Origin of the sequence: Streptomyces sp. NPDC058796 (assembly GCF_042745235.1) — a bacterium.
Lineage (GTDB): Bacteria > Actinomycetota > Actinomycetes > Streptomycetales > Streptomycetaceae > Streptomyces.
The window spans coordinates 163,495-218,260 of sequence record NZ_JBHYOP010000011.1; the positions used below are offsets into that span (position 1 = coordinate 163,495).

Genomic DNA, 54,766 nt, shown 5'->3' on the forward strand with positions numbered 1-54,766 from the left:
CCGGTCCGCCTCCAGGAGGTCGGCGGCGCGGTGCATCAGCCGGGCCCGCTCGTCGAAGCCCGTCGTCCGGTACGTGCGGAAGGCGGCCTCCGCGAGCTGGAGCCGGCGCTCGATCTCCTCCTCGCCCATGGCCTCGTACGTCCTGAGCGTCTCGCCGTTCGCCGGGTTCACCGTCGCGATGGGCATGGCCGACCTCCTGGGGTGCGCGTTCGTGCCTCGACCTTGGCGCGCGGCGGGGCGTGCCGCAACGCGGGCGGGGCCCGTCGCCGCCGGTCGACTCTCGTCAGTGCGAGTGCTCAGCCAGCCGGTCGAGAAACGCGGCCTGCGCCTTGACGATCACCTCGCGCGCCCGGGCGAGCGCGAACCACGCCACCCGGTCCAGCTCCGGGAACTCCGCCGTCCGGCCCGACCGCGGCGGCCACTCCACGCGGAAGGTGCCGGGGACGACCGTCGCCGGGTCGAGGTCGGCCTCGACGGCCCAGGCCGTGACGACCTTGCCGCCCGCCTGCCGCACCTCGCCGAGCGGGACCGCCTCGCCCTCCGGCGGCGGCAGCCCCAGCTCCTCCTCGAACTCGCGCCGGGCCGCCTCCCACGCGGGCTCCGCCGGGCCGTACTCGCCCTTCGGGATCGTCCACGCTCCGGCGTCGCGCCGGGCGTGGAAGGGGCCGCCCATGTGACCGAGCAGCACTTCGGTGCCGTCGGTACCGGGCCGGTGCAGCAGCAGGCCCGCGCTGCGCCTCACGGGGCCACTCCGGGGTGGGCGGCGAGCAGGGCGTCCACCGTGTCCGCGTCCTCGGGGCGTTTGTCCTCGCGGTAGCGGACCACGCGGGCGAATCGCAGGGTGACGCCGGCCGGGTAGCGGGTGGAGCGCTGGAGGCCGTCGTAGGCGATCTCGACGACGAGTTCGGGGCGTACGGTCACGCCCCAGGGGTGTTCCCGGACGGTCAGCTCCTGGAGCCGTCCGGTCTGCCAGGCCAGCAGCGCGTCGGTCATGCCCTTGAAGGTCTTGCCGAGCATGGCGAAGGAGCCGTCGGCGGTGCGGGCGCCCAGGTGCAGGTTGGAGAGTTTGCCGGTGCGGCGTCCGTGGCCCCACTCGGCGGCCAGCACCACCAGGTCCAGCGTGTGGACGGGCTTCACCTTCAGCCAGGACGCGCCGCGCCGGCCCGCGCTGTAGGGGGCGTCCAGCCCTTTGGCCACGACGCCCTCGTGGCCGCGCTCCAGCGCCCCGGCGAGGAACTCCTCGGCGGCCGGCACTCCCTGAGGCCCCTCCACCACCGTGCGCCGCACCCGCGTCGGCCCGGGTACCAGCCGGGCCAGTTCCGCGTGCCGTTCGGTCAGCGGCAGGTCGAGCAGGTCGCGGCCGTCGACGAAGAGCGCGTCGAAGAACACGACGGAGACGGGCACCGCCCGCGCCGCCGTGGCCACGTCCGTGCGGGAACCGACCCGCCCGGCGGTCTCCTGGAAGGACCTGGGCCGTCCGTCCGCGTCGAGGGAGATCACCTCGCCGTCGAGGACGAACCGCTCGCCGGGCAGTTCGAGGGCGGCCGCGGTCACCTCGGGGAGCCGGTCGGTGATGTCGTCGAGGGTGCGGGTGTACAGCCGCACCGAGCCGCCGTCGCGGTGCACCTGGACACGGATGCCGTCCAGTTTCTCCTCGACCGCGCAGGCGCCCAGCCTGCCCACCGCCTCGGCGACCGAGGAGGCACTGTGCGCCAGCATCGGCAGCACCGGGCGGCCCACGGTGAGGGAGAACCGGTCCAGGGCGCCGGGGCCGTCGGCGAGCAGGACCTCGGCGACCGTCTGGAGCGAACCCGCGAGCATCACGGCCCGCCGTACGTCCGCGGCGGGCGCGTCGGTCGCCGCCGCCAGGCCCTCGACGGCCGCCGCGTCCAGGGCGCCCTGCCGGACCTCGCCGGTGAGCAGGCCGATCAGGAAGCGCTGCTCGTCCTCGGTGGCCGCACCCATCAGCTCGCCGACCAGCCGCGACCGCTCGGCCTGCGAACCGGCGCCGGACACCGCGCCCAGCCGGGTGAGCCGGGCGTCCACGTCGCGCACGGTCAGGGCCGGCTCGGCGGCCGGGGCGACCGGGCGGCTCAGCACCTTCCAGCCGACTCCGATCCGGCCCTGGGGGAGCCGTCCCGCGAGATAGGGGATCACGATGGGCACGTCCGCCGCCTCGGCCTCCCGGAACAGCTCCGCGAGCAGGGCGGTCTTCCGGGACCGCGCCGAGGTGGCGGCGACCTCCCGGGACACTCGGGCCAGCCGGGTGAGCAGCATGCAGCCATGGTGCACCGGGGAGGCCGGGTCCACACCCGAGAACGCGCCCCGGGCGCCTCACTCCGCGATCGCCGCGTCCAGGTCCGACATGATCAGGTCGCCGACGACCGCCGTCGCCGCGCGGTAGCCGCCGCTCGCCGCGTGGACGACCTGCTCGGCGAAGCCCATCGCGTTGCCGGCGGTCCACACGCCGGGCACCGAGGTCCGGCCCGTCGGGTCCACCACGGGGTACGCCCCGAACGGGGTCTCCTGCAGCTCGGCGCCGAGCCGCTCCATCAGCCCGGTCTGCGGCACGGCCCTCGGGGCGACGAACACCACCGAGCGGTCGTGCACCGTGCCGCCCGTCAGCCGTACGCCGGTGAGCCGGTCGTCCTCGATCCGCAGGCCGGTGACCTCGCCGGGCACCACCTTGACCCCGGCCGCGGCGAGTCGGCGCAGGTCGTCGTCGGACAGGTCCGCGTCGGCGACCGTGTGCAGGAAGAGCGTCACGTCGTCGGACCAGCCGGACACCATCAGCGCCTGGTGCACGCTCATCGGGCTCGTGGCCAGCACGCCGAAGCGCTCGTCGCGCACCTCCCAGCCGTGGCAGAACGGGCAGTGCAGCACGTCCCGGCCGAACCGCTCGGCGACGCCGGGCACCTCGGGCAGTTCGTCCTTGAGTCCGGTGGTGACGATCAGCCGCCGCGCCCGCACGGTCCGCCCGCCGGCCAGGGACACCGCGAAGCCGTCGCCCCGCGTCACGTCCACCGCCCGGTCGCGGACGAGCTCCACGCCGTAGCGCGCGACCTCCTCCCTGCCGAGCTCCAGGAACTCCGCCGGCGCCATCCCGTCCCGGGTCAGGAAGCCCTGCATGTGGTCCGAGGGCGCGTTGCGCGGTTCTCCGGCGTCGACGACGAGGGTCCGCAGCCGGGAGCGGCCCAGGACGAGGGCGGCGGACAGTCCGGCCGCGCCACCGCCCACGACGACGACGTCGTACCGGTCGTTGTTGTTCGGGCTGTCGTTCAGGTCCTTGTTGCGGGTCACGGTGACCACCTCCACGGACAAGGTCGCTCGACAGCGCGGGATTGACAAATGAACTTGCCGGTTCTGCAATAAACGCATGACTGCAGACGACGTTCTCGCCGGTGTCGGCCCCAGGCTCCGGCAGGTGCGCAAGGAGCGGGAGGTGACCCTGGCGGCGTTGTCCGAGGCCACCGGCATCTCGGTGAGCACCCTGTCGCGGCTGGAGTCGGGGCTGCGCAAGCCGAGCCTCGAACTGCTGCTTCCGATCGCCCAGGCCCACCAGGTGCCGCTGGACGAGCTGGTCGGCGCCCCGCCGGTCGGCGACCCGCGGGTGCGCGCCAAGCCGATCGTGCGGCACGGCCGCACCCACTGGCCGCTGACCCGTCAGCCGGGCGGACTCCAGGCGTTCAAGGTGCTGGAGCCCCGGCGCAAGGAGGAGCCGGACCCGCGCACCCACGAGGGTTACGAGTGGCTGTACGTCCTCTCCGGCCGGCTGCGGCTCGTGCTGGGCGACCACGACGTGGTGCTGTCGGCGGGGGAGGCCGCCGAGTTCGACACCCGGGTCCCGCACTGGTTCGGGTCGACGGGGGAAGGGCCGGTCGAGTTCCTGAGCCTGTTCGGCCCGCAGGGGGAGCGGATGCACGTACGGGCGCGCCCGGCGCAGGGGTGAGGGCGGGTCGTGGCGCACGGCTGCCCGCGACCTGTTCCCTGATCGGCAAGCGACCGCTTAGTATGCGGGAGACCGGTCGGACGACGCAGTCGGTGGAGGCCCCGCATGCAGGCATGGCAGGTGCACGAGAACGGCGAGCCGGGCGAGGTGATGCGCCTCGCGGACGTGGCGCCGCCGACCCCCGGCGAGGGCCAGGTCCTGCTGAGGGTCCGCGCCGCCAACATCAACTTCCCGGACGCGCTGATGTGCCGGGGCCAGTACCAGGTCAGGCCGCCGCTGCCCTTCACGCCGGGCGTGGAGATCTGCGGCGAGACCGAGGACGGGCGCCGCGTCCTCGCCAACCCCGCGCTGCCGCACGGCGGCTTCGCCGAGTACGCCCTGGCTGATGCCCGGGCCCTGCTGCCCGCGCCGGACGCCCTGGACGACGCCGAGGCCGCCGCCCTGCACATCGGTTACCAGACAGGCTGGTTCGGCCTGCACCGTCGGGCCCGGCTGGAGGCCGGCGAGACACTGCTCGTCCACGCTGCCGCCGGAGGGGTCGGCAGCGCGGCCGTGCAGCTCGGCAAGGCCGCCGGCGCCACCGTCATCGGTGTCGTCGGCGGCCCCGGGAAGGCGGCCGTCGCCCGCGAGCTCGGCTGCGACGTGGTCGTCGACCGGCACGCCGAGGACGTCGTCGCGGCCGTCAAGGAGGCCACCGGCGGCCGGGGCGCCGACGTGATCTACGACCCGGTGGGCGGGCAGGCCTACGCCCAGTCCGCCAAGACCGTCGCCTTCGAGGGCCGCATCGTCGTCGTCGGCTTCGCGAGCGGCACGATCCCCAGCCCCGCGCTGAACCACGCCCTGGTGAAGAACTACGCGATCCTCGGCCTGCACTGGGGCCTGTACAACACCAAGAACCCGAAGCTGGTCCGGCACTGCCACGAACAGCTCACCGAACTCGCCGCGCGCGGCGCGATCAAGCCGCTGGTCAGCGAGCGGGTGCCGCTCGCCGACGCGGCGGACGCCGTGCAGCGCGTCGCCGACGGCAGGACGACCGGCCGCGTGGCCGTCGTACCGGAGCAGCAGGAGAAGGGAGCCGCCGCATGACCGACGCAGCGGAACTGCGCCGCCGTACCCAGGAGTTGCTGGCCGTCCACCCGCCCACGACCACCGAGCGCCTGGAATTCCTGCGGGCCCGCTTCGACGCCGGGCTCGCCTGGGTGCATTACCCGGAGGGCCTCGGCGGACTCGGCGCCCCCCGCTCCCTCCAGGCCGTCGTCGACGCGGAGCTGGCGGCCGCGGGCGCACCCGACAACGACCCCCGCCGCATCGGCATCGGCCTCGGCATGGCCGCCCCGACCATCCTCCAGTACGGCACCGAGGAGCAGAAGCGCCGCCTGCTGCGCCCGCTGTGGACCGGCGAGGAGGTCTGGTGCCAGCTGTTCAGCGAGCCGGGCGCCGGGTCCGACCTCGCGGCGCTCGGCACACGGGCCGTGCCCGACGGCGAGGACTGGGTGGTCAACGGCCAGAAGGTGTGGACGTCCAGCGCCCACCTCGCCCGCTGGGCCATCCTCATCGCCCGCACCGAGCCGGACCTGCCCAAGCACAAGGGCATCACCTATTTCCTGTGCGACATGACCGACCCCGGCGTCGAGGTCCGGCCGCTGCGCCAGATCACCGGTGAGGCCGAGTTCAACGAGGTCTTCCTCACCGACGTACGCATCCCCGACGCCATGCGCCTCGGTGAGCGGGGCGACGGCTGGCGGGTCGCGCAGACCACGCTCAACAACGAGCGCGTCGCCATCGGCGGCTCCGCGATCCCTCGCGAGGGCGGCATGATCGGCAAGGTCGCCGCGACCTGGCGCGAACGCCCCGAACTGCGCACTCACGACCTGCACCAGCGGCTGCTCGGTCTGTGGGTCGAGGCCGAGGTCGCCCGGCTCACCGGCGTGCGGCTGCGCCAGCAGCTGGTGGCGGGGCAGCCGGGTCCCGAGGGCGCCGGCATGAAGCTGAACTTCGCCCGGCTCAACCAGGAGATCAGCGGCCTGGAGGTCGAACTCCTCGGCGAGGAGGGCCTGCTGTACGACGACTGGACCATGCGCCGCCCCGAACTGGTGGACTTCACCGGCCGCGACGCGGGGTACCGCTACCTCCGCTCCAAGGGCAACAGCATCGAGGGCGGGACCAGCGAGGTCCTGCTGAACATCGTCGCCGAGCGCGTGCTGGGCCTGCCCGCCGAGCCGCGCACCGACAAGGACGTCGCATGGAAGGACCTCGCCCGATGAGCGCACAGCCGGATCTGCTCTACTCGGAGGAGGAAGAGGCGCTGCGCGCCGCCGTCCGGGACCTGCTCACCGACCACTGCGCCCCGGCGGACGTCGTCGCCCGCACCGAGTCGGACACCCCGCACGACCTGCCGCTGTGGAAGACGCTCGCCGACTCGATGGGCCTCGCGGGCCTGCTGGTCCCCGAGGCTCTGGGCGGCCAGGGCGCCACCCACCGGGAGGCGGCCGTGGTGCTGGAGGAGCTGGGCCGGTCGGTCGCCCCGGTGCCGTACCTGACCAGCGCGGTCGTCGCCACCGAAGCGCTGCTGGCCTGCGAGGCCGACGATCTCCTCACCGAACTGGCCTCCGCCACGACCGTCGCCGCACTGGCCGTCGGGCTGCACGTCGCCCCCGGCGGTGCCGCCTCGCACGTCCGGATCCAAGGCGGCACCCTGCACGGCGAGTTGACCGGGATCGCGGACGCGGCCCTCGCCGGCGTGCTGCTGGTGCCCGCGGACGACGGGGCCCTGTACGCGGTGCGCACGGCCGACGCAGGGGTGGCCGTCACCCCGCAGGTCTCCCTGGACCAGACCCGCCCCGTGGCCGCCGTGTCCCTCGACGGGGCGACCGGGCAACGGCTGGGCGAGGCCGGACCGGCCGTGCGCCGCGCCGTGCGGGCCGGTGCCGGCCTGCTCGCCTCGGAACAACTGGGCATCGCCGACTGGCTGCTGACCGAGACGGTCCGCTACCTCAAGGAACGCAGGCAGTTCAACCGGCAGGTCGGAGGGTTCCAGGCCCTCAAGCACCGGCTCGCCCGGCTGTGGCTGGAGGTCGCGGGCCTGCGCGCCGCCGCCCGGAACGCCGCCGACGCCCTGGCGACCGGCGCGGACACCGACGTGGCGGTCGCCGTGGCCCAGGCGTACGCGGCCCAGGTCGCCGTCCACACCGCCGAGGAGGCGCTGCAACTGCACGGCGGCCTCGGCATGACGTGGGAACACCCGGTCCACCTCCACCTGAAGCGGGCCAAGGCCGACTCGATCGCCTACGGCACGGCGGGCACCCACCGGGAGGCGCTGGCCGAGTCGGTCGACCTGCGAGCCCCCTGACGGCACACCGTTCTCCCCGGGTCCTGCCCGTCCCGCCAGGGGCGGGCATTTCCGTGCCCGTCGCCGTGGGCCGGGTGAACGACCGGCGGCGGTCCGGCCAACTCCCCGCACGGCTCTGCTCTTCACCGGCATCGGGAGCCCATACTCACTGGCGTCCCGTACGGCATCTCCAGGGAGGCAGAGCATGGCCCTCACCACCCGACGCAGAGCCCTCACCACCCTCGGCGCCGCCCTCGCGGGCGCGGTCGCCCTGCCCGCCGGCACCGCGCTGGCGAGCGAAGGCAGGCACGGACCACGCCCGTTGTGGCACGCCCACGCCCACAACGACTACGAGCACCCCCGACCCCTCCTCGACGCCCTCGACCACCGCTTCGGCAGCGTCGAAGCCGACATCTACCTGGTCGGCGGCCAACTCCTCGTCGCCCACGACCCCGAGGACCTCGACCCGTCCCGCACCCTGGAGTCCCTCTACCTCGACCCGCTCGCCGCCCGCGTCCGGGCGAACCGCGGCCGGGTCTACCGACGGGACCGCCGCGCCCTGCAACTGCTGATCGACATCAAGACCGAGGGGGCGTCCACCTACCTCGAACTCGACCGCCACCTGCGCCGCTACCGGCACCTGTTCACCACCTACGCCCACGGAAGGGTGTTCCCCGGCGCCGTCACCGCCGTGGTCTCCGGCGACCGGGCGGCCCGCGCCCCCATGGAGGCCCAGCGCACCCGCCGAGCCTTCTACGACGGCCGGCTCACCGACCTCGGCACCTCCGCACCGGCCTCCTTCGTACCGCTGATCAGCGACAACTGGACGCTCAACTTCACCTGGCGGGGCGTCGGCGCCTTCCCGGCGGCCGAGCGGCGCCAGCTGCGCGACATCGTCGGCGCGGCGCACTCGCGCGGCCAGCGGGTGCGCTTCTGGGCGACGCCCGACCTGGCGGGCCCCGCGCGCGACGCCGTGTGGAGCGAACTCCTCGCCGCGGGCGTCGACCATCTCAACACCGACGACCTCGCAGGTCTCGAGGCGTTCCTCGACGCCCACCGGGACGTCGAGGCCCTCTGACACCACTCGTTCGGAGGACAGGTCAGCCGCCCGGACGAACCCTCCGCTACGCCACACTTGCGGCCGAACGCCTCGAAGTGGACGTGGCGGAGGAGGTTGACGATGGCCGTTTCCATCTCTGTGGTGCTGTTGCTGTCCGTCCTGGCGGTGATCTTCCTGCGGAACGGCGGGCTGAAGGTCTCGCACGCCCTGGTGTGCCTGCTGCTCGGCTTCTACCTGGCCGGCACCAGCATCGCCCCGACCATCAGCAGCGGCCTGACCGCCACCGCCGACATCGTGGGCAGCCTCAGACCGTGACGGGCGGACCGGGGCGGTGCGGCGGACCCGGGGAGGCTACGCGCCGACTACGCGCGACCGGACGAGGAAACGAACCCCCTCCGGCGCCTCCAGCGAGAAGCCGCTGCCCCGGCCCGGGACGACGTCCACGATCAGCCTGGTGTGGCTCCACACCTCGAACTGGCTCCGCGACATCCAGAACCCCACCGGCTCCTCGACGCCCTCGACGTCCAGCTCGGCCAGCAGGACGTCCGCCGCGCCGGTGCGGAACTCGCCGGCCGGGTAGCACATGGGGGCGCTGCCGTCGCAGCACCCGCCGGACTGGTGGAACATCAGCGGGCCGTGCGCCTCCCGGAGCCGGCGCAGCAGTGCGGCCGCCTCGGGGGTGAGCTCGACGCGGGGAGTCTCCTCGTATGTGTCGCGCATGCCCCGCATGCCAGCACAGGGAGGGTTGCGACAGCGTTGCACGCGTCCCGGCGGGTGCGGGCCGCCCCGGGTTTACCTCTTTTGACATACCTATCTCCTCATATCTAATGTGTCCGGGTGACCGACTCCAGCACCCCCCGCCGGGACATCGACCGTGTGGCCTCCGGCCTCGCGGCATGCCTTCCCGCGCTGCACCGGGCGCTGGACCGACAGGTCACCGCCCAGTACCCGCACCCCAAGCCCCCGGAGGGGCAGCTCGCCCTGCTGCGGTTCGTCGCCCAGCGTGAAGGCGCCACGGTGCGCGAGGCCGCCGAGGCCCTGCTGATGAAGCCGAACAACGTCAGCGCCCTGGTCTCCCAGCTCACCGAGCAGGGCGACCTGGAGCGCCGGCAGGACAGCGCCGACAAGCGGGTCGCCCACCTCCACCTCACGGCCACCGCCCGTGAGCGGCTGACCGAGGTCCGGGCCCTTCAGACCGCGTTCGTCCGTCAGGCCCTGACCTCCCTCACCGAGGGCCAGCAGGGCGCGCTCGGCTCCGCCCTGGACGCCCTCGACGCGCTGACGCGGCACCTGAACCCCACCGCCCGCTGAGCGGGCCCGGTCCAGGCACTCCCGCCGGCCGCGGGCACACCGTCGTGCCCGCGGCCGGCCCGCCGCGCTCCCGGACGCCGTCCCGCGCGTGCCCGCGACACCCCTGCACCTCCTGGAAGAGAAGGCCCACCCATGTCGTCCACGTCCGTGGATCGCCCCACCACGTCCGCCGCCGAGACCGCCCCACCGGTCCCCGGCCGCCTGCGGTCCAACCCCTGGCTGACCCTGCTCGCCGTCGCCTTCGGACTGTTCATGGTCCAGCTCGACGGCTCCGTCGTCGCCATCGCCAACCCCGAGATCGGCAGCGACCTGCACGCGTCGACCGCCGAACTGCAGTGGGTGACCAACTCCTACCTGCTCGCGCTGGCCGCCACCCTGATCCTCGGCGGCAAGCTCGGCGACCGGTTCGGCCGCCGCACCTACTACCTGGTGGGCGTCGCCGGCTTCACCCTCGCCTCGATAGCCATCGGACTGTCGGGTTCCATCGAGGGCGTCGTCGCCTTCCGCGCCCTCCAGGGCGCCTTCGGCGGGCTGCTCATGCCCAACACCCTCGGTCTGCTCCGCTCCGTGTTCCCGCCGAGGAAGTTCGGCATGGCCGTGGGCATCTGGGCCATGGTGTCCGCCGTCGCGACCGCCCTCGGCCCCATCGTCGGCGGTCTCCTCGTGGAGCACGTCGACTGGGAGTCCGTCTTCTACATCAACGCCCCCATCGGCGTCGCCGCCATCGCCTTCGGCCTTCTCGTCCTGCCGGAGAGCCGCAGCGCCGCCGGAAAGGAACGCTTCGACATCCCCGGTCTGGTCCTGCTCGCCCTCGGCCTGCTGGCCGTCGTCTTCGGCGTGGTCAAGGGCGAGACCTGGGGCTGGACCTCCGCCGGCACCCTCGGTTCCGTCGCGGCCGGCCTCGTACTCCTGCTCGTCTTCGGCCGGTACGAGACGCGCGTGGCGCACCCCCTGCTGCCGATGCGGCTGTTCCGCAGCCGTGCGCTGACCGTCGGTGCGATCATCACCGCGCTGAACTTCTTCGTCATGCTCGGCGTGATCTTCTTCGTCATGCTCTACTTGCAGAACGTGCGCGGCTTCACGCCGGTCGAGGCGGGCGTGCGGACCCTCCCGCTCAGCCTCGCCTCGTTGGTCGCCTCGCCGCTCGGCGCCGCCCTGACCCAGCGCTTCGGCCCCCGGCTGACCATGCCGCTGGGCATGCTGCTCCAGGCGGCCTCCTGCTTCGGCATGCTCACCTGGCAGACCGACTCCTCCTACGCCACGATGTGGCCGCCCTTCATCGCGCTCGGCCTCGGTGTCGGCATGGTGATGTCCGCCTCCTCCGACGCCATCGTCGGCAACGCCCCCGTCCGGGACGGCGGAGTCGCCGGCGGCCTGCAGGCCACCACGCTGCAGATCGGCGGCGCGCTCGGCACGTCCGTGCTGGTCTCCCTGATCAGCGGCAAGGTCGGCGCCACGCTCACCGGCGAGCTGACCGAGGCCGGTGTGCCCTCGGCGGTGGCCCACGGCATGCGGGAGGCCAAGGACGCCGTGGCGATGGGCGTCGCACCCGTCTCCGGCGACATGCCGGCCGGCCTGCGGGCCGCCGTGGTCGAGGGCAGCGGGCAGGCCTTCATGAACGGCGTCCACGTGGCGGTGGTCGTCACCGGCGTGCTGTGCCTGCTCGGCGCGGTCCTCGCCGCGGCCGGGATCGGGCGCAGGGTGGAGCGGCCGGCGGACCACTGAGGCCGGGAACGGCGGTGCCCGCCGCGACGCGGGCGCCGCCGTCGGGCCTTCTCAGGCCTCCCCGGCCACGGCGCGGGGGAGCACCGTGACACGGCGGAAGTTGCACTCCGAGGCCGGCTCCGCCCCGGGCCGGGCCTGATGTGCCTTCAGCGCGATGCTGACCAGGCTCAGCAGCAGGTCGACGTCCGCGTCGCAGTCCAGGTGCACCGTCACCCAACGCGAGCCGGGGACCAGGCGGATGGCACTGGAACCACCGAGGTCGTACTGGAATCGCTGGATGGCCCGGTGGGTCAGGTGGAGGTCCACGTCGCGGCCCGAGTGGAAGTGGACGATCTCGTCACGGACGGAGCGCACGGCCCGTCCGGTTCCGCAACTGGCCGGACCCGTGGTGAGGTCGGGCCAGGCTTGCAGCCGCTCGAGGGCGCGCTGGGCCAGAGTCATGCCCCCATCGTGACGCGATCACCGCGCCGCAACCAGAGGTTGAGCGATTTGTAACCGGCACGTGAGGTGGGTGGCGCGCCGGAAGCCCGGGGAGGCGCCGCGCGAAAGGGCACGGCGCCTCCCCGGGACCGGCCTACGGCAGCACGCAGCCGATCGTCCCCACCGGGAAGTCGTTGCCCGAGGACGTGGCGGTGAAGCCGAAGGTCACGCTGCCGTCCGGCGGGATCACCCGGTTGTGGTCCACGTTCCGCACCGTGACCGAGCCGTCGGTGCCACCGGAGAGCGAACCGTTCCACACCCCGCCGAGCGTGGTCCCGGCGCCGGGCTGCCACCGCACGGCCCAGCCGTTCAGCGGCTCCGTGCCGTGGTTCATCACCTCGACGGAGCCCTGGAAGCCGCCGTTCCAGGAGTTCTCCACGTTGTAGACGGCCATGCAGTCGCCGGAGTGGGTGGGCGGCGGGGTCGTCGGGTCCGTCGGGGTGGGCGTCGGCTCCGGTGTGCCGCCAGAGCCGCGGATGCCGGTCACCTCGCCGTTGCCGCCGTCGAAGACGACGTCGGAGCAGGAGAAGAAGTTCTCCTGGCTGTCCGAACGCACCCACTGCATGAAGATCAGCGCGTCACCGGAGCGACCCGAGGGCAGCGCCAGGTCCCAGTAGTAGTGGCCCCCGTCGGCTCCGGCCGAACCCCGCTGCGGCGGGTCGGTCACCGTCTGGATCAGCTCCAGGTCGTCCCAGCCGAGCTCGGACGTGGGCGACCAGCCCGGCTTGGTGAGGTAGACGCGGAAGTCGCCGGGGTGGGCCGCCCAGTTGCTGTAGTTCACCTGGATCGTCGAACCGGACGTCAGGTGCGTACGGGGCCAGTCGCCGCGCGGCGCGTTGTAGGCGGAGAAGTCGTACGGGGAACGGTCGCCGGCGCTGCACAGGGTGCCGTCCGGCACGTAACCGGCGCCGCGCCCGCCCGCGTTGGAGTCGAGCACGGCGAACCAGTTGTACAGCGCCGTCCCGCCGCTCTGGTCGAGCGCGGCCTGACAGGCCGGGTTGGTCGGGTCGAGGGCGCCGGTGCCGGTCTTGGCGTCCAGCTGGCACAGGTAGGTGCGGGAGCCGGGCATCATCGCCACGCCGTGCGCCTCGGCGCGTCCCTGTCCGAGCAGGAAGGTCACGCCGAGCGCGCTGAGCAAGGTGGCCAGTACCGCCGCGAGGGTGAGGGATCTGCTGCGTCGAGCCATGGGATCTCCTGTCCTTGATGATCAGGGCATGACAGTCGAGAGGCTGCGTTGGAACCCCCGCCCGTCCGGGGAAGGCGTGGTCGGCCGGACGGGCGAGGGGGCTTCTTGGGGGGGGCGGGACGCTATGCCGTGGAGCAGGAGGTGTCGTTCAGGCTGAAGGCGGCCGGTTCGGCGAACGCGCCGCCGTACGTGCCCTGGAAGCCGAACGTGACGCTGCCGCCGGAGGCGATCCGGGCGTTGTGGCCGACGCCGGTCGCCGTGACCGCGCCCGTGGCGGGGCTGACGGAGGCGTTCCAGGCGTTGGTGACCCGCTGGCCGGCAGGCAGGGTGAAGGCGAGCCTCCAGGCGTCGACGGCGGCCGGCCCGGTGTTGCGGACGGTGACGTCCGTGGTGAAGCCGCCCTGCCAGACGTTCGTGCCGTACGTCACCTCGCACGCCGCCGGGTCACCGGGATCGGGGTCGGGGCCGCCCGGGGTGCCGCCGGTCTCGACGGTGGAGGAGAAGGAGTTCACGGTGAGCCCGGCCCCGTTCTGCCACGGCTCGAAACCGGCCTGGACGCTGGTCAGGTACCAGTCGTCCTCGGCGAGTCCGCGGGCGACGGTCGCCCGGACGAAGTCCATGACGTCGAAGCTCCAGTCGGTGATCGCCGAAGGGGCCACGAAGGACAGGACGTCGTTTGCCCCGTTGCTGCCCGTCCACAGCTCCCAGTTCCGCCCGCCCACGGTGGCCGTGCCGACCTGGGAGCCGATGGGCTGGATCGGGCCCACCCTGTTGAACCAGATCATGATCTCGGTCTGGTTCACCCCGTCCGTCCGGGGCGTCGGGTCCAGCCAGATGTCGTACGAGGCGTTGTAGACGGCGTCGCCGACGTAGCCGTAGGAGATGCTCGACGGTGCCTCGGAGACGGTGCTGAGCCGGGCGGGCAGGTTGGTGCCCGGCGAACAGGTGGTGTAGTGGCAGCCGTTGAAGACGGACGGGTACGACTTGGGCGCCCCGTTCGTCGGCACCGAGCCGTCGGCCTGGCTGACCCGGAAGCCCGTGTCGGTGGCGGTGACGCACTGGGTCGCGCTGGTGCCCCAGCGGTTGTTCTGGACGACGTACCGTCCCTGGATCGTCGTCGTCCCGAACGGCTCGCAGAGGGTGGTGTCCGCCTGTGCCGGTGCCGCCGCGGTCACGAGCGACGTGACCAGCGCGAGGATCGCGATCAGTGCTCCTGCGGCGCCGCGCAGGGGGCGGACTTGGGGGCGTAACGGTCGCATGGGGGCCTCTCCGGGAGGGTGCGGGGGGATGGAGGGGCCGGCGCGGGAGCGCTCCCAACTCCCCACTGATGGGAGCGCTCCCACTTACCGGTTGCAGGGGACTGTAGAAGCCACTCATGTTCCTGACAAGACTGTGCGCACCGGCATCGTCGAAGAAATCTCGAAGGGGCAGGTGGGAGAGGTGCGGCCGAGAACGACCCGGGAGCGCTCCCGGGCCGTCGGCGAGCGCGGCGGCGAATGTCAGGCGGAGTCCCGGAGAACCAGCTCCGTACGGAGGATGACGTGCCGCCAGGCGACGGGGGAGTCCTCCATCTCCTCCAGCAGCAGCCGCACCATGGTCCGGCCGATCTCCTCCAGTGGCTGCCGGACCGTCGTCAGGGGCGGCTCCGTGGGACGGGCGGGATGGAAGTCGTCGAAGCCGATCACCGCCACGTCCTGCGGCACCCGCCTGCCCGTCGCGCGCAGCGCGCCCAGTGCCCCCGCTGCCAGGGTGTCCGAGGCGGCGAAGACCGCGTCGAGGCCGGGATGCCGGGCGACCAGCTCGGTCGTCGCCCGGCGTCCGCTCTCCTCCGTGAAGTCCTCACCCTCGACGACCAGCGAGTCCCTGACCTCCCGCCCCGCCAGCTCCAGTGCCTCCCGGTAACCGCGCAGCCGGCACTGGGCGACGTACATGTCGAGCGGTCCGGTGACGGCCCCGATCGTGGCCCGGCCGCCGTTCAGCAGGTGGGTGACCGCGCCGCGCGCGCCGCCGGTGTTGTCCGCGTCGACGTACGTGACGCTCTCGTCACCGGAGCGCCGTCCCAGCATGACCGTCGGCAGTCCCGCCTTGGCGAGCATGTCCGGCAGCGGGTCCTCGGCGCGCACGGACATCAGCAGTACGCCGTCCACCCGGCCCCCGCGCGCGTACTCGACGAAGCGCTGCCGCTCGGCGTCCGTGCGGACCAGGGTGAGCAGCAACTGCACAGGGGTGTCGCTGAGGGCGTCACCGACGGCACGCACGATCTCGGTGAAGAACGGCTCCCCGAACAGCCGCCAGTCCGGCTCCGTCATGACCAGCGCGACGGCGTCCGCACGGTGCCCGGCCAGGGAGCGTGCCGCCAGGTTGGGGACGTACCCCAGTTCCGCGATGGCCCGCTGTACGGCGCGCCGCGTCGAGTCCCGTACGCCCGCGGCGTTGTTGACGACCCTCGAGACGGTGCCCCGTCCCACACCGGCGAGGGCGGCCACCTCCTCCAGCGTGGGCGTACCGGGACGCTGCCTGCCCATGCGCGCCTCCCCCCGACGAGATCGTTCGATACTACGGTCACTTTCCCGGCTCGGCCGACGGATCGGGGAGGAGGTGGCCGGGGAACGACTCACGGCACCGGCATGTGGCCAGGCCGTCGGCGCCCGGCCGTCAGTCGTCCAGCCGGACCGGCATGAGCAGGGCGAACGTCGTCTCGTCGGCCACGCGGCGGATCGCCACGGGAGCCGTGGGGGCGCCGAATTCCAGCACCAGCCGGTCCCCGCCCGCGGCGGCGATCGCGTCCAGCAGGAACTTCCGGTCGACGGCGACACAGTTCCCGTCCCCGTCCCGGTCCTCGCAGACGGTGACCGTGCCGTCGTCCGCGATCCCGAGCACACTGACGTCGCCGGACACGCCGTCCTGCTCGCGCACCACGCCCGAGCGGACGGGACCCGTCTCCAGCTCCTCGCGGAAGGCGGCCGTCTCGACGAGGGCCCGCCGTCCGGACGGCAGGTGGACGAGCCGGCGGTAGTCGGGGAAGTCCTGGGCGAGGCACTGCCCGGCCGCCTGGCGGTCCCCGGCCTCCAGCGTCACCCGGTCACCCTCCACGGTCAGACCGACGGGCTCCTCCCCGCCCAGCAGGGCGCGCATCGCGTCGGCGAGCGGGACGGGCACGGTCACCTGAACACGCGGGCCCGCGTGACCGGTGGCACCGATCCGGGCCACGGCCATCCGGTAGCGGTCGGTGGCCACGAGATGGAGGGTGTCGCCCTCCGCGTCGCACAGGACACCGCCGAGCATCGGCAGCCCGGGGTCGGAGCTCGCCGCGTAGCGGACCGCGTCCAGCGCGGCGGCCAGCTCGGACGCGGACACGGACAGGCGGGCGGTGGTGGTGCGCGGTGCGGTCGTCATGGGATTCTCCCTCTGGTCGAGCAGGATCCGGAGCGCGGAGAACTCGGTGCGGGCGGCGGCCAGCCCGCCTTCGAGGCGGCGGAGGTGGGCCTGGAGGAGCCCGCGCACCAGGTCGGTGTCCGCGCCGGACCAGCCGGCCAGTACCAGACGGACGTCTGCCAAGGGCATGCCGGCCCGGCGCAGCCGCGCCAGCAGCCGTGCCTCGCCCAGCTGCTCCGGCGCGTACCAGCGGTAGCCGCTGACCGGATCCACCCAGGCGGGGACCAGCACACCGGCCCGGTCGTAGAACCGCAGGGCGCTCACCCCCAGACCGCTGTCGCGGGCCATCTCCCCAATGCTGCGCATCTCGCTCTCCACGTCCACGACTGTGGGCCCTTGACCAGGTCGAGGGTCAATCCCGCCCCCCCGGGTGCCAGCCCCACGCCGGTCCGGGTCGTCTGCCATCCTTGCGCCGTGCAGAAGCCCACCCCCGTGACTCCCGACGCGCCCGAGTCGATAAGGACGCCGCTGTTCACCCAGGAGTGGCTCGACCTGGCCTTCGTCCACTGGGCCGTCGAGCCGGCGGCCGTGGCGCACCTCATGCCGCGCGGCACCGTCCCCGACACGTACGACGGGCTCACGTACGTCGGGCTCGTCGCCTTCCGGATGCACCGGGTCGGCTGGTTCCGGCTGCCCGGGGTGCCCTACCTCGGCTCGTTCCCGGAGACCAACGTGCGCCTGTACTCGGTGGACGCCCACGGCCGGCGCGGTGTGGTCTTCCGGTCGATGGACGCCTCTCGGCTGGTCCCGGTGGTGCTGGGCCGCTTCGTCTTCCGGCTGCCCTACCTGTGGTCCCGCATGAGCGTCCGCTCCGCCGGCGGCACCGTGACCTACACCAGTTCCCGCCGCCGGCCCGGCCCGCGCGGAGCCCACAGCCGCATCGTCGTGCGAACCGGTGAGTACATCCGCGAGCCCACCGGACTGGAGCACTTCCTCACCGCCCGCTGGGGCATGCACAACGCGTTCTTCGGCGGTGCGGCGTACCTGCCCAACCACCACCCCCGCTGGCCCCTGTACCGCGCCGAACTCGTCACCTGCGACGAGAACCTCGTGACTGCCGCCGGTGTCCCCGCCCCCACCGCCGCCCCCGTCAGCGTGCTGTACTCGCCGGGCGTCCGGGTCCGCCTCGGCCGGCCCGCGCGTCCCGCCGCCCTCCTGCCCCTCGGCCCTTGACCTCAACCGGACTCGAGGTACCACGCTGGACCGCATGAACACCGACACCGCACAGAGCGCCGGCGCAGCGGACATCGAGGCCATCCGGCGAGTCGTGGCCACCGTCGAGCGGACCCAGCGGGCCAAGGACGCCGAAGGTTTCCTCGCCCTCTTCCACCCGGACGCGCTGTGGACGACCGCCCACGGCAAGGTCCTTCTCGGCTTCGACGCGATCGCCGACTTCACCCGCGCCGTGCTGCCGGACGCCACGTGGGACGGTGACGTCACCTACGAGGCCGTCCACGTGCAGTTCCTGCGGCCGGACGTGGCGGCCGTGAAGGTCCGGCAGGTCTACCACTCGGCCGAGGGGGACACGGAGGGCGCACCGCTGTACGTCATGACCAGGCAGGACGACGGACGCTGGCTGCTGCATGCCGGCCAGAACACCGAAGTGCGGTCCGGCTGAGCGGATCAGCGCTTGAAATCCGTCTCCTCGACGCGTGTCTGCACCGTCCGCCCGCTCTCCCACCCGTTGGCACCGGGAGCCACCACCGGCATGGGGATGTCCTCCCGGCTGCGCCGCTTGCGGGCCGTCGAGACGCCGAGCCGCTCGTCCCGAGCCCGCACCAACTCGTCCGCGGCCTGTCCGTCCTCGGTGAAGCCCATCATCAGCTGCGGGATGCCGTACGGGAAGTCGTCGCGGTCGTACTGCCACGTGTGGAAGGTCTTCCCGTAGGTGGTCACGAGGTCCTCGAAGTAGGCGTGCTCGGCCAGGCCGGGGATGCCGGGCGCGGTGAGGATGCCGGACTTCACCTCGTAGTGGTGGCTGTGCCACAGCCGCTTCTCGTCCTCGGGCAGCCCGCGGAAACGCTCCTCGCTGACGATGTACTCGATGCCTATCAGCCGGGCGTCGGGCGCGTTCCGGTCGAAGATCACGCACTGGTGCAGGTCGTGCTGGAGATGTATGCAGAAGTGCGTGGCCTCCACCTGCCTGCCCATGTCGTCGGCGTACATGTGAAAGCCGTTGAGGTAGGTGGTCATCGCCTCGATCGGATACTTGGGCTGCATCGCGCCGGCCGCCAGGTCCAGCGCGCGGTGCTTGAGGGGGTGTCCCTTGCCGACCTTGCCGATCGTGGCCGCTTTGCGGCTGAGCAGGAGACCGGCGGCGGCCGTCACGCCCGCCGCGGCACCGATGCCCGCGGCTGCGGCACGTCCCCGGCCGGAGCCGCCCGAACGGTGCGTTCTGTGTGTGAATGCCATGGCCGCCGGGTGCCCGGCGTCCGGTGGCCGTAACGGTCCGCCGGGACACGCCGGGCGCGCGCCGCTCACGTGCGTCAGAACCAGTGCGGTGCCGCCGGGGACCGCGAAGCGCGCTCTTCCGGGGTGTCGTGCATCGGCTCACGGGACGTCGCCCGTCCGAACCGATCGACCGGGCCGGCTTGCCCCCTGATGCGGGCGGCTGGTCGGGCTCGCACGCCGGGTGGAGAGTGCCGCCGCGACGCCGGCCGCACTCCTTCGCGGGCGGGGGAAGGCGCCTGCCGGGCGTCTTCCCCCGTCAGGCGCCCCCCCTGCGCCTAGAAGAAGCCCAGCTTCTTCGGCGAGTACGACACCAGGAGGTTCTTCGTCTGCTGGTAGTGCTCCAGCATCATCTTGTGGTTCTCCCGGCCGATCCCCGACTGCTTGTAGCCGCCGAACGCGGCGTGTGCCGGGTAGGCGTGGTAGCAGTTGGTCCAGACACGGCCCGCCTGGATCGCGCGGCCGGCGCGGTAGGCGGTGTTCATGTCGCGGGTCCACACCCCGGCGCCGAGGCCGTACAGGGTGTCGTTGGCGGTCTTGATCGCGTCGTCGAAGTCGTCGAAGGACGTGACCGACACGACCGGGCCGAAGATCTCCTCCTGGAAGATCCGCATGCGGTTGTGCCCCTCGAAGACCGTGGGCTGGACGTAGTAGCCGCCCTTCAGCTCTCCCTCGTGCTCGACGCGTTCGCCGCCGGTGAGCACCTTGGCGCCCTCCTGCCGGCCGATGTCGAGGTAGGAGAGGATCTTCTCCAACTGGTCGTTGGAGGCCTGGGCGCCGATCATCGTGTCGGTGTCCAGCGGGTGGCCCGGCTTGATCAGCTCGGTGCGGGCGACGGCGGCCGCCATGAAGTCGGCGTAGTTGCCGCGCTGGACCAGCGCCCGGGACGGGCAGGTGCACACCTCGCCCTGGTTGAGGGCGAACATCGTGAAGCCCTCGAGCGCCTTGTCGCGGAAGTCGTCGTCCTGGGCCCAGACGTCGTCGAAGAAGATGTTGGGCGACTTGCCGCCGAGCTCCAGGGTGACCGGCTTGATGTTCTCCGAGGCGTACTGCATGATCAGCCGCCCGGTGGTGGTCTCCCCGGTGAAGGCCACCTTCGCCACCCGCGGGCTGGACGCCAGCGGTTTGCCGGCCTCCACGCCGAAGCCGTTGACGATGTTCAGGACGCCGGGCGGCAGCAGGTCCGAGACCAGGCTCAGCCAGTAGTGGATCGAGGCGGGAGTCTGCTCGGCGGGCTTCAGGACCACCGCGTTCCCGGCGGCGAGGGCGGGAGCGAGCTTCCAGGCCGCCATCAGGATCGGGAAGTTCCACGGGATGATCTGCGCGACGACCCCCAGCGGCTCGTGGAAGTGGTACGCCACGGTGTCGTCGTCGACCTCGCCGAGCGAGCCCTCCTGGGCGCGGATCGCGCCCGCGAAGTAGCGGAAGTGGTCGACGGCGAGCGGGATGTCGGCCGCCAGCGTCTCGCGCACCGGCTTTCCGTTCTCCCAGCTCTCGGCGACCGCCAGGCGTTCCAGGTTCGCCTCCATGCGGTCGGCGATCTTCAGCAGGATGCCGGAGCGCTCGGTCACCGAGGTCCGGGCCCAGCCCGGGGCCGCCTCGTGCGCCGCGTCGAGCGCCCGCTCCACGTCCTCCGCCGTGCCGCGCGCGATCTCCGTGAACGGCTGGCCGTTCACCGGTGACGGGTTCTCGAAGTACTGCCCGCGCGTGGGCGGCACGTACGCGCCGCCGATGAAGTGGTCGTAGCGCGACTGGTAGGAGACGATCGCGCCCTCGGTGCCGGGCGCCGCGTAACGGGTCATCCTGTCTGCCTCCCTCGTCGAGTGCTGCCCGCCGTTGGACAGCTCTGCGCGTGAGGCTAGGCAGCCGGACGTTGCAGACAGGTTGCGTCCACGGCGGCAGCCGTCCGCTTCCGGACCGCGACCGGTCGGGCCAGGACCACCACGTCTTACGGGGCCGCCAGCTCGGACTCCAGCGCGGCGAGCCGGGACCGGGCCGCGGCCGTCGGCCGGACCGCGGCCAGGGCGCGCCAGACGTCGAGGTCGTCCTCGCCCCACGGGGCGTGCGCCCAGTCGGCCAGCAGGTCGGGATCACCGCGGGCGATCAGCGCGGCGCGCAGTCCGTCGGCGAGCCGGCGTCTGAGCCGCACGACCGCCGGGGCCCGTGAGCCCGGCAGCAGCGGACCGGCGTACGCCGTCGCGGCCGCCGTCACGGCACCGGACCGCAGGCGACGCTCGACCACCGTGGCGTCGGACTCGACGGGCATCGTCAGCCGGTAGGGCCGCGACACCAGTCGGCCGGGTCCCAGGATGCCGCGCAGCCGGGTGAGTTCGGCACGCAACGTCACCGGTGGCACCGTCTCGTCCTCGTAGAGCGCGCACAGCAGCTCGTCACCGGTCAGGCCCTCCGGGTGGTGGGCCAGCAGCACGACGATCTCGCTGTGCCGCCGGCTCAGCCGCGTTCGGCGCCCGTCCGAACTGAGCAGCGCCTCGTCGCGGCCCAACGCGGTCAGCCCGGCCCCCTCGGCAGCGGACTGCTCCGGGGCGAGCAGTGCCAGCTGCGACTCGGCGGCACGCGCGACCGCCTGGACGAAGCCCAGACTGTGCGGGTGCGCCAGGCCGTCCCCGCCGGTGATGTCCACCGCGCCGAGCACCCGTCCGGTGCGGGGATCGTGCACCGGAGCGGCCGCGCACGTCCACGGCTGAACCCGGCGGATGAAGTGCTCGGCCGTGAACACCTGGACGGGCCGGCCTACGGCCACCGCCGTGCCCGGCGCGTTCGTCCCCACCGCCGACTCCGCCCACCGGGCGCCCGGCACGAAGTTCATCCGGTCCGCCCGGCGCCGGGTCGCCGGGTGCCCCTCGACCCACAGCAGTCTGCCGTGCGCGTCGCAGACCGCGAGCAAGTGCTCGCCGTCGGCGGCGAACGTCCCGAGGAGCTCCCGGATCATCGGCATCACCCGCGCCAGCGGATGCTCGGCCCGGTAGGCGCCCAGGTCGTCGTCCATGAGTTCCACGCTCGCGGTGCCGTCCGGGCCGACACCCGCCCGGACCGAGCGTCGCCAGGACTCCGCCACCACGGGGCGCACGGGCCGCGGCACCGTACCCGCCACGGTGAAGGCCTCGTGCGCTCGCCGCAGCGTCCGCGCGCGTTCGACGGGGTCGGCTCCCGGTTCCAGAGCCAGCCATTGATCAGTCAACTCGGCCTCCCCGGAAGCTGTCGCGACGGGGCCATCGTCACTCCGTGGACCGGAGCGGACAACCACTTCGACCGGTCTGATCACCCGAATGTGGCCTTCCGCTGAGGCCTTCCGCCGTGAGCCGGGCGTGGCTCAGGCGAAGTTGACCAGTCTGATGTATCGGGTCCAGTCCCACAGGGGCCCCGGGTCCGTGTGGTCGCTGCCCGGTACCTCGTGGTGCGCGATGATGTGCTCCCGGTCCTTGGGGATGCCGTACGTGGTGCAGATCGCCGCGGTGAGCCGGGCCGACTGCTCGTACATGGCGTCGGTGAAGTACTCCGGCCGGTCCACCCACCCCTCGTGCTCGATGCCGATGCTGCGGGTGTTGTAGTCCCAGTTCCCCGCGTGCCAGGCGATGTCGGCCTCGCGGACGCACTGCGCCACGTGCCCGTCCGAGGAGCGGACGACGTAGTGCGCCGAGACCTGCCTGTCCGGGTCGCGGAAGATGGAGAGGGTGTCGGCGTACGTCTCCTGCGTGACGTGGACGACGACGTAGTCGACCGGGTAGGCGGAAGGGCGGGTCGACCGGGTGTAGTTGGACGTGCTCGCCGGCAGCCACTCGACGGGTGGGTACTCGGCGGCACGGGGGTCCGGACCCGGGTCGGCTCCGGGCCGTGCGCCGGTGCCGGAATGTGCCGCGGCACGAGTGCCGGAGAACAGGGCGAACGGGACGGTGGCGAGCGCGGCGCCCTGCAGCAGGCGCCGCCTGGTCGGTACGGGGGCGGCTGTCCTTTCCCTCTCCATGGACTGACCTTTCGTCGGTGGGGGCCTGGGCCCGGTGGGGGGTGTTCGGCGCGCGACGGCCGCCGAGGAGGAGTGGAGGCCGGCGCCGCGGACGCCGTCCGTCGTCCGTCGCGCCGGGTGCGTCCGCGTGAATCACCGTACGGGCAGCGGGGATTGCGCAGAAGAGCGCCGCGCCGTTCCGTGGACAGCCGCCGCCTTGTGGATATCGCGCTCACTCGAACGAGTGACGAAAGGGTGGGAGACGGGGGGCGTCGTGCGTGCCGCCGACGGATCAGAGTGCTTCCCGGCTCGCGCTCAGGCCCGTTCCGCCACTGCCGCCGGATCGTCCAGGACGGCCCGCACCACCGAGTGGGCGGCGCCCAGCAACGGTCCCCGGGATCCGAGTTCCGACACCGAGACCGGACACGCCGGGCCGGCCGTGCGCCGGGCCAGCTCGTCATTCAGTGACGGCAGCAGCCAGGGGGCGAGCCCGGCCAGCGCTCCGCCCAGTACCACGCCCTCGGGATCCAGCAGGTTGACCGCCCCGGTCAGTGCGATGCCGAGTGCCGTGCCAGCCTCGCGCAGGGCACGCCGTACGGCCTCGTCCCCCTCGGCCGCACGTTCCGCGAGCATTCCCACCCGGTCCTCTCCCGGCTCCAGACCGGCCGCGCGCAGGACCGCCTTCTCGCCCGCGTACTGCTCCAGGCACCCCCGTCCACCGCAGGCGCACGCCGGTCCGTCGGGCCGGACGGGCACATGGCCGAGCTCGCCCGCGAAGCCGCGGGTGCCGCGCAGCAGCCGCCCGTCGACGACGAGGGCGGCACCGATGCCGATCTCGGCCGAGACGTGCAGGAAGTCCCGCGGGGTGCCGTCGCCGAGCCAGAGTTCGGCGAGCGCGCCGAAGTTGGCCTCGTTGCCCACGGTCAGCGGCAGGCGTTCGGGCAGCAGTGGGCCCAGGTCCGTGTCGTGCCAGTCCAGGTTCGGGGCGTGGACGACGGTACGGGCGTCCCGTGCCACGAGTCCCGGCACGGCCAGTGCGAGCCCGGCCGGCCACAGTCCCTCGGCCTCGGTCTCGGAGACGACCTGCCGCACCAGGCCGTTGAGCTGTTCGAGCACCGGCTCCGGGGAGCGGCCCCGATTGCTGCCGTGGCGCACCACACGCGCCCGCAGGCTGCCGCGCAGGTCGACCGCGCAGACCGCGAGGTGGTCCACACCGACCTCCGCCCCGATGCCGGCCGGCCCCTTCCCGCTGACGGCGAGCGCCGACCCGGGCCGCCCCACGCGGCCGGGGCGCTCAGGGCCCAGTTCCTCCAGCAGTCCCGTGCGGATGAGCTCGTCCACGAGGGTCGACACCGCCGCACGCGTCAGCCCGATCCGGGAGGCCACGGCGGCCCGCGACAGCGGGCCCTCCGCGCTGACGGCGTGCATCACACGGGCGAGGTTGCGCCGGCGCATGCCCTGCTGGGTGTCCGGCAGGGCCCGCCCGGGACGGGGCGGGTGGCTGTGGGCTTCGTGCGGCGGTGCGGTCATGCCTCCGTCAGTCCTCGGTCGGTCTCTCGGTCGTCCGTTCGGTCGCGCCGCCGGAGCCGTCGACAGGCGGCGCCGACGGCACCCGTCCGGGGCGACCCGCGGCGGTCGCCGGGCGACACCCGCGCCGTCGGCGGCGTCGCCCGTGTGGTCGCGTCCTCAACCGGAGCCCACGCCTCGCTCCAGCAGGGGTGCCGCGTCGGAGAGTACCCCGGAGATCCTGGTCAGCGTCGTCTCGTCGCGTTCCACGGCGTCCAGCACCGGCCCGGCGGCCGTGTCCCAACGGCGGGCGACCGCAGCCGCGTCCTCGCCGGTCAGCAGGCCGGCCGCCTGCGCCGCGGCGCCGAGCGCGACCAGCTCCCTGGCCTCGGGAATCTGCACGGGCCGCCCCGACAGCCGTCGTACGGTCTGCTGCCAGGCGGTCCCGCGCGCACCGCCGCCGATCAGCAGGAGCGGCGCGGACGGGTCGGCGTCGGCGTCGAGGACGAGATCGAGCGCACCGAGGAGCGAGTGGACGGCACCGTCGTAGGCGGCCTGGAGCAGCTGGCCGGCGGTGGTGTCGTGACGCAGCCCGTGCAGGAGGCCGGAGGAGTGCGGCAGGTTCGGTGTGCGCTCGCCGTCCAGGTAGGGCAGCAGCGTGACGGCGGTGCCGGGCTCGACGGCCTCCCGGTCCAGGCCCAGCAGGGCGGCGACGCGGTCGACGGCGAGGGTGCAGTTGAGGGTGCAGGCCAGCGGCAGCCAGTCGCCGCGCGCGTCGGCGAATCCGGCCACGGTGCCGGTCGGGTCGGCGGAGCGGTGCCGCGACACGGCATAGACGGTGCCCGAGGTGCCCAGGCTCATCACCGGCACGCCCGGGCGCAGTCCGAGGCCCAGCGCGGCGGCCGCGTTGTCGCCGGTGCCGGCGGCGACCAGGGTGCCCTTGGAGAAGGGCAGGCCGTGGCCGTCGCGCACGGTTCCGGCCACCTCGCCGGGACGGACCGGACGGGGCAGCAGCGCAGGATCGAGCCCCACGTGCGCGAGGATCTCCTCGTCGTATGCCTCGGTGCCGGAAGCCCACCAGCCGGTGCCGGACGCGTCGCCGCGGTCGGTGGTCCCCTCGCCGGTGAGCCGTTCGGTGAGGTAGTCGTGGGGGAGCCGTACCGCCTTCGCCGCGCGGGCGGCCTCCGGTTCGTGCTCGGCCAGCCAGGCCCACTTGGTGACCGTGAACGAGGCACTGGGCACGCTGCCCGTGCGCTCCGCCCAGCTCTTGGGACCGCCCAGCTCCTCGATCAGGCGGCGGGCCTGCGGAGCCGAACGCACGTCGTTCCACAGCAGGGCCGGGCGCACCGGCTCGCCCTGGGCGTCCAGTGTGACAAGACCGTGCTGCTGACCGCCGACGGACACCGCGGCGGCCTCCCGCGCGGCGTCACCACACTGGTGCAGGGCCTCGCGGAGCGCGTCCCACCACTGGCGGGGGTCGCTCTCGCGGCCGGCTCCTGAGGACACCGTGTGGGGTGCCTGGCCGCTCGCGACGACCTGGCCGGTGGCCGCGTCGACGACCAGCGCCTTGGTGGACTGGGTGGACGTGTCCACGCCGACGACGAGCGGTCCCTCGGCTGCTGACATCGGGCTTCTCCCTCTTCCGCGGCTCTCTGCGGGATCTGACTGGACTGCCTGGACTTGCTGGATTGGCTCGACCACTCCTTCGGAGACACCTTGTCCCTTCCCAGGAGCGTGTGTGCATACTAATTTGTAAAGCGCCATGACGAAATAGTCGGCAGCGAGTGATCGGCAGCGAGTGAGGAGCCGCGGAATGAACTACCAGCCCACTCCCGAGGACAGGTTCACGTTCGGTTTGTGGACGGTCGGCTGGCAGGGCCGGGATCCCTTCGGCGATGCCACCCGGCGTGCGCTGGATCCGGCGGAGTCGGTGCGCCGCCTGGCCGAGCTGGGCGCGTACGGGGTCACCTTCCACGACGACGACCTGATCCCGTTCGGGTCGAACGACACCGAGCGCGAGGAGCACGTCAAGCGGTTCCGGCAGGCGCTGGACGCGACCGGCATGAAGGTGCCGATGGCGACGACGAACCTGTTCACGCACCCGGTGTTCAAGGACGGCGCGTTCACGGCGAACGACCGGGACGTGCGCCGGTACGCGCTGCGCAAGACGATCCGCAACATCGATCTCGCGGTGGAGCTCGGCGCGAGCGTGTACGTCGCCTGGGGCGGCCGGGAGGGCGCGGAGTCCGGCGCGGCCAAGGACGTGCGGGACGCCCTGGACCGGATGAAGGAGGCCTTCGACCTGCTGGGCGAGTACGTCACCGAGCAGGGTTACGACCTGAAGTTCGCGATCGAGCCGAAGCCGAACGAGCCCCGAGGCGACATCCTGCTCCCGACGGTGGGTCACGCACTGGCGTTCATCGAGCGGCTGGAGCGCCCGGAGCTGTACGGCGTGAACCCCGAGGTCGGCCACGAGCAGATGGCGGGGCTGAACTTCCCGCACGGGATCGCGCAGGCGCTCTGGGCCGGCAAGCTGTTCCACATCGACCTCAACGGCCAGTCGGGCATCAAGTACGACCAGGACCTGCGCTTCGGCGCGGGTGACCTGCGGGCCGCGTTCTGGCTCGTCGACCTGCTGGAGAGGGCCGGCTACGCCGGTCCGCGGCACTTCGACTTCAAGCCCCCGCGGACCGAGGACCTCGACGGAGTGTGGGCGTCGGCGGCCGGCTGCATGCGCAACTACCTGATCCTCAAGGACCGGGCGGCGGCCTTCCGGGCGGACCCGCAGGTGCAGGAGGCCCTCGCGGCGGCGCGCCTTGACGAGCTGGCCCGTCCGACCGCCGAGGACGGCCTCGCGGCCCTGCTGGCCGACCCGACCGCCTACGACACCTTCGACGTGGACGCGGCCGCCGCGCGCGGCATGGCCTTCGAGCACCTGGACCAGCTCGCCATGGACCACCTCCTCGGCGCCCGCTGACGCGTCTGCCCGGGCACCCGCCGAGCGGTCAGGCCCCTGTGCGAAGGCTCCAGCCCCCGTCCGTCGGCCGGACGGGGGTTGGAGCCTGTCGGTGCGTCAGGCGCCGGCGGAGAGCAGTCAGCCGTTGCCGGCGGCAGCGTCACGGGCCGGCACCGGTTGCCCGCGGCAGCACCCTCATGGGCGCCCGCACCGGCTCTCAGGGTTCGTCCCCGACCGCCGGTACCGCCGACGCCAGGGCCGTCGCCGGGTCGTGGGCCGCGCCGCCCGCGGGGACCCAGCGCCCGCGCTCCTTGCGGTACGGCCACCAGCGGCCCTCGCGGTCCAGACGGAGCTGGTGCGGAGCGCCGACGACGGTCCAGCGGTTGCCCCGCGCCCGCAACGCGGGCCGTTCGCCCTCCTCCCAGGCCGACTCGAGTGCCGCACGCGCGCGTGCGAGGATGCCGCCCTCCACCGTCCACTCCTGCTCCAGCACGGACAACGCTGCCCCGCCCCCGAGCCGCCACGCGCGGACGGCGGCGTCCAGGGACTCCGCGGTGCGGCCCGAGCCCTCGCCGAGCCGGCGCGACACGTCCGGTCCCGGATCGCCCGCGGCCAGGCGCACGGCGTCCTCGGAGGCGTCGGGTTCCGTGCTCACGGCCTGCCGTTCGTGCCCACCGCGCAGGGCCTCGGCGAGCAGGCGGTGTGCCTCCGCCGCGGCCCGGGAGGCCAGGAAGCCCAGGGCGGCCGGGTCGACACCGGGCGGTGGCGCGGTCCCGGTGTCCAGGGACGGCGGTACACCCGGCGCGTCCCGGACAACGGGCGGACGGGGCAACGGAGGCAGCATGTGCCCCGTCGCGTACGCCTCGGCCGCGTCCACGCCCTCCGGAGGGCGGGCACCGTCCTCCGCGGGCGTTCCGTGCGACTGGAGGGCGTCGAGTACGGCGCTCTCCGCGCGGCCGCGCATCAACAGCAGCACGAAGGGATCCTGGTCCAGCAGCCTGGCGACCTGATAGCACAGCGCCGCCGTGTGCCCGCAGTGGTCCCAGGCGCCGCAGTCGCACTCCGGCTCCAGATCGCCCATGCCCGGCAGGAGGTCGATGCCGGCGCTCGCGGCGTCCTCCACGAGGTGCGGCGGCATGTCACGGTCCAGCAGCGCCGCCACATGACCGGACCGCTCGATCGCCAGGCCGACGAAACGGTCCCACTGAGCGTCGGACAGCTTCTCCAGCAGGACGTCGGCCCGGTGGGCCGTACGGTCCCGGTCCCGGACGACGGCGGTGATGCGCCCCGGTCGCACCGACACCGCCCCGACCGCCCCCGCGCGCGCGAGCCGGCGGCCCGTCTTCACCTGCGCCGCGTCCATCGCCGCCTCCTCCAGCGACTTCAGCCAGGCCCGCCCCCACCAGGTCTGCGCGAAGCCACGGCCGTGCGCGGGCGGCAGTGCGGCGAACGTCCGCTCGGTGTCCTCGTCGTAACGGTTCACTCCGTGTCCCCTCGCAGCTCCACCAGGTCGGCCAGTTCCGCGTCCGTCAGCTCCGTGAGCGCCGCCTCGCCCGCTCCCAGCACCGCGTCGGCCAGTTCCCGCTTGCGGTGCAGCAGGGCCGCGATGCGGTCCTCGACGGTCCCCTCGGCGACCAGCCGGTGCACCTGCACCGGGCGGGTCTGGCCGATGCGGTAGGCGCGGTCGGTGGCCTGCGCCTCCACCGCCGGATTCCACCAGCGGTCGTAGTGCACGACGTGCTCCGCGCGTGTGAGGTTCAGTCCGGTGCCCGCCGCCTTGAGGGACAGCAGGAAGACCGGAACCTCGCCGTCCTGGAACCGCCGCACCATCGACTCCCGGGCCGCGACGGACGTGCCGCCGTGCAGGAACAGCGAGGCCACGCCCCGGTCGGCCAGGTGCTGCTCGAGGAGCCGGGCCATCTGCACGTACTGCGTGAAGACCAGGACACTCGCCTCCTCGGCGAGGATCGTCCCGAGCAGTTCGTCCAGCAGCTCCAGCTTCCCCGACCGGCCTGTGATCCTCGGCCGTTCCTCCTTCAGGAACTGCGCCGGATGGTTGCAGATCTGCTTGAGTCCCGTCAGGAGCTTCACGATCATGCCGCGGCGCGCCATGCTGTCCGCCCCGGCGATCTCCGCCAGCGCCTCGCGCACCACCGCTTCGTAGAGGCCGGCCTGTTCCGTGGTCAGGGACACGGGATGGTCGGTCTCGGTCTTCGGCGGCAGCTCCGGTGCGATCCCCGGGTCCGACTTGCGGCGCCGCAGCAGGAACGGCCGCACGAGCCGCGCCAGCCGCTCCGCCGCCGCCGGGTCCTGGCCGCCCTCGACGGCCTGTGCGTAGTGCCTTCGGAAGCTGCCGAGCCGGCCCAGCAGTCCCGGGGTGGCCCAGTCGAGAACGGCCCACAGCTCCGAGAGGTTGTTCTCCACCGGAGTGCCCGTGAGCGCCACACGCGCGCGAGCGCCGATGGAACGCAGCTGCCGCGCGGTGTCCGAGTACGGGTTCTTCACGTGCTGGGCCTCGTCCGCCACGACCAGGCCCCATGGCACGGCCGAGAGCCGGCCGGTGTCCAGGCGCATGGTGCCGTAGGTGGTGAGCACGAACTCGCCGTCGGCCAGGCCCTCCAGGTCGCGCTTCGTGCCGTGGAAGCGGCGGACGGGCGTGCCGGGCGCGAACCGCTCGATCTCGCGCTGCCAGTTGCCCATGAGAGACGTCGGGCAGACCACCAAGGTGGGACCGGCTGCCGACGCGTCGGTCTGCCGGTGCAGGTGCAGGGCGATCAGCGTGATGGTCTTGCCGAGCCCCATGTCGTCGGCGAGGCAGCAGCCCAGACCCGACGACGTCATGCGCACCAGCCAGTCCAGACCCCGGCGCTGGTAGTCGCGCAGCGTGGCGTGCAGGCCGGCGGGCTGCGGGACGGCGTCCTGCGCCCCGGGATCGGTGAGGCGCTCCCGCAACGCCGCCAGCCATCCCGTGGCGCGCACCTCGACGCGGCCTCCGTCCACCTCCGTCGAGCCCGTGAGAGCGGCGGCGAGCGCGTCGACGGGCGTGACCTTGCGGTCCTGCCGCGTGCGGGCGCGCCGGGCCTCCTCGGGATCGACGAGCACCCACTGGTCACGCAGGCGCACCACAGGGCGGTTGGCCTCCGCGAGCACGTCCAGCTCCTCGCGCGTGAGCCGCTCGTCGCCCAGGGCGAACGACCAGTTGAAGGCGAGCAGCGCGTCGGCCGACAGGAACGACGGGCCGGCGTCCGACGAGGCCGTGCGCGGCGTCGGCCCGTCGTCGGCCGGCCCCACTTCCGCGCGGGTGGTCAGATCACGCGCCAGCTCGCGCGGCCAGTGGACGTCGACCCCCGCGCCGGTGAGTGCCCGGGAGCCCGGTCCGAGGAGTTCCGTGACGTCCTCGTCGGCGAGTTCCACGGCGTCCGGCACGGCGGCCGACAGCAGCGGCGTCAGCGCGGACCAGGCCCGTGCCGCACGGCGCAGCGCGAGCAGGGCGTCCATCCGCGCGCGCGTGCCGAACGCCTCCGCCCCGGTGCCCGCCCACACCTCGGAGGCGTCCGATACGAGCGCGGGATCGCTCACGCTGTGCACTTGGAGCACGGCCCGGAACGCCGGCCGGGCGTCCGGGGACACCGGGGCGGTGAGGCCGCGCACCTCGACACGCAGCGAAAGCCGCACGCCCATGTCGTGACCGGCGGCGACATCGGCGGTCCACGCGCGGAGCCCGGGTTCCCGCCGCGGTTCCCGCGCGGCGTACGCGGGCCCGGCCGTCACCAGCTCGGCGGCGGGGGAGCGGGGCAGCGTGTCGGCGACCGAGTCCAGGAAGTCGCGGACCAGCCGTTCCGGGTCGGGCAGCCGCAGGGGTTCGACGCCGCCGACCGGGACGGCGTGCGCCTCGGGCGGCATGGCGGCGGCCAGGTGCCGTACCCGCTCGGTCTCCTCCGCGCCCAGCGGACCCGTGCGCCAGGCGTCGTGGTCGGCCGCGGACAGACCGGGCAGCAGCAGCCCGCGCGCGACGAGATGGAGGGCCTCGAGGGCCACCGCGCCCCAGAACACGGTCGCCCGGTGGGCGTCGGTGCCGGAACGCGCGCGGGTGAGCAGGGGCAGGGCCGCCCGCACCGGCAGAAGCACGGCGGGCAGCGTCGCCGGCCGCGCTCCGTCGCCTTCGGGCAGGGCGACCGTCAGGTTCTCCACCGACCCCGACGAGGGGCCGACAGGGGCCTCACCGTCGGTTCGCCAGAAGGCGACCCGGCCGGCGCGGGCGGGATCAGCGGGCAGGAAAACGGCACAGCAGCGGGCGAGTTCGGATACCTCGGAGGGCGTTGCCAGAAGAGCGGTCTGCGCAGCGATGACATATTCCTCAAATTTGACTAGTCAGAGATGCGATTGGTGATTGTACACTATGATTCGAAGTGGAGTGCGCCGTCGAGGTGCCGCCTCCATGTGTCTTGAGTCACTCTTTACGTGAGAAGGTGTGCTCCGGGCGGAGGCGCCGAAGGGTTCTCGGGGGCGCGTCAGGGCTCGGTCTCAGGGATGTCTCAGGGTCGCGGTACGGAACCGCAGGAAGCGCGGGCCCGTTTTCAGAACAGAGAGCGGCAGTGGCCGCGAAGGAGGCGAGACCATGTCGAAGAACGCCAAGGTCGCAGCGGGGGGTGTGGCGGTCGGGCTCATCCTGCTGATCTGGCTGCCCTGGTGGGCCGCCCTGCTGATAGTTCTGGGAGTCCCGGCCGCCGCGTATCTCACCCTGGACCCCTCGCAGCGGCGCAGGCTGCGCCGCGTCACGCGGGGGGAGATAGGGCGCTGAGGCGCCGCGCCGCCACGGTCCCGCCCAGGGCGCAGGAGTTGACCACATCACCGCCCGCGGGCCCGCCGACCGTGTGGTCCGCGGGCGGTGCGGTGCCCTGCTCCACCCAGGCGGTCAGCGCGTCGAAGGCCGAACGGAAGCACGGCAGGACCGGCCGCAGACGGTCGGGGTACGTGTCGTACAGCCCGTCGACATGTGTTCCGCCCGTGATCGTGTAGTAGCGGTGCAGGCTGCCCCGCCCGCTCGCGTCGACCATGCGTGTGTACACGTCCGAGTCGGCGGCCTTGGGCAACAGCGCGTCCAGATCGCCGTGCAGGGTGATCAGCGGCTTGCCGATGCGTCCGGTCAGTGCCACCCGGGCCACCGCCCGGTGGACGGCGGCAGGGCGCTGCGCGTAGTCGTACGCCGCGTCGGAGGGGCACGGCGCCAGGATTTCCTGCGGCGTCGACCCGGCGGTGGGGCCCGGACAGCGGGGATCGTAGTCCGGGTCGAACTCGGCCCGGTAGATCTTCTGAGTCAGACCCCAGTAGGCCTTCTCGTGATACGGCCACAGGAACTCGCTGCCACGCGCGAATCCCGCCGCGTACAACTCCTCGTCCCGTGCCGCGCCGAACGTCCGGGCGACTGTGACCGGCAGGGACGTGAGCAGACTCGGGCCGTTCGCGGTCCACAGCGCGCCCTCCCAGTCCACACCGCCGTCGTACAGCTCCGGGTGGTTCTCCAGCTGCCACCTCGTGAGGTAGCCGCCGTTGGAGATGCCGACGACGTAGGTGCGTCGCGGCGCGTGTCCGTAGCGCTTGGCCGCCACCCGGCGGGCGGCCCGGGTCAGCTGCGTGGTCCGCGTGTTCCACTCCGCGACCGCGTCCCCGGGCCGGGCGCCGTCCCGGTAGAAGTCCGTTCCACTGTTGCCCTTGTCGGTCGCGGCGTACGCGTACCCCTGGGCCAGGACCCGGTCGGAGATCGCCTTGTCCGTGGCGTACTGCTTGCGCGTGCCCGGCGCCCCGGTCACCACGAGACCGCCGTTCCAGCGGTCCGGCAGCCGGATCACGAACTGCGAGTCGTGCCGCCAGCCGTGCGTGGTGTTGAAGCGGGAGGAGTCCGGGAAGTACCCGTCGACCTGGATGCCGGGGACTCCGGACGGCGTTCTGGTACCACTGGCGGTCAGACCGGCCTGGTCGGACATGTCGGTGTACGGGGTGCCCGCGAGACCGGTCGTCGTCAGATCGTCGAGGCAGGCGGTGCGCTGCAGGGCCGCTCCCGGCACCCGCACGCGCTCCTGGCGGGCGCAGTGCCCGCTGCCGTCGGCCGCCCCGGCGGCGGGCGCCGGCCCGGTGAGCGAGACCGCCGTGAGAACGGCGGCGAGGAACGGAACACCGCGGAGCGTACGCATCGGGGCCTCCAGGCGTGAAGGGGGAGTGGAGCTCGGAGCTGAGCTCGGAGCTGCCCCATCCTGCGAGCCATCTCCGGCCTCTTCCATGGGTTGGAGCCACATGTGAAGAGAGCCGGGCATGGGGGGCGAGAACAGTCGGGGACGTAGGCCTTCCCGACGCCAGCCGGCAACGCGTCTCGGTTTCCCGTCCTCGGATCAGCTCGGCCGTACGGCCATCCGGTCGAGTGCTTCCAGGAGCCCGGGCAGCGAGGGGCCCCTGCCCACGGGCAGGACCTCACCGGGCTCCTCGTCGAGCAGGACGAAGGCGATGTCGTCGGTCCTGGCGACCAGCGACCAGCCTGGACCGTCGGCCCGCAGCGTCCGCGCGTCCCCCGACGCGAAGGACGACCGCACCCGGCCCAGCGGCGGCGGCGTGTCGATGTAGGCGCGGGCCTCGGCCAGGACCCGCCGGACGCCGCTGTGCCCGAAAGCCCCGGTGCCGGCCCCGTCCGTGGCACCGTCCCGGCCCGTGACTTCGGCCTCGTCAGCGGAAGCGTGCTCGGCCTCGCCGGCGCCGGTGTCCCTTCCTGCCTCCGGCCCGTCCTCCGGACCGCCGTCCGCCCCTACGGCGCTTCCGGCGGGCGCGGTGAAGTCCGCGTCGTCGATCTGCTCCCGCCACTGCGCCCACTGCGCAGCGATCTCGTCGGCCCCCATGCGCCGCTGCGCGGGCCCCCAGACAGCGGTGTCCGGCGGTGACAGTGCGGGCTGGTCGGCGGTCTCGGGGACGGGATCGTGCGGCGCGGGGACTCCGGGGGCGGCCACGGCGACCGGGAGGGGCCAGCCGGGCAGCGCGGCGACGACCGTACGCTCGTCCGGCGACAGGTCGTACTCCATGCCGCAGTCCCAGGACGCCACGGCGACGGCGACCAGCGAGACGTCGTCGATGACGACCGTCCACCGGGCGCCGTCACCGTCCTGGCCGAGCACCAGGCCGTAGCCGTCGGCCAGCGGCGGGAGTCCGAGCGCCGCGCACGCCTCCACGTAGTCGTCGCCCAGCACACTCGGGAACTTCGCAGGCGTCAGCAGCACCGCCGTGAGCACGTAGAGCGCATCCTCCGCGGCGGCGACGGCGTCCTCGTCCGTCCCGGCCATCCCAGCCTCCCCATCGGTTCGTCCAATGGCGCGCACCCTAGTGCGGCCGGGAAGCCCTTGTCACGACTCCCAGACGCACCCGAGCTGCAGTTTTCCGGCTGGACGGGGGCGAATCGACCACTCCTCCCGCACCCGCGCGTCATGTCGCGGGCAGCCCCAGCAGCGCCCGGGCCACGTCCCGGGGCGACTCGTCGCGGTCCCGCGCGAGCGCCAGCACGGCCCGGCACGCCAGCTCGTTCACGCCGAACGACAGTGCCTCCGGCGACACCCAGCCCGTCGCCTCGTCGATCATCTCCTGGTCGTCCTCCGCGCACGCCGAGACGTACGCGGCGGCGGCCTCGAACAGGTTGTGCGAACGCGGCTCCCCTCCCGCCTTCCCCACCGTGCGCCGAGTGGCGCGAGATCTGCTCCAGGCCTCGTGGATCTTCCCGAACAAGCGGATCACCCTCCCCTGCCGATTCCCTGGCTGATCGTGCATATCCCGTTGTTCAACGTAGAGTTGATGCCTCGACGGCAGAAGGGGAAGGCCACGGTGAAGCGTTTCGAGCGCCTGGAGCAGATCCGGCGGATGGACCCGTACGAGGACGCCTCGGAGATCTACCGGCTCTCCTCGGCCTATGAATTCCCCTGGGACTTCGCCCGCGCCCTGGAACTGGCGCTCTACCGCACCTACGCCGTCCCGAGCATCGGCCGGCTGCTCGCCGAGACGGCGGAGTTCACCGGCCGGACGCAGAAGCGGTACGACGACACCGCGCTGCTGCTCGACGCCATCGTCGAGCACGGCTTCGGCAGCGAGCAGGGCCGCACGTCCATCCGGCGCATCAACCAGATGCACCGCAGCTACGACATCTCCAACGACGACATGCGCTACGTCCTGTGCACGTTCGTCGTGATCCCCAAGCGCTGGATCGACAGCTACGGGTGGCGCAGGATGTCGCGGCACGAGACCGTCGCCTCGGCCGTCCATTACCGCACGCTGGGCCGGTACATGGGCATCAAGGACATCCCCGCCTCGTACGAAGAGTTCGAAAGCTGCCTCGACGCCTACGAGGACGTCCACTTCGCCTGGGACGAGGGCGGGCGCCGGGTCTCCGACGCCACACTCGACCTCATGGCCTCCTGGTACCCGGGCGCCCTCGCCCCGCTCCTGCGCACCGGGACCCTGGCCCTGCTCGACGAACCCCTCCTGCGGGCCTTCCGCTATCCCACGCCGAGCCCCGCCGTCCGCGCGATCGTGCGCCGCGCGGTGCGGCTGCGCGGGCGGACGGTCCGGCTGATGCCGCCGAGGCGCGCTCCGCACCACGCCCGGCAGAACCGGGAGATCAAGGGCTACCCGAACGGCTACCGGCTGGCGGAGCTGGGTACCCGCCCCGTTCCGGGCGTGCGGGGCTGTCCGGTCCGGCACATCGACACGTCAGCCGCGGAGTGAGCCGATCGTCTCCCGCGGCCGGCTGAGTCCGGCACGCGAGGTGACCCGCGTGCAGGGTGGACTCAGCGGCGACTGGAGGGCCGGGCGGAGCCGGCGGCCGCGGAGTGCGCGTGGTGACCGTCCCGGGTGCCGGGCACAACGTCGTGCTCGACCGGCCCGACGAGTACGCGGCGGTCGTCGCACCGGGAAGCCGAGCGGTCAGCTCTCCCGCACGGCCAGGGCCAGGAAACGGGCGTCCTCGTCCACGTACGACGTCATGCGCCACCCGGAGCCGGCCAGCAACGGCCGGAGACCGGACTCGGCGCGCAGGTCGTCCGGGGCTACCCGCCGTCCCTGCCGGGCCGCCAGCGCCGCCCGTCCGATCGGGTGGAACAGCGCCAGCACACCACCGGGGCGTACGACGCGCGCCAACTCCCGCAGGTTCCCGGCGGGATCGGGCAAGTGCGCGATGAGACCCGCGGCGAACACGGCGTCGAGCGACCGCGACCGCAGGGGCAGCGCGGCGACGTCGGTCAGCAGCAACCGTCCGAAGCGGTCCCTCCCGGCCCGTACGGCGGCCTGCAGCATGGCGGGCGTCAGATCGGCCCCGACGACGAGGCCCGAGGGGCCCACGGCCGCGCGCAACGGCGGCAGGGCACGTCCGGTGCCGCAGCCCGCGTCGAGCACACGGTCCCCCTCGCGCAGACCCAGCTCGGCCACCGCGGTCGTGTAGGCGGGGCCGTCGTCAGGGAACCGGCTGTCCCAGTCGGCCGCGCGGACGCCGAAGAACTCCTGGACGTGTGTGTGGTCGTCGCTCATGCTCCGCATGATCCCCCAATCGAACGGACGATGCCGGGGTGCACACGTTCGAGCGTGATGCGATCGTTCCACCGCTTCTCTGTGTCAGATAGCAACACCTTTCGAAACGCGCCCCCGTGGTGTGCCCTCCCCGGGACTAGCGTCCCGGGGCCATGGGACACCTGGACCACGCCGCCCTGGGCTGGCTGACCCCCGTGCTGTCGTACGCGATGGCCTGTACCGGCGCCGCCCTCGGGCTGCGCTGCACCGTGCGCGCCCTGGCTGCCACCGGCCGTACGCGCCGCAACTGGCTGCTCACCGCGGCCTCGGCGATCGGCACCGGCATCTGGACGATGCACTTCGTCGCCATGCTCGGATTCCGCGTCAGCGGCACCGACATCCGCTACGACGTACCGCTCACGCTCACGAGCCTGCTCGTCGCCGTGGTCGTCGTCTGTGCCGGCGTCTTCGCGGTCGGCTACGGACGAAACCGCCTGCGAGCACTCCTGCTCGGCGGACTCACCACGGGGCTCGGTGTCGCCAGCATGCACTACCTGGGCATGGCCGCCGTACGCCTGCACGGTGACGTGAGCTACGCCCCCGTCCGGGTCGGCCTCTCCGTCCTCATCGCCGTCGCCGCGGCCACGGCGGCCCTGTGGGCCGCGCTCAACATCAAGTCCGCCCTCTCTGTCACCATCGCCTCCCTGACCATGGGAGCGGCCGTGAGCAGCATGCACTACACCGGCATGCTCGCGGTGAGCGTACGGGTCGCACCTTCCGGTGAAGCGCTGCCCGGGGCCACGGCGATGCAGTTCATCTTCCCCCTCGCCGTCGGACTCGGGTCCTACCTCTTTTTGACCTCGGCCTTCGTCGCGCTCTCACCGACGGCAGGAGAGCACGAGGCCTCCGCGGCGGCGCGCCAGCCCCTCGAAAGCGCCGCCGGGAGCACGGCCGGTGGCACCGCCCGGTAGCGGCGGCCCCGGGCGTCAACGGTCCCGGTGGCGGCGTCCCGACTCCGTTCCGAGCGAGGAAACCATGCGTACACCACGAACGTCTCCCGGTGCCGAGCCGCCGCCCCGGCCACCCTTGCGCGGCCGTCGGGCACACGCCGGGCCACCGGCCACGGACGAGGACCCCACGGACACGGCACAACGCCCGGACGGCACACGCGCGTGGCGCAGACGCATCCGCCCGCGCACCGTCCGCGCCAGGATCGTCTGCCTGCTGATGGTGCCCGTCGTCTCCCTGCTGACCCTGTGGGCGTACGCCACCGTCACCACGGCGCAGGACATCTCACGGCTACGACAGGCGCAGCGCGTGGCCGCCGAGGTCCGGGCCCCCGTGAGCGCCGCCGTCGCCGCCCTGCAGCAGGAGCGACGTGCGGCGGTACGCCGCGCCACCGACCCGTCGGCGGTCCCGGACGACGACTACAGGGCACACGCCGCACGCACCGACCGCGCGGTGGCGGAACTGCGCCTCGGCGACCGCCACACCGTCGCCGACAGCGGGGAGCTCCCCGCCTCGGTGGCCCGGCGGCTCGAGGCGTTCGTCACCGGAGCCGAACGGCTCGGACCGCTGCGCACCGCCGTCCTCGATCGCAGCGCGCACTGGGCGGACGCCTACAGCCAGTACACGACGACGATCTCGGCGGCCTTCCGCGTGGGCGGCGCGCTGAGCGGCATCCAGGACGCCGATCCGGGATCCGGCGCACGCGTGCTCGTCGAGTTCGCCCGCGCGGGCGAGGCGCTCGCCCAGGAAGACGCGCTGCTGGCCGGCGCCCGCCTCGCCGACGGCCTCGACGGAGAACGGCTGAGGCTGTTCACGGGCGCCGTCGACAGGCGACGGACCCTCACCGAGTCCTCCGCCGCCGACCTGCGCGGCCCCGAACGCGTCGCCTGGCAGAACCTCGCCGCCTCCAGCGCCTACGCGACGCTGGAGGCGGCCGAGGACAAGCTGCTCGCCCCGGGCGCCGAGGACCGGGCGGTCGAGGCGGCGGCACCACCCGCCGCCTGGGAGGGGGCGCACGCGCGCGTGCGGGACGGTATGCACGCGATCGAACTGGACGCCGGGCGAGGCGCCGCCGACCGCGCCGACCCGTTCACGCGCGGAGTGCTCACGCCGGCCGGTGGCGCCGTTCTCCTCGGTCTCCTCGCCGTCGCCGCGTCGCTCGTCATCTCCGTACGCATCGGCCGCGGCCTCGTCGTGGAACTGGTCGGTCTGCGCAACAGCGCCCTGGAGATCGCCCGCCACCGACTACCCGAGGCCATGCGCAGACTGCGCACGGGCGAGGAGATCGACATCGGTCCCGAGACGCCACCGGGGCCGCCCGCCGACGACGAGGCCGGTCAGGTCGCCGAGGCACTGGACACCGTGCACCGGGCCGCCCTGCGGGCCGCGGCCGAACGTGCCGAACTCGCCAGCGGCATCTCCGGGGTCTTCGTCAACCTCGCCCGCCGCAGCCAGATCCTCGTTCACCGTCAGCTGAGCCTCCTGGACAGCATGGAACGCCGCTCCGACGATCCGAACGAGCTCAGCGACCTCTTCCGCCTCGACCACCTGACCACCCGCATGCGGCGCCACGCCGAGAGCCTGATCATCCTCTCCGGCGCCGCACCGGGCCGTGCCTGGCGCATGCCGGTCTCCCTCACGGACGTGGTGCGCGCGGCCGTCTCCGAGGTCGAGGACTACGCGCGCGTGGAGGTACGGCACCTTCCCGAGGCGTCGGTCGTCGGCGTCGCGGTCGCCGATCTGACCCACCTCGTGGCCGAACTGATCGAGAACGCGGCCCAGTTCTCGCCGCCCCACACGCGCGTGCGTGTCACCGGTGAGCCCGTGGGCAACGGCTACGCCGTCGAGATCGAGGACCGCGGGCTCGGCATGGGCAAGGACACCCTCGCCGAGGCCAACCACCGGATCGCCCGGTCCGAGGCGCTCGACCTGTTCGACAGCGACCGGCTCGGCCTGTTCGTGGTCAGCCGGCTCGCCGCCCGGCACGACATCAAGGTCCACCTCAAGACCTCGCCCTACGGCGGCACCACCGCCGTCGTCCTCCTGCCCACCGCCCTCCTGCACGGCGGAACGCCGGAACATCCGCCCACAACGGCCTACGAGGCCTCACGGCCGGAAGACGCCGGGTACGCGCGCGTACCGGGCGCCGCCGCGTACCAGGAGCCCGTCACCGCACCGGCCGGGCGTCCGGCACTGGCGGTCTCCGCACCGGCGACGGCGGAGAGCTCGGCACCGGGCCGGCCCCGAGGAGCCACTCCCTTGGGACTGCACCGATCCCCTGACGACTCCGTCACCGCCGACGGACCAGGCCCACCGCCCACGACGGGCCGGCCCGACGACGGCGCCGGGACCGCGGCGGCGGACCGGACCGACGACCTCCCCCGTCGCGTGCGGCAGGCGAGCCTGGCTCCCCAACTGCGCGACGGACGCCCGGCGGTCCCCGTGCCGCCGCCCTCCGCACGCGCACACGACGAGCGCACCCCGGAACTCGTACGGGAGCGCATGACGGCCTACCGCGACGGCTGGTCGCGCGGCGGTGGCCGACGCCCCGGCCCTCGGACACCGCCGGACGCGCGGGCCGGCGGCAGCAGAGACGAAGGAGACCCCGCATGATCCACGACTCCGGCACCGGGAGCGCCCGGCGGACCCGCGAACTCGACTGGCTCCTGGACGACCTCGTCGGGTGCGTGCACGAAGTACGGCACGCCGTGGTGCTGTCGAACGACGGACTCGCCGTGGGCGCGTCGACGGACCTCGGCCGTGAGGACGCGGAACATCTCGCGGCGGTCGCCTCCGGTTTCCACAGCCTGGCCAAGGGCGCGGGCCGGCATTTCGGTGCCGGGGGCGTACGCCAGACCATGGTCGAGATGGATGACGGCTTCCTCTTCGTGGCCGCCGCCGGGGACGGCTCCTGTCTCGCCGTCCTCACCGCGGTGACCGCCGACATCGGTCTGGTGGCCTATGAGATGGCACGACTGGTCAGACGCGTCGGTGAGCACCTTCACACCGCGCCACGGTCCGCCGCGCGGCCGCCCGCCGCGGATGACCGGAGAGGGCCGCACCGATGACCGACCACACCACGGGCACCGGCCGGGACCGGCCGGGCAGCCAGTGGTACGACAACGAGGCCGGGCCCCTGGTCCGCCCCTACGCGATGACCGGCGGACGCACGAGGCCCGGACCGGCGGGCATACGCTTCGACCTGATCGCCCTCGTCACCCGCGTCCCCGGCGCCCCGGGCTCCGACAAGGCCGTGCTCGGGCCAGAGCACCGGACTCTGGTCCACCTGTGCCGCTCGGAGACCCAGTCGGTCGCCGAACTGGCCGCGGACGCCGACCTGCCCGTGGGCGTCGTCCGCGTGCTCCTCGGCGACCTGGTGGGACTCGGCTGTGTGCCCGTCAGCCGACCCGCACCGCCCGCGCACTTGGCAGACGAACGGATTCTGCGCGAAGTGATCGCCGGACTCCGCGCACTGTAGAGGAGCCGACAGCCATGACCCGCACAACCGCGCACGACCGAACCGACCGGGAGAAGTGATCGATGGTCTCCGAGCAACCCGACGCCACGGACGGCGACACGACGGCGCTGGCGTTGAAGATCCTGGTCGCCGGAGGATTCGGCGTGGGCAAAACGACTCTGGTGGGCGCGGTCAGCGAGATCAGGCCGCTGCGCACGGAGGAACAGCTCAGCGAGGCGGGCCGGCTGGTGGACGACACCGACGGCCTCGACCGCAAGGTCACCACCACCGTCGCCATGGACTTCGGGCGCATCACCATCCGGTCCGGGCTGTCCCTGTACCTCTTCGGCACCCCGGGGCAGGACCGCTTCTGGTTCCTGTGGGACGAACTGGCCCAGGGCGCGCTCGGTGCCGTCGTCCTCGCGGACACCCGGCGCCTGGCGGACTGCTTCCCGGCCGTGGACTACTTCGAACACCGGCACATCCCGTTCGTGGTGGCCGTCAACTGCTTCACGGGGGCGCGCCGCCACGAGACACATGACGTCCTGCGCGCCCTCGACCTGGACCGGGGAACGCCCGTGGTGCTGTGCGACGCCAGGGACCGCGACTCGGGGAAGGAGGTGCTGATCCGGCTGGTCGAGTACGCCGGGCGGATGCACACCGCCCGGCTGCTCGACTCCGTGCGCTGAGGAGGCGGCCCAGTCCTCCCGCGCGCAGTGCGGCGGTGTCTCAGTCCGCCACGGCCTTCTGGGCCAGGACCTTGTCGACGGTGACGCGGACGAGGAGCTCGCCCGGCACTCCGTTGCGGGCCCCGAACTCCTCGGCACGTTCCTCGCCCATGTACCGGGCACCGATGCGGGCGGCCCAGTGCCGGAGTTCGCCGAGGTCCTCCGAGATCCGCGCGCGGCCCTGCAGTACGACGAAGTCGAAAGGGGGCCGGTCGTCGTCCACGCACAGGGCGACCCGGCCGTCACGGACCAGATTGCGTCCCTTCACGGTTTCCTTGCCGGTGTTGAACACCACGTCGTCCCCGTCGAGCAGGAACCAGACCGGTGCCACGTGCGGGCTGCCGTCCGCCCGGACGGTGGAGAGCTTGCCGGTGCGGGTGCCGTCCGAGACGAACGCCCGCCATTCCTCATCGGTCATCTTCTGTGCCATGCCCACATCCTCCTTGCCCGGAGCACGGCCGTGGTGAAGGCTGGCGGGCAGATCCTCCGGTACGGGGGAGACGCACGCACACGGGGACGACACGGGGAGATCGGATCATGGCGCAGAATCAGGGACTCGGCTGGCTGCTGGACGACCTGACCGAGCGCGTCGAAGACGTCCGGCACGCGTTGGTCCTGTCCAACGACGGGCTGGTGACCGGAGCCAGTACGGGACTGCGGCGCGAGGACGCCGAGCACCTGGCCGCCGTATCCTCCGGACTGCACAGTCTGGCCAAGGGGTCGGGGCGCCACTTCGGCGCGGGGCAGGTACGGCAGACGATGGTCGAGTTCGACGACGCAGTCCTGTTCGTGACCGCCGCGGGCACGGGCAGCTGCCTGTGCGTGCTCAGCGGCGCGGAGGCCGACATCGGGCAGATCGCCTACGAGATGACGCTGCTCGTGAACCGGGTGGGCGAGCATCTCGACGTCGATGCGCGACAGCCGGGACGGATATCACCGAAAGAGCTCTGACCTGGCCATTTCGTCCTCCCGTGAGGCCGGCTGCGGAGTTTTCCACAGGCCTCCCGCGGAGATCGCGGCAGCGGCTACCGTTCTGTGTCAGGCGGGCGCGGACCGGCGCCCTGCCGCACACTCCACGGGGGAGACGAACATGTCCGGCAGCACTCTCACGCACCAGCCCACGACCAGCGGCCGACGCGTCGGCACGACCCGCGGGACCACCCTCGCGCCCGGCCACGCAGCGAGGGAACTCTGCCTCAAACGCAGCGAGTTCGACCTGGCCGTGAACCTCGGCCGTATCCGCACCGTTCCCGGCGCCTGCGACGACGCGGGGAACGGCCGGCGCGTCGCCCGCGAAGAGATCGAGCGGGTCCGTGCGACGGAGGGCTTCCCGCAGACTCTGCGGGACCGCGTCCGGACCGTCGGGACCACGGAGGGCGCGGCCCTCATGACCGTGACCAGGGCACGCTTCACCCGCCTCGCACGTCTGGGCCTCCTCGTGCCCGTGCGCTTCTACGTCAATCGGTACCGTGCCGTCGTCTGGCTGTATCTGGCCGACGAGCTACGGCGGTTCGCGGAAGACGCGCACAACGCCGCACTGCTGAAGGGCCGCACGCCCGAGGGACTGCGCGACCAACTGACGGAAGGCCTGGACCTGCGCCCCCGCAACTGGCGGGGACGGTACCTGGGGTTCCTCCTCCGCCAGGCCGGCGACCCGTGGGCCCGGGCAGCGGCGGTCGCGTCGCTGCTGGACCCGGTCGAGGTGTCGCAGGCCGTCCGCGATCCCTACGAGCGTTCTCAGCTCAACCGGCTGCGCCGGGAGCCGCCGGCCCACGGATCACCCGGCTCTCCGGCCGCGACGCTCGCCGAAGAGATCATGACCGCGGCCGACCCCGACGAGATCGACTGGCTCCGCACGAACCTGGCGGGCGAGATGGAGGCGGCACGGCGGCACCTTCCCGCGCCACGCCCGGCCTCTCCCTTCACGCAGTCACCGCCCGGCCGGGAAGCGCCACGGCGCGGGGGCGAGGAGGCCGGACGGCTCCGCGGCCTGCTCGGCCGGCTGTGGCGCAAAGACCCCTGACCGACCGACGGCCTACTCCAGGGCCCGGAACAGCCCTTCCTGGACGACGGACACCAGCATCCGCCCCTCCCTGTCGTAGATCCGGCCCCGTGCCAGCCCCCGCCCGCCGGTCGCGATCGGTGACTCCTGGTCGTACAGGAACCACTCGTCCGCGCGGAACGGCCGGTGGAACCACATGGCGTGGTCCAGCGACGCCATGTCGAAGCCCCGCGGGCCCCACAGCGGTTCCACCGGGATGCGCACCGCGTCCAGCAGCGTCATGTCGCTGGCGTAGGTCAGGGCACAGGTGTGCACGAGCGGGTCGTCGCCGAGCGGCCCGACCGCGCGCATCCACACGGCACTGCGGGGCTCGGCGTCCTCGACGTCCTCGGCACTCCAGCGCAGCCGGTCCACATAGCGGATGTCGAAGGGCTGACGGCGGGCCATCCGCTCGAACTGCTCGGGCAGCGCGCCCAGGTGCTCTCGCACCTCGTCGGCGACCTTGGGCAGGGACTCGGGGTCCGGGACCTTGCGGGCCGGCGGCAGCTGGTGCTCGAAACTCCCCTGCTCAGGCTTGTGAAAGGAGGCGGTGAGCGTGAAGATCGTGCGGCCCTGCTGCACCGCGGTGACCCGGCGGGTCGTGAACGACCGTCCGTCCCGGTCCCGTTCGACCTGGTACACGATCGGCACGCCCGGGCGCCCCGGGCGCAGGAAGTACGCGTGCAGCGAGTGGACCGGGCGGTCGCCCTCCGTGGTGCGGCCGGCGGCGACCAGCGCCTGGCCGGCCACCTGGCCGCCGAAGACCCGCTGCAGCGACTCCTCGGGGCTGCGGCCGCGGAAGATGTTGACCTCGATCTGCTCCAGGTCGAGCAGGGCGACGAGGCTCTCGGCCGGATTCGTCATGGGTGGGATTCTCCTGTGCTCACAGCTGGCCGACATCGGTGACGCGGACGACCGCCCGGCCCTCCGCGTCGGAGGCCGTGAGGTCGACCTCGGCGCTGATGCCCCAGTCGTGGTCGTCGTTCGGGTCGTCGAAGATCTGCCGCACGCGCCACAGGCCGCTCTGCGGCTCCTCCTCGATGATCAGCAGCTTGGGGCCGCGTGCGTCGGGACCGGTGCCCAGGTCGTCGTACTCGTCCCAGTACGCGTCCATGGCCTCGCCCCACGCGTCGGCGTTCCAGCCGGCTTCGCCGTCCATCTCGCCGAGTTCCTCGACCTGGTCGAGGGCGGCGAGCTCGACCCGGCGGAACATGGCGTTGCGGACCAGGACGCGGAAGGCGCGCGCGTTGGCGGTGACCGGCCGCACCTGGTCGGCCTTCTCCTGCGCCTCCTCCGCGGTCATCTCCGCCGGGTTGGCCAGCTGCTCCCACTCGTCCAGCAGGCTGGAGTCGACCTGGCGCACCATCTCGCCGAGCCACTCGATCAGATCCTGCAGGTCCTCGGACTTCAGGTCGTCGGGGACCGTGTGGTCGAGGGCCTTGAAGGCGCTCGCGAGGTAGCGCAGCACAATGCCTTCGGTGCGGGCCAGTTCGTAGTGGGAGACCAGCTCCGTGAAGGTCAGTGCCCGCTCGTACATGTCCCGGATCACCGACTTCGGCGACAGCGGGTGGTCACCGACCCAGGGGTGGCTCCTGCGGTAGGTGTCGTAGGCGTGGAAGAGCAGCTCCTCCAAGGGCTTCGGGTACGTGATGTCCTGGAGGCGCTCCATGCGCTCCTCGTACTCGACGCCGTCGGCCTTCATCGCGGCCACGGCCTCGCCGCGCGCCTTGTTCTGCTGGGCGGCAAGGATCTGGCGTGGATCGTCCAGCGTGGACTCCACGACGGAGACCATGTCCAGCGCGTACGACGGCGACTCCGGGTCCAGCAGCTCGAACGCGGCCAGGGCGAAGGTGGACAGCGGCTGGTTCAGGGCGAAGTCCTGCTGCAGGTCCACCGTGAGACGGACGATGCGTCCCTCGGCGTCCGGCTCGTCGAGCTTCTCGACGATGCCGCCGTCCAGCAGCGACCGGTAGATGGCGATCGCCCGGCGGATGTGCCGCAGCTGCTGCTTGCGCGGCTCGTGGTTGTCCTCCAGCAGGTGCCGCATGGCCGCGAAGGCGTTGCCGGGCCTGGCGATCACGGACAGCAGCATGGTGTGCGTCACCCGGAAACGGGAGGTCAGCGGCTCGGGCTCGGAAGCGATGAGCTTCTCGAACGTGTTCTCCGACCAGGCGACGAAACCCTCGGGCGCCTTCTTGCGGACGACCTTCCGCCGCTTCTTCGGGTCGTCACCGGCCTTGGCGAGCGCCTTCTCGTTCTCGACGACGTGCTCGGGCGCCTGGGCGACGACGAAGCCCTCCGTGTCGAAGCCGGCCCGCCCGGCCCGGCCGGCGATCTGGTGGAACTCGCGGGCCCGCAGCGTGCGCACCCGGGTGCCGTCGTACTTCGTCAGGGCCGTGAACAGGACCGTGCGGATGGGTACGTTGACGCCCACGCCGAGCGTGTCCGTACCGCAGATCACCTTCAGCAGACCGGCTTGGGCGAGCTTCTCCACCAGCCGCCGGTACTTGGGCAGCATGCCTGCGTGGTGGACACCGATGCCGTGCCGGACGTAACGGGAGAGGTTGCGGCCGAACTTGGTGGTGAAGCGGAAGTTGCCGATCAGCTCGGCGATCTTGTCCTTCTCCTCACGCGAGCACATGTTGATGCTCATCAGCGCCTGGGCCCGCTCCACGGCCTGCGCCTGCGTGAAGTGCACGATGTAGACGGGTGCCTGCCGGGCCTCGAGCAGATCGGTGAGCGTCTCGGTGAGCGGCGTGTAGCGGTACTCGTAGGAGAGCGGCACGGGCCGGGTTGCCGAGCGGACCACCGCCGTGGGACGGCCGGTGCGGCGCGCGAGGTCCTTCTCGAAGAAGGAGACGTCACCGAGAGTGGCCGACATCAGCACGAACTGGGCCTGCGGCAGCTCCAGCAAGGGGATCTGCCAGGCCCAGCCGCGGTCGGGTTCCGCGTAGAAGTGGAACTCGTCCATGACGACCTGGCCGATGTCCGCGTGCTTGCCGTCGCGCAGGGCGATCGACGCCAGGACCTCGGCGGTGCAGCAGATGACCGGCGCGTCGGCGTTCACGGAGGCGTCACCGGTCAGCATGCCCACGTTCTCGGTGCCGAAGAGCTTGCACAGCTCGAAGAACTTCTCCGACACCAGTGCCTTGATCGGCGCGGTGTAGAAGGTCACCTCGTCACGGGCCAGCGCGGCGAAGTGGGCGCCGGCGGCGATCATGCTCTTGCCGGAGCCGGTGGGCGTCGACACGATCACGTTCGCCCCGGAAACCACCTCGATCAGCGCCTCCTCCTGATGGGGGTAGAGCGTGAGACCGCGTTCCTGGGACCACGCCTCGAAGGCTTCGTACAGGGCATCGGGGTCGGCGGTCCGCGGCAGCTGATCGATGAGGGTCACGCCCCCATCTTGCCTGGCCTCGGCCGCGATGGGGGAATCGGCTGTCCGCATGAAGATCACGAACGCTACGCTGGGTCGCCGACGAGCCTTCGGCGGACCGGGACAACTCCACAGCGGCACACGAGGAATGGGGCAGGCAGCGGCGATGATGGGACCAGCACACTCACTGTCGGGCGCCGCGGCGTGGCTCGGCGTCGGAGCGGCGACCGCCGCGGCGGGGCACCCGATGCCCTGGCCGGTCCTGCTCGCCGGAGCGCTGATCTGTGCCGGAGCGGCGCTCGCCCCGGATCTCGACCACAAGGCGGCCACCATCTCCCGGGCCTTCGGGCCGGTCTCACGAGGACTGTGCGAGATCGTCGACAAGCTGTCCTACGCCGTCTACAAGGCCACGAAGAAGCAGGGCGACCCACGCCGCTCCGGCGGGCACCGCACGCTGACCCACACCTGGCTGTGGGCGGTCCTGATCGGCGGGGGCACCTCGGTGCTGGCCATCACCGGCGGCCGCTGGGCAGTGCTGGCCATCCTCTTCGTGCACATGGTGCTCGCCATCGAGGGCCTGCTCTGGCGGGCGACCCGCGGTTCCAGCAGCGACGTGCTGGTCTGGCTGCTGGCAGGGACCAGCGCGTGGATCCTCGCCGGGATACTGGACAAGCCGGACGGCGGCTCCGACTGGCTGTTCACCGCACCTGGCCAGGAGTACCTGTGGCTGGGGCTGCCGATCGTGCTCGGCGCGCTGGTGCACGACATCGGGGACGCGCTGACCGTCTCGGGCTGCCCCATACTGTGGCCGATACCCGTGGGCCGCAAGCGCTGGTACCCCATCGGCCCGCCGAAGGCCATGCGGTTCCGGGCGGGCAGCTGGGTCGAGCTGAAGGTGCTGATGCCGGCCTTCATGCTGCTCGGCGGAGTGGGCGGCGCGGCGGCGCTCAACTTCATCTGAGCGATGGGCGGCCCCGGCCGCTGGGGCGCGGAGCCGGTCGTCGGGACCGTTCAGCCGGCCCCGCCGGAGCCTTGTCCCTCGCCCCCGCCGTAGCGTCGCTCGAAGCGCGCGACGCGCCCCTCGGAGTCCACCGTCCGGGCCTTGCCCGTGTAGAAGGGGTGGCTCTCGGAGGAGATCTCCACGTCCACCACCGGGTACGTCTCGCCGTCGTCCCACGCGATCGTCTGGTCGCTGGTGGCGGTGGAGCGGGTGAGGAAGGCGTATCCGGCGCTGCGGTCCCGGAAGACGACGGGCCGGTACTCGGGGTGTTTGTCCTGCTGCATGGCTGCTCCTGGTGCGGCGCGGATGATGGACGCGACGGCGGCACACCGTCGCGGGTGACGTCAGCCGGGCAGCGAGCCCTCGTCGACGACGTGCATCGCGGCCTCCTCGGCGGAGGCGGCGGCACCGTCGATGCCCACGTCCGTGGCGACCAGGGCCGGCTCCTCGTCCTCGTGCGTCCCCTCGTCGGGTGCCACGAGCCGGCCGGAACGATCCGTGCCGACCTCGTTGTCCAGCAGTTCCCCGTCGGTGCCGTCGGAATCGCCCAGCCCGTCGCCGCCGGGCGGGAGCACGTCCGGCCGCTCCTCGGAGAGCCGCTGCTCCAGCGTTTCGCCCCGGTGGCGTTCGGCGGCCGTCACCCCGGTGTGTTCCACCGCCCAGGGGCGTTCGGGCGGGGACCAGCCGCGATCGAGGGGATCGTCCACCCCGTCGTACTCCAGGGTGTCCTCGCCGTCGAGCAGCCCGGTGTCCTCGCGCTGCTCGGACCCGTCGGGCTGGTAGACGTCGTCTCCCCATCCACCGACGCTGTTCACGGGTACCTCCTGGGGGTGGGGGCGAAGCCCTTCTCGCCGTGGTCCGCGGCGGGCCGCCGCTGCACGGGGCACAGGCGTCACCCCTCGCGGAACCGCACGGTTCCCGGGGCCACCCCGAGCCGGTGCCTTCTCCCAGCCTTCCACTCCTGTTCGGGACCGCGCAACGGCACGGCCGGCGACCGGGCCCCCGGCGCCCATGCCCCGCCGGGCCGGCCGGGGCCGGGCACCCACACTCCGGGCGCCGGCCCCGCCCGGCCCCTTCCGGCAGGAGTCAGCCACCGCCCGGGCTCGGCGGGAACCCGGCCCACCCGGCGCCGGGCGGCGTGGGACGCGGCGGACGCCCGGCCAGGCCTGGAGCCTGTCGCCCGGCGGCGCGGGGGCGGTTCACCCGTGCCAGGACCGCCAGAGTGCCGCGTACGCGCCGTCCGCCGCGACCAGTTCGTCGTGGCTGCCCAGCTCGCTGATCCGTCCGTTCTCGACGACGGCGATGACGTCCGCGTCATGGGCGGTGTGCAGACGGTGGGCGATCGCGATCACCGTGCGGCCGTCCAGGACCCGGGCCAGGGACCGTTCGAGATGGCGGGCCGCACGCGGGTCGAGCAGCGACGTCGCCTCGTCCAGCACCAGCGTGTGCGGGTCGGCCAGCACCAGGCGGGCCAACGCGATCTGCTGGGCCTGGGCCGGGGTGAGCGCGAAACCGCCCGAGCCGACCTCGGTGTCCAGGCCGTCGTCGAGCGCCCGGGACCAGTCGTCCGCGTCGACCGCGCCCAGCGCCGCCCACAGCTCGGCGTCGGTGGCGCCGGCCCGGGCGAGGCGGAGGTTGTCGCGCAGGGACCCCACGAAGACGTGGTGCTCCTGGTTGACGAGGGCGACATGGGAGCGGACGCGTTCGGCGGTCATCCGGGACAGTTCGGCATCGCCGAGAGTGATCCGGCCGTCGCGGGGGCCGTAGACGCCGGCCAGGAGTCGGCCCAGCGTCGACTTGCCCGCTCCGGAGGGACCGACCAGCGCGAGCCTCGTGCCGGGGGCCACCTCGAGCGACACCTTGCGCAGGACGTCCACCCCCTCGACGTAGCCGAAGTGCACGCGGTCGGCGTGGACGTGCCGGCCGGCAGGGACCAGCGAGGCGTCGCCGGTGTCCGGCTCGATGTCCCGGACACCCACCAGACGGGCCAGGGACACCTGGGCCACCTGGAGCTCGTCGTACCAGCGCAGGATGATGCCGACCGGGTCGACGAGCATCTGCGCGATCAGTGCCGCCGTGGTCAGCTGACCGACGCCGATCCAGCCCTGGAGGACGAACACACCGCCGATCAGCAGCACGGAGGCGAGCACGGTCACATGGGTGACGTTGATGACCGGGAAGAGCACCGACCGCAGCCACAGCGTGTAGCGCTCCCAGGCCGTCCACTCCTTGATCCGGCGTTCCGACAGCTCGATGCGGCGGGCGTCCAGCCGGTGGGACTCGACGGTGTGCCCGGCGTCCACGGTCTCCGCGAGCGCGGCGGCCACGGCGGCGTACCCGGCGGCCTCCGAGCGGTAGGCGGAGGGAGCCCGCCGGAAGTACCAGCGGCAGCCGATCACCAGCAGCGGCACCGCGAGCAGGACCGCGGGCGCCAGCGGCGGGGCCGTGACGACGAGCCCGCCGAGCAGCAGCACCACCCACACGGCCCCGATCGCGAGCTGGGGCACGGCCTCGCGCATGGCGTTGGCGAGCCGGTCGATGTCCGTCGTGATCCGGGACAGCAGGTCACCGGTGCCGGCCCGTTCCAGGACGCCGGGCGGCAGCCCGACCGAGCGCACCAGGAAGTCCTCGCGCAGATCGGCCAGCATCCGCTCCCCGAGAACGGCTCCGCGCAGCCGCACCTCCCGGACGAAGACGGCCTGGACGACGAGCGCCAGGACGAAGAAGGCGGCCGTCGGACCGAGGTGCAGTTCGCGGGCGCCGTCCGACACGCGTTCGACGAGTCCGCCCAGCAGGTAGGGGCCCGCCATCGAGGCGATCACCGCGACGGTGTTGACGGTGACCAGGAGTACGAAGGCGCGGCGGTGCCGGCGCAGCAGCTCCCCGGCGTAGGCCCGTACGGTCGCGGGCGCGCCGACGGGCAGGGTGCTCGCCGTCGTCGGGGCCGCCGGGTCGTACGGCGGTGGTGCGACGCCGATCATGCCTTCTCCTCGATCTCTTCCAGTCGGTGCAGTACGTCGTCGCCGCCGAGGACGTCGCCGTCCGGGGCCTGCCCGGGCGGGCTCGCGTCCCGGTGCGCCGCGGTCTCCTCGTCGGTCTCGCGGGTGACCACGGCCCGGTACCGGGGCTCGCTGTGCAGCAGGTCCCGGTGGGCGCCGGTGGCGGCGACCTTCCCGTCGTGCAGGAACACGATGCGGTCCGCGCGGTCGAGCAGCAGCGGCGACGAGGTGAAGACCACGGTGGTGCGTCCGGCGCGCAGGGAACGCACGCCCTCCGCGATCCGTGCCTCGGTGTGCGAGTCCACGGCGGAGGTCGGTTCGTCCAGCACCAGCGCCTCCGGGTCCGTGATCAGGGACCGGGCCAGAGCGAGCCGCTGGCGCTGCCCGCCCGACAGGGAGCGGGCCCGTTCGGTGATGCGGGCGTCCATCGGGTCCTCCGCGCCGAGCGAACCCTGCACCAGCGCCGCCAGCACGTCGCCGCACTGGGCCGCGGCCAGCGCGTCATCGGCGCCGACCTTGCCGGAGGCGGGCACGTCGAGCAGTTCGCGCAGTGTGCCGGACAGCAGGACAGGGTCCTTGTCCTGGACCAGGACGGCGGTGCGCGCGGACTCCAGGGGCAGTTCGTCGAGCGGCACCCCGCCGAGCAGGGCGGAGGTGCCTTCCTCCGAGGGGTGCCCGCCGAGCCGTTCCGCCAGGCGCCCTGCCGCGTCCGGGTCGCCGCACACCACGGCGGTGAGGCGGCCGGCCGGCGCGAGGAGCCCGGTGCCGGGGTCGTACAGGTCCCCGGTCGGGACCTCGGCGGCGCGCGATCCGGCCGTGTCGGTGGCCCGCTCCAGAGCCAGCACCCGCGCCGCCCGCTTGGCGGAGGGCCGGGAGAAGGAGTACGCCATGGCGATCTCCTCGAAGTGCCGCAGCGGGTAGGTGAGGATCATGACGGAGCTGTAGACGGTGACGAGTTCGCCGACGCCGATGCGGCCCTCGCGGGCCAGGTGGACGCCGTGCCAGACCACCGCGATCAGCAGCAGTCCGGGCAGCAGCACCTGGATCCCGGAGATCAGGGCCCACATGCGGGCGCTGCGCACGGCGGCGTGGCGCACCTCCTGGGAGGCGTCCCGGTAGCGGTCGAGGAAGAGCTCCTCGCCGCCGATGCCGCGCAGTACCCGCAGCCCGGCGACGGTGTCCGAGGCGAGTTCGGTGGCGCGGCCCGCCTTCTCGCGCTGGACGTCGGCCCGCCGGGTGGCCCGGGGGAGGAGGGGCAGCACCGCGAGGGCCAGCACCGGCAGGCCCAGGATCACGACGACGCCGAGGGCCGGCTCGTAGACGACGAGGGCCACGCAGACCAGCACGATGGTCAGGGCCGCCGCAGTGAAGCGGGAGACGGCCTCCACGAACCAGCCGATCTTCTCGACGTCCCCGGTGGAGACGGCCACGACCTCTCCGGCCGCGACCCGACGGGTCAGGGCCGAGCCCAGCAGGGCGGTCTTGCGGGCCAGCAGCTGCTGGACGCGGGCCGCTGCGGTGATCCAGTTGGTGACGGCGGCGCGGTGCAGGAAGGTGTCGCCGAGCGCGTTGCCGACGCAGCACAGTGCCAGCAGGCCACCGGCGAGGGCCAGTCCGGTGCCGGAGCGGTCGACGACGGCCTGGATGGCGAGACCGACGCAGAACGGCAGGGCGGAGACGGAGGCGAAGTGCAGCAGGCCCCAGGCCAGCGACTTGAGCTGTCCACCCAGCTGGTTCCGGAAAAGCCACCACAGGAATCGGGGCCCCGAGCGTGCGTCGGGCACGCCCGGGTCGGGAAACGGAAGGTCTTGGATCTGCATGACGTCCCAGTGGCTCGTGTCAGGGGGTGCCGTTGACCACGGCATGAAGAAGCTGCAAACCGTGAAAGGTTCGCGTCGCGACGTGCCCAAAATCAAGCGGTTTTCCGCGGCCGGGTCCGAATCCGGCTACCGCCCGCCGACCGTCTTCCCGGCCGGGCCGGCGCGGGTGCGACCATGGACCGATGCTCAGTGGTGCTGCACGGCGTACGGCGGTCGCGACGGCGGCCCTCGGGTTCCTCCTGGCGGCGTTGTCCGCCTGTGGCGGCTCGTCCGGGCCTGGCGCGGGGGATGCGGCGGGCGCACGCCCCTCGGCGAGCCGGAGCGGCGGCGTCACCGCCGACCCGACACGGATCCCGGGCGTCGGCGACCGGCTCCAGCGGCGCATACCCGCCGACTCCCGTCAGGTCGTGGCGGTGTACGGAGACGGCAGGGACTCCGCCGACGCCACGGTCGTGCTGTACACGAAGCAGGGCTCCGCCTGGCACCGCGCGCACAGCTGGGCGGCGCACAACGGAAAGAGGGGATGGACGACCGACCACCACGAGAACGACAAGCGCAGCCCCGTCGGGGTGTTCACCCTCAGCGACGCGGGCGGCGTCCTCCCGGATCCGGACCCGGCTCCCGGCGCCGGGCTCCCGTACACCCGTTCCGACGCCTTCGCGGCACCGCGGTCGTGGGCCAAGGCCTACTGGCACGACTTCGACTACGTGATCGCCATCGACTACAACCGGGTCGAGGGCACCCCGCCGAACGACCCCACCCGCCCCGAGGGGGCGTCCAGGGGCGGGAGCATCTGGCTGCACATGGACCACGGCAGCGGCACGTCGGCCTGTGTCAGCCTGCCCAAGGCGGGGATGGAGTACCTGCTGCGCACGCTCGACCCGGACCTGCACCCGGTGGTCGTCATGGGCGACAGGGCGCACCTCGAGGCCTGACCGCGCGCAGCGGGGTCCGACCGACCCCGCGGTCACGGTGTCCGGTGGACCTCTTCCGCCGCCGGGCCGTCGATGAGCGTGCCCAGGAGCCCGCCCAGCACCGTGCGCTGATCGTCCGTCAGCGGGGCGAGGATCTCCTCCGCGGCCGCGCGGCGCCCGGCGTGCAGTTCGCGCAGGGCCGCGCGCCCGTCGTCGGTGAGCTCGATCCGGATCACCCGTCGGTTGTCGGGGTCCGGGACGCGGCGTACCTTCCCGCCTGCCTCCAGCCCGTCGACCAGCGTCGTCACCGCACGGGGCACGACCTCCAGGCGCTCGGCGAGGTCGGCCATGCGGGGCGGCGAGCCGTAGTGCGCCAGGGTGCGCAGCAGCCGGGACTGGGCCGGTGTGATGCCGAGGCCGCGGTGCTCGAGGTGGCGCTTCTGGATGCGGTGCACCCGGCGGGTGAGGCGCAGCAACTGCTCGGCGAGCAGGCCGTCGGGATCGGGGGCGGTCATGCGGGAACAATATCAGGACGATGTTCATTGTGAGT

The 54,766-nt window shown here is 72.9% G+C and carries 52 protein-coding genes (1 of these 52 cut by a window edge); 22 read left to right on the top strand and 30 right to left on the bottom strand.

The features are described 5' to 3' along the window. From ACFW47_RS26915 to ACFW47_RS26930, 4 genes are all read right to left on the bottom strand, one after another. Window positions 1–186, bottom strand: the 5' end (the start) of a protein-coding gene (locus ACFW47_RS26915; protein WP_386307392.1) for an NADP-dependent succinic semialdehyde dehydrogenase. It extends 1,200 nt beyond the left edge of the window; the window shows 186 of its 1,386 coding nt (coding positions 1–186); the start codon lies at window positions 184–186; its stop codon lies beyond the left edge, outside the window. A 97-nt stretch (window positions 187–283) separates the two neighbouring features. Then, the gene (locus ACFW47_RS26920; protein WP_386285399.1) at window positions 284–742 is read right to left on the bottom strand and encodes an NUDIX domain-containing protein; all 459 of its coding nucleotides are present in this window, start codon (window positions 740–742) and stop codon (window positions 284–286) included. Further along, window positions 739–2,277: an ATP-dependent DNA ligase gene (locus ACFW47_RS26925; RefSeq protein ID WP_386285397.1), complete on the bottom strand. Its 1,539-nt coding sequence runs from the start codon at window positions 2,275–2,277 to the stop codon at window positions 739–741. The genes ACFW47_RS26920 and ACFW47_RS26925 overlap by 4 nt, the downstream gene beginning before the upstream one ends. A gap of 57 nt (window positions 2,278–2,334) precedes the next feature. Further along, window positions 2,335–3,300 (bottom strand): NAD(P)/FAD-dependent oxidoreductase, encoded by a 966-nt coding sequence (locus ACFW47_RS26930; RefSeq protein WP_386285395.1) that lies wholly within the window; start codon window positions 3,298–3,300, stop codon window positions 2,335–2,337. Window positions 3,301–3,376: 76 nt separating this feature from the next. Here ACFW47_RS26930 and ACFW47_RS26935 point away from each other — a divergent pair, with 76 nt between their 5' ends. From ACFW47_RS26935 to ACFW47_RS26960, 6 genes are all read left to right on the top strand, one after another. Continuing rightward, on the top strand, window positions 3,377–3,949 hold the full coding sequence (locus ACFW47_RS26935; RefSeq protein ID WP_386307394.1) for a helix-turn-helix domain-containing protein: 573 nt from the start codon (window positions 3,377–3,379) through the stop codon (window positions 3,947–3,949). A gap of 105 nt (window positions 3,950–4,054) precedes the next feature. Beyond that, entirely contained in the window at window positions 4,055–5,035 is a 981-nt protein-coding gene (locus tag ACFW47_RS26940) for an NADPH:quinone oxidoreductase family protein (RefSeq protein WP_386307396.1), read from the top strand. Continuing rightward, window positions 5,032–6,213 carry an acyl-CoA dehydrogenase family protein gene (locus tag ACFW47_RS26945; protein WP_386285389.1) on the top strand — a complete coding sequence of 394 codons (1,182 nt, stop codon included), beginning with the start codon at window positions 5,032–5,034 and terminating at the stop codon, window positions 6,211–6,213. Before ACFW47_RS26940 ends, ACFW47_RS26945 begins: the two co-directional genes overlap by 4 nt. Continuing rightward, window positions 6,210–7,298: an acyl-CoA dehydrogenase family protein gene (locus ACFW47_RS26950; RefSeq protein WP_386307397.1), complete on the top strand. Its 1,089-nt coding sequence runs from the start codon at window positions 6,210–6,212 to the stop codon at window positions 7,296–7,298. The genes ACFW47_RS26945 and ACFW47_RS26950 overlap by 4 nt, the downstream gene beginning before the upstream one ends. 184 nt (window positions 7,299–7,482) lie before the next feature. After that, entirely contained in the window at window positions 7,483–8,355 is an 873-nt protein-coding gene (locus tag ACFW47_RS26955) for a phosphatidylinositol-specific phospholipase C/glycerophosphodiester phosphodiesterase family protein (RefSeq protein ID WP_386307398.1), read from the top strand. A 102-nt stretch (window positions 8,356–8,457) separates the two neighbouring features. Beyond that, window positions 8,458–8,652: a hypothetical protein gene (locus tag ACFW47_RS26960; protein WP_029393786.1), complete on the top strand. Its 195-nt coding sequence runs from the start codon at window positions 8,458–8,460 to the stop codon at window positions 8,650–8,652. A gap of 36 nt (window positions 8,653–8,688) precedes the next feature. On the opposite strand, the gene ACFW47_RS26965 is transcribed toward ACFW47_RS26960, so the two are convergent. After that, window positions 8,689–9,057 carry a DUF779 domain-containing protein gene (locus ACFW47_RS26965; RefSeq protein ID WP_386307400.1) on the bottom strand — a complete coding sequence of 123 codons (369 nt, stop codon included), beginning with the start codon at window positions 9,055–9,057 and terminating at the stop codon, window positions 8,689–8,691. Window positions 9,058–9,174: 117 nt separating this feature from the next. On the opposite strand from ACFW47_RS26965, the gene ACFW47_RS26970 reads away from it, so the two are divergent. Both ACFW47_RS26970 and ACFW47_RS26975 read left to right on the top strand, forming a co-directional pair. After that, window positions 9,175–9,648: a MarR family winged helix-turn-helix transcriptional regulator gene (locus ACFW47_RS26970; RefSeq protein ID WP_386307402.1), complete on the top strand. Its 474-nt coding sequence runs from the start codon at window positions 9,175–9,177 to the stop codon at window positions 9,646–9,648. 132 nt (window positions 9,649–9,780) lie between these two features. Next, complete coding sequence (locus ACFW47_RS26975; protein ID WP_386307403.1) at window positions 9,781–11,373, top strand: MFS transporter; 1,593 nt, start codon at window positions 9,781–9,783, stop codon at window positions 11,371–11,373. A 51-nt stretch (window positions 11,374–11,424) separates the two neighbouring features. On the opposite strand, the gene ACFW47_RS26980 is transcribed toward ACFW47_RS26975, so the two are convergent. The 5 genes from ACFW47_RS26980 to ACFW47_RS27000 form a co-directional block, all read right to left on the bottom strand. Then, entirely contained in the window at window positions 11,425–11,814 is a 390-nt protein-coding gene (locus ACFW47_RS26980) for a luciferase family protein (protein ID WP_386285376.1), read from the bottom strand. Window positions 11,815–11,947: 133 nt separating this feature from the next. Next, on the bottom strand, window positions 11,948–13,039 hold the full coding sequence (locus tag ACFW47_RS26985; protein WP_386285374.1) for a lytic polysaccharide monooxygenase: 1,092 nt from the start codon (window positions 13,037–13,039) through the stop codon (window positions 11,948–11,950). A 122-nt stretch (window positions 13,040–13,161) separates the two neighbouring features. Beyond that, on the bottom strand, window positions 13,162–14,298 hold the full coding sequence (locus tag ACFW47_RS26990; RefSeq protein ID WP_386285372.1) for a cellulose binding domain-containing protein: 1,137 nt from the start codon (window positions 14,296–14,298) through the stop codon (window positions 13,162–13,164). Window positions 14,299–14,538: 240 nt separating this feature from the next. Beyond that, window positions 14,539–15,564, bottom strand: coding sequence for a LacI family DNA-binding transcriptional regulator (locus ACFW47_RS26995; protein ID WP_386285370.1), 1,026 nt, complete (start codon window positions 15,562–15,564; stop codon window positions 14,539–14,541). A gap of 130 nt (window positions 15,565–15,694) precedes the next feature. After that, a complete protein-coding gene (locus tag ACFW47_RS27000) occupies window positions 15,695–16,780 on the bottom strand; it encodes a MerR family transcriptional regulator (protein ID WP_386307404.1) in 1,086 nt (361 codons plus the stop codon). A gap of 108 nt (window positions 16,781–16,888) precedes the next feature. On the opposite strand from ACFW47_RS27000, the gene ACFW47_RS27005 reads away from it, so the two are divergent. Both ACFW47_RS27005 and ACFW47_RS27010 read left to right on the top strand, forming a co-directional pair. Further along, window positions 16,889–17,647: a YqjF family protein gene (locus ACFW47_RS27005; RefSeq protein WP_386307405.1), complete on the top strand. Its 759-nt coding sequence runs from the start codon at window positions 16,889–16,891 to the stop codon at window positions 17,645–17,647. 34 nt (window positions 17,648–17,681) lie between these two features. Beyond that, the gene (locus ACFW47_RS27010) at window positions 17,682–18,092 is read left to right on the top strand and encodes an SgcJ/EcaC family oxidoreductase (RefSeq protein WP_386285361.1); all 411 of its coding nucleotides are present in this window, start codon (window positions 17,682–17,684) and stop codon (window positions 18,090–18,092) included. Window positions 18,093–18,097: 5 nt separating this feature from the next. On the opposite strand, the gene ACFW47_RS27015 is transcribed toward ACFW47_RS27010, so the two are convergent. The 6 genes from ACFW47_RS27015 to xylB all read right to left on the bottom strand — a co-directional run bounded on the left by ACFW47_RS27015 (window position 18,098) and on the right by xylB (window position 26,015). Beyond that, window positions 18,098–18,886, bottom strand: coding sequence for an OBAP family protein (locus ACFW47_RS27015; RefSeq protein WP_386307406.1), 789 nt, complete (start codon window positions 18,884–18,886; stop codon window positions 18,098–18,100). A gap of 314 nt (window positions 18,887–19,200) precedes the next feature. After that, window positions 19,201–20,724: an aldehyde dehydrogenase family protein gene (locus tag ACFW47_RS27020; protein ID WP_386285356.1), complete on the bottom strand. Its 1,524-nt coding sequence runs from the start codon at window positions 20,722–20,724 to the stop codon at window positions 19,201–19,203. 146 nt (window positions 20,725–20,870) lie between these two features. Further along, window positions 20,871–22,121 carry a GAF domain-containing protein gene (locus tag ACFW47_RS27025; protein WP_386307407.1) on the bottom strand — a complete coding sequence of 417 codons (1,251 nt, stop codon included), beginning with the start codon at window positions 22,119–22,121 and terminating at the stop codon, window positions 20,871–20,873. Window positions 22,122–22,253: 132 nt separating this feature from the next. After that, the gene (locus tag ACFW47_RS27030) at window positions 22,254–22,904 is read right to left on the bottom strand and encodes an N-acetylmuramoyl-L-alanine amidase (RefSeq protein ID WP_386307409.1); all 651 of its coding nucleotides are present in this window, start codon (window positions 22,902–22,904) and stop codon (window positions 22,254–22,256) included. A 294-nt stretch (window positions 22,905–23,198) separates the two neighbouring features. Next, window positions 23,199–24,413 carry an ROK family protein gene (locus tag ACFW47_RS27035; protein ID WP_386285348.1) on the bottom strand — a complete coding sequence of 405 codons (1,215 nt, stop codon included), beginning with the start codon at window positions 24,411–24,413 and terminating at the stop codon, window positions 23,199–23,201. A 156-nt stretch (window positions 24,414–24,569) separates the two neighbouring features. Beyond that, window positions 24,570–26,015, bottom strand: a complete 1,446-nt coding sequence (xylB, locus tag ACFW47_RS27040) for a xylulokinase (protein WP_386285345.1) — start codon at window positions 26,013–26,015, stop codon at window positions 24,570–24,572. A 187-nt stretch (window positions 26,016–26,202) separates the two neighbouring features. On the opposite strand from xylB, the gene xylA reads away from it, so the two are divergent. Then, window positions 26,203–27,366: a xylose isomerase gene (xylA, locus tag ACFW47_RS27045; RefSeq protein WP_386285343.1), complete on the top strand. Its 1,164-nt coding sequence runs from the start codon at window positions 26,203–26,205 to the stop codon at window positions 27,364–27,366. 196 nt (window positions 27,367–27,562) lie between these two features. Here the strand turns inward: xylA and ACFW47_RS27050 are convergent, their stop codons facing one another. Both ACFW47_RS27050 and ACFW47_RS27055 read right to left on the bottom strand, forming a co-directional pair. Beyond that, window positions 27,563–28,828: an SWF or SNF family helicase gene (locus ACFW47_RS27050; protein WP_386285341.1), complete on the bottom strand. Its 1,266-nt coding sequence runs from the start codon at window positions 28,826–28,828 to the stop codon at window positions 27,563–27,565. Further along, entirely contained in the window at window positions 28,825–31,692 is a 2,868-nt protein-coding gene (locus ACFW47_RS27055; protein WP_386285719.1) for a DEAD/DEAH box helicase, read from the bottom strand. Before ACFW47_RS27055 ends, ACFW47_RS27050 begins: the two co-directional genes overlap by 4 nt. 271 nt (window positions 31,693–31,963) lie before the next feature. Between ACFW47_RS27055 and ACFW47_RS27060 the strand changes: the two genes are divergently transcribed. After that, window positions 31,964–32,146 (top strand): hypothetical protein, encoded by a 183-nt coding sequence (locus ACFW47_RS27060; RefSeq protein ID WP_386285339.1) that lies wholly within the window; start codon window positions 31,964–31,966, stop codon window positions 32,144–32,146. On the opposite strand, the gene ACFW47_RS27065 is transcribed toward ACFW47_RS27060, so the two are convergent. The 3 genes from ACFW47_RS27065 to ACFW47_RS27075 form a co-directional block, all read right to left on the bottom strand. Further along, window positions 32,121–33,536, bottom strand: coding sequence for a tannase/feruloyl esterase family alpha/beta hydrolase (locus ACFW47_RS27065; protein ID WP_386285337.1), 1,416 nt, complete (start codon window positions 33,534–33,536; stop codon window positions 32,121–32,123). The genes ACFW47_RS27060 and ACFW47_RS27065 overlap by 26 nt on opposite strands. A 195-nt stretch (window positions 33,537–33,731) precedes the next feature. Further along, window positions 33,732–34,667: a hypothetical protein gene (locus tag ACFW47_RS27070; RefSeq protein WP_386285335.1), complete on the bottom strand. Its 936-nt coding sequence runs from the start codon at window positions 34,665–34,667 to the stop codon at window positions 33,732–33,734. A gap of 139 nt (window positions 34,668–34,806) precedes the next feature. Beyond that, complete coding sequence (locus ACFW47_RS27075) at window positions 34,807–35,145, bottom strand: hypothetical protein (protein ID WP_386285333.1); 339 nt, start codon at window positions 35,143–35,145, stop codon at window positions 34,807–34,809. A 24-nt stretch (window positions 35,146–35,169) separates the two neighbouring features. On the opposite strand from ACFW47_RS27075, the gene ACFW47_RS27080 reads away from it, so the two are divergent. Further along, complete coding sequence (locus ACFW47_RS27080) at window positions 35,170–36,096, top strand: oxygenase MpaB family protein (protein ID WP_386307410.1); 927 nt, start codon at window positions 35,170–35,172, stop codon at window positions 36,094–36,096. 198 nt (window positions 36,097–36,294) lie between these two features. On the opposite strand, the gene ACFW47_RS27085 is transcribed toward ACFW47_RS27080, so the two are convergent. Beyond that, entirely contained in the window at window positions 36,295–36,894 is a 600-nt protein-coding gene (locus tag ACFW47_RS27085) for a class I SAM-dependent methyltransferase (protein WP_386307411.1), read from the bottom strand. Between the two features lie 152 nt (window positions 36,895–37,046). Here ACFW47_RS27085 and ACFW47_RS27090 point away from each other — a divergent pair, with 152 nt between their 5' ends. The 5 genes from ACFW47_RS27090 (at window position 37,047) to ACFW47_RS27110 (ending at window position 42,027) form a co-directional block, all read left to right on the top strand. Next, window positions 37,047–37,844 (top strand): MHYT domain-containing protein, encoded by a 798-nt coding sequence (locus tag ACFW47_RS27090; protein ID WP_386307412.1) that lies wholly within the window; start codon window positions 37,047–37,049, stop codon window positions 37,842–37,844. A gap of 64 nt (window positions 37,845–37,908) precedes the next feature. Continuing rightward, window positions 37,909–40,494 (top strand): nitrate- and nitrite sensing domain-containing protein, encoded by a 2,586-nt coding sequence (locus ACFW47_RS27095; protein ID WP_386307413.1) that lies wholly within the window; start codon window positions 37,909–37,911, stop codon window positions 40,492–40,494. Beyond that, complete coding sequence (locus tag ACFW47_RS27100; RefSeq protein WP_386307414.1) at window positions 40,491–40,949, top strand: roadblock/LC7 domain-containing protein; 459 nt, start codon at window positions 40,491–40,493, stop codon at window positions 40,947–40,949. Before ACFW47_RS27095 ends, ACFW47_RS27100 begins: the two co-directional genes overlap by 4 nt. Next, entirely contained in the window at window positions 40,946–41,359 is a 414-nt protein-coding gene (locus ACFW47_RS27105) for a DUF742 domain-containing protein (RefSeq protein WP_386307415.1), read from the top strand. The genes ACFW47_RS27100 and ACFW47_RS27105 overlap by 4 nt, the downstream gene beginning before the upstream one ends. Before the next feature lie 62 nt (window positions 41,360–41,421). After that, on the top strand, window positions 41,422–42,027 hold the full coding sequence (locus tag ACFW47_RS27110) for an ATP/GTP-binding protein (RefSeq protein WP_386285317.1): 606 nt from the start codon (window positions 41,422–41,424) through the stop codon (window positions 42,025–42,027). A 40-nt stretch (window positions 42,028–42,067) separates the two neighbouring features. On the opposite strand, the gene ACFW47_RS27115 is transcribed toward ACFW47_RS27110, so the two are convergent. Continuing rightward, window positions 42,068–42,496, bottom strand: a complete 429-nt coding sequence (locus ACFW47_RS27115; RefSeq protein WP_386285315.1) for a PPOX class F420-dependent oxidoreductase — start codon at window positions 42,494–42,496, stop codon at window positions 42,068–42,070. A 107-nt stretch (window positions 42,497–42,603) separates the two neighbouring features. Between ACFW47_RS27115 and ACFW47_RS27120 the strand changes: the two genes are divergently transcribed. Both ACFW47_RS27120 and ACFW47_RS27125 read left to right on the top strand, forming a co-directional pair. Continuing rightward, window positions 42,604–43,017, top strand: a complete 414-nt coding sequence (locus ACFW47_RS27120; protein WP_386285313.1) for a roadblock/LC7 domain-containing protein — start codon at window positions 42,604–42,606, stop codon at window positions 43,015–43,017. Between the two features lie 139 nt (window positions 43,018–43,156). Beyond that, window positions 43,157–44,089, top strand: a complete 933-nt coding sequence (locus ACFW47_RS27125; RefSeq protein ID WP_386285311.1) for a DUF6397 family protein — start codon at window positions 43,157–43,159, stop codon at window positions 44,087–44,089. Window positions 44,090–44,101: 12 nt separating this feature from the next. Here ACFW47_RS27125 and ACFW47_RS27130 read toward each other — a convergent pair whose 3' ends face one another. Together ACFW47_RS27130 and ACFW47_RS27135 are read right to left on the bottom strand one after the other, a co-directional pair. Then, window positions 44,102–44,971: an acyl-CoA thioesterase gene (locus ACFW47_RS27130; RefSeq protein WP_386307417.1), complete on the bottom strand. Its 870-nt coding sequence runs from the start codon at window positions 44,969–44,971 to the stop codon at window positions 44,102–44,104. 19 nt (window positions 44,972–44,990) lie between these two features. Beyond that, window positions 44,991–47,504, bottom strand: coding sequence for a DEAD/DEAH box helicase (locus tag ACFW47_RS27135; protein ID WP_386307419.1), 2,514 nt, complete (start codon window positions 47,502–47,504; stop codon window positions 44,991–44,993). Between the two features lie 145 nt (window positions 47,505–47,649). Between ACFW47_RS27135 and ACFW47_RS27140 the strand changes: the two genes are divergently transcribed. Next, window positions 47,650–48,444 (top strand): metal-dependent hydrolase, encoded by a 795-nt coding sequence (locus ACFW47_RS27140; RefSeq protein ID WP_217250276.1) that lies wholly within the window; start codon window positions 47,650–47,652, stop codon window positions 48,442–48,444. Window positions 48,445–48,494: 50 nt separating this feature from the next. Here ACFW47_RS27140 and ACFW47_RS27145 read toward each other — a convergent pair whose 3' ends face one another. The 4 genes from ACFW47_RS27145 to ACFW47_RS27160 form a co-directional block, all read right to left on the bottom strand. Next, complete coding sequence (locus tag ACFW47_RS27145) at window positions 48,495–48,767, bottom strand: type B 50S ribosomal protein L31 (protein ID WP_386307420.1); 273 nt, start codon at window positions 48,765–48,767, stop codon at window positions 48,495–48,497. A 60-nt stretch (window positions 48,768–48,827) separates the two neighbouring features. Continuing rightward, a complete protein-coding gene (locus ACFW47_RS27150) occupies window positions 48,828–49,298 on the bottom strand; it encodes a DUF5709 domain-containing protein (protein WP_386285299.1) in 471 nt (156 codons plus the stop codon). A 384-nt stretch (window positions 49,299–49,682) separates the two neighbouring features. Beyond that, window positions 49,683–51,464 (bottom strand): ABC transporter ATP-binding protein, encoded by a 1,782-nt coding sequence (locus ACFW47_RS27155; RefSeq protein WP_386285296.1) that lies wholly within the window; start codon window positions 51,462–51,464, stop codon window positions 49,683–49,685. Continuing rightward, window positions 51,461–53,302, bottom strand: coding sequence for an ABC transporter ATP-binding protein (locus tag ACFW47_RS27160; protein WP_386285294.1), 1,842 nt, complete (start codon window positions 53,300–53,302; stop codon window positions 51,461–51,463). Before ACFW47_RS27160 ends, ACFW47_RS27155 begins: the two co-directional genes overlap by 4 nt. A 182-nt stretch (window positions 53,303–53,484) precedes the next feature. On the opposite strand from ACFW47_RS27160, the gene ACFW47_RS27165 reads away from it, so the two are divergent. Continuing rightward, a complete protein-coding gene (locus tag ACFW47_RS27165; protein ID WP_386307421.1) occupies window positions 53,485–54,237 on the top strand; it encodes a hypothetical protein in 753 nt (250 codons plus the stop codon). Between the two features lie 32 nt (window positions 54,238–54,269). Here the strand turns inward: ACFW47_RS27165 and ACFW47_RS27170 are convergent, their stop codons facing one another. Further along, the gene (locus tag ACFW47_RS27170) at window positions 54,270–54,731 is read right to left on the bottom strand and encodes a MarR family winged helix-turn-helix transcriptional regulator (RefSeq protein WP_386285290.1); all 462 of its coding nucleotides are present in this window, start codon (window positions 54,729–54,731) and stop codon (window positions 54,270–54,272) included. Window positions 54,732–54,766: the final 35 nt, after the last annotated feature.

Excerpts from the sequence above, each read along its gene's own strand:
- ACFW47_RS26965 (WP_386307400.1), bottom strand. The coding sequence starts at position 9,057 with ATGCGCGACACATACGAGGAGACTCCCCGCGTCGAGCTCACCCCCGAG.
- ACFW47_RS27170 (WP_386285290.1), bottom strand. The coding sequence starts at position 54,731 with ATGACCGCCCCCGATCCCGACGGCCTGCTCGCCGAGCAGTTGCTGCGC.
- ACFW47_RS27015 (WP_386307406.1), bottom strand. The coding sequence starts at position 18,886 with ATGGCATTCACACACAGAACGCACCGTTCGGGCGGCTCCGGCCGGGGA.
- ACFW47_RS27010 (WP_386285361.1), top strand. The coding sequence starts at position 17,682 with ATGAACACCGACACCGCACAGAGCGCCGGCGCAGCGGACATCGAGGCC.
- ACFW47_RS26940 (WP_386307396.1), top strand. The coding sequence starts at position 4,055 with ATGCAGGCATGGCAGGTGCACGAGAACGGCGAGCCGGGCGAGGTGATG.
- xylB (WP_386285345.1), bottom strand. The coding sequence starts at position 26,015 with ATGTCAGCAGCCGAGGGACCGCTCGTCGTCGGCGTGGACACGTCCACC.
- ACFW47_RS27110 (WP_386285317.1), top strand. The coding sequence starts at position 41,422 with ATGGTCTCCGAGCAACCCGACGCCACGGACGGCGACACGACGGCGCTG.
- ACFW47_RS27105 (WP_386307415.1), top strand. The coding sequence starts at position 40,946 with ATGACCGACCACACCACGGGCACCGGCCGGGACCGGCCGGGCAGCCAG.
- ACFW47_RS27100 (WP_386307414.1), top strand. The coding sequence starts at position 40,491 with ATGATCCACGACTCCGGCACCGGGAGCGCCCGGCGGACCCGCGAACTC.
- ACFW47_RS26975 (WP_386307403.1), top strand. The coding sequence starts at position 9,781 with ATGTCGTCCACGTCCGTGGATCGCCCCACCACGTCCGCCGCCGAGACC.
- ACFW47_RS27070 (WP_386285335.1), bottom strand. The coding sequence starts at position 34,667 with ATGGCCGGGACGGACGAGGACGCCGTCGCCGCCGCGGAGGATGCGCTC.
- ACFW47_RS27160 (WP_386285294.1), bottom strand. The coding sequence starts at position 53,302 with ATGCAGATCCAAGACCTTCCGTTTCCCGACCCGGGCGTGCCCGACGCA.
- ACFW47_RS27030 (WP_386307409.1), bottom strand. The coding sequence starts at position 22,904 with ATGGAGAGGGAAAGGACAGCCGCCCCCGTACCGACCAGGCGGCGCCTG.
- ACFW47_RS27095 (WP_386307413.1), top strand. The coding sequence starts at position 37,909 with ATGCGTACACCACGAACGTCTCCCGGTGCCGAGCCGCCGCCCCGGCCA.
- ACFW47_RS27090 (WP_386307412.1), top strand. The coding sequence starts at position 37,047 with ATGGGACACCTGGACCACGCCGCCCTGGGCTGGCTGACCCCCGTGCTG.
- ACFW47_RS27165 (WP_386307421.1), top strand. The coding sequence starts at position 53,485 with ATGCTCAGTGGTGCTGCACGGCGTACGGCGGTCGCGACGGCGGCCCTC.
- ACFW47_RS26935 (WP_386307394.1), top strand. The coding sequence starts at position 3,377 with ATGACTGCAGACGACGTTCTCGCCGGTGTCGGCCCCAGGCTCCGGCAG.
- ACFW47_RS27145 (WP_386307420.1), bottom strand. The coding sequence starts at position 48,767 with ATGCAGCAGGACAAACACCCCGAGTACCGGCCCGTCGTCTTCCGGGAC.
- ACFW47_RS27080 (WP_386307410.1), top strand. The coding sequence starts at position 35,170 with ATGCCTCGACGGCAGAAGGGGAAGGCCACGGTGAAGCGTTTCGAGCGC.
- ACFW47_RS27085 (WP_386307411.1), bottom strand. The coding sequence starts at position 36,894 with ATGAGCGACGACCACACACACGTCCAGGAGTTCTTCGGCGTCCGCGCG.
- ACFW47_RS27120 (WP_386285313.1), top strand. The coding sequence starts at position 42,604 with ATGGCGCAGAATCAGGGACTCGGCTGGCTGCTGGACGACCTGACCGAG.
- ACFW47_RS27155 (WP_386285296.1), bottom strand. The coding sequence starts at position 51,464 with ATGATCGGCGTCGCACCACCGCCGTACGACCCGGCGGCCCCGACGACG.
- ACFW47_RS26960 (WP_029393786.1), top strand. The coding sequence starts at position 8,458 with ATGGCCGTTTCCATCTCTGTGGTGCTGTTGCTGTCCGTCCTGGCGGTG.
- ACFW47_RS27065 (WP_386285337.1), bottom strand. The coding sequence starts at position 33,536 with ATGCGTACGCTCCGCGGTGTTCCGTTCCTCGCCGCCGTTCTCACGGCG.
- xylA (WP_386285343.1), top strand. The coding sequence starts at position 26,203 with ATGAACTACCAGCCCACTCCCGAGGACAGGTTCACGTTCGGTTTGTGG.
- ACFW47_RS27115 (WP_386285315.1), bottom strand. The coding sequence starts at position 42,496 with ATGGCACAGAAGATGACCGATGAGGAATGGCGGGCGTTCGTCTCGGAC.
- ACFW47_RS26955 (WP_386307398.1), top strand. The coding sequence starts at position 7,483 with ATGGCCCTCACCACCCGACGCAGAGCCCTCACCACCCTCGGCGCCGCC.
- ACFW47_RS27000 (WP_386307404.1), bottom strand. The coding sequence starts at position 16,780 with ATGCGCAGCATTGGGGAGATGGCCCGCGACAGCGGTCTGGGGGTGAGC.
- ACFW47_RS26925 (WP_386285397.1), bottom strand. The coding sequence starts at position 2,277 with ATGCTGCTCACCCGGCTGGCCCGAGTGTCCCGGGAGGTCGCCGCCACC.
- ACFW47_RS26985 (WP_386285374.1), bottom strand. The coding sequence starts at position 13,039 with ATGGCTCGACGCAGCAGATCCCTCACCCTCGCGGCGGTACTGGCCACC.
- ACFW47_RS27035 (WP_386285348.1), bottom strand. The coding sequence starts at position 24,413 with ATGACCGCACCGCCGCACGAAGCCCACAGCCACCCGCCCCGTCCCGGG.
- ACFW47_RS26995 (WP_386285370.1), bottom strand. The coding sequence starts at position 15,564 with ATGGGCAGGCAGCGTCCCGGTACGCCCACGCTGGAGGAGGTGGCCGCC.
- ACFW47_RS27130 (WP_386307417.1), bottom strand. The coding sequence starts at position 44,971 with ATGACGAATCCGGCCGAGAGCCTCGTCGCCCTGCTCGACCTGGAGCAG.
- ACFW47_RS27125 (WP_386285311.1), top strand. The coding sequence starts at position 43,157 with ATGTCCGGCAGCACTCTCACGCACCAGCCCACGACCAGCGGCCGACGC.
- ACFW47_RS27020 (WP_386285356.1), bottom strand. The coding sequence starts at position 20,724 with ATGACCCGTTACGCGGCGCCCGGCACCGAGGGCGCGATCGTCTCCTAC.
- ACFW47_RS26980 (WP_386285376.1), bottom strand. The coding sequence starts at position 11,814 with ATGACTCTGGCCCAGCGCGCCCTCGAGCGGCTGCAAGCCTGGCCCGAC.
- ACFW47_RS27060 (WP_386285339.1), top strand. The coding sequence starts at position 31,964 with ATGTCGAAGAACGCCAAGGTCGCAGCGGGGGGTGTGGCGGTCGGGCTC.
- ACFW47_RS26990 (WP_386285372.1), bottom strand. The coding sequence starts at position 14,298 with ATGCGACCGTTACGCCCCCAAGTCCGCCCCCTGCGCGGCGCCGCAGGA.
- ACFW47_RS26945 (WP_386285389.1), top strand. The coding sequence starts at position 5,032 with ATGACCGACGCAGCGGAACTGCGCCGCCGTACCCAGGAGTTGCTGGCC.
- ACFW47_RS26950 (WP_386307397.1), top strand. The coding sequence starts at position 6,210 with ATGAGCGCACAGCCGGATCTGCTCTACTCGGAGGAGGAAGAGGCGCTG.
- ACFW47_RS27075 (WP_386285333.1), bottom strand. The coding sequence starts at position 35,145 with ATGCACGATCAGCCAGGGAATCGGCAGGGGAGGGTGATCCGCTTGTTC.
- ACFW47_RS27140 (WP_217250276.1), top strand. The coding sequence starts at position 47,650 with ATGATGGGACCAGCACACTCACTGTCGGGCGCCGCGGCGTGGCTCGGC.